The organism is Phenylobacterium sp. (assembly GCF_004297125.1).
Classification (GTDB): Bacteria; Pseudomonadota; Alphaproteobacteria; order Caulobacterales; family Caulobacteraceae; genus Phenylobacterium.
Map to the genome: position 1 here is coordinate 56204 of NZ_SCVD01000033.1, position 54754 is coordinate 110957.

At 69.7% G+C, this 54754-nt stretch carries 55 protein-coding genes, 1 tRNA gene and 1 riboswitch (2 of these 57 cut by a window edge); of the genes, 29 read left to right on the forward strand and 27 right to left on the reverse strand.

All coding sequences use genetic code 11. From position 1 onward, the window contains the following. A protein-coding gene (locus tag EPO51_RS22675; RefSeq protein WP_293355025.1) for an FAD-containing oxidoreductase crosses the window boundary here: on the reverse strand, nt 1–148 show its beginning. Its footprint begins 1235 nt before the window's first position; the window shows 148 of its 1383 coding nt (coding positions 1–148); it begins with the start codon at nt 146–148; its stop codon lies off the left edge, out of view. Further along, entirely contained in the window at nt 136–600 is a 465-nt protein-coding gene (locus EPO51_RS22680) for a DUF4126 domain-containing protein (protein WP_293355028.1), read from the reverse strand. Before EPO51_RS22680 ends, EPO51_RS22675 begins: the two co-directional genes overlap by 13 nt. 51 nt (nt 601–651) lie before the next feature. Between EPO51_RS22680 and EPO51_RS22685 the strand changes: the two genes are divergently transcribed. Both EPO51_RS22685 and EPO51_RS22690 read left to right on the forward strand, forming a co-directional pair. Continuing rightward, nucleotides 652–1347: an SDR family NAD(P)-dependent oxidoreductase gene (locus EPO51_RS22685; RefSeq protein ID WP_293355031.1), complete on the forward strand. Its 696-nt coding sequence runs from the start codon at nt 652–654 to the stop codon at nt 1345–1347. Nucleotides 1348–1443: 96 nt separating this feature from the next. Continuing rightward, nucleotides 1444–3252 (forward strand): vWA domain-containing protein, encoded by a 1809-nt coding sequence (locus EPO51_RS22690; protein ID WP_293355034.1) that lies wholly within the window; start codon nt 1444–1446, stop codon nt 3250–3252. Here the strand turns inward: EPO51_RS22690 and EPO51_RS22695 are convergent. After that, a complete protein-coding gene (locus tag EPO51_RS22695; protein WP_293355037.1) occupies nt 3249–4313 on the reverse strand; it encodes a sensor histidine kinase in 1065 nt (354 codons plus the stop codon). The two genes, EPO51_RS22690 and EPO51_RS22695, sit on opposite strands and share 4 nt — an antisense overlap. Before the next feature lie 162 nt (nt 4314–4475). Here EPO51_RS22695 and EPO51_RS22700 point away from each other — a divergent pair, with 162 nt between their 5' ends. Further along, nucleotides 4476–5255, forward strand: a complete 780-nt coding sequence (locus EPO51_RS22700) for a LytR/AlgR family response regulator transcription factor (RefSeq protein ID WP_293355040.1) — start codon at nt 4476–4478, stop codon at nt 5253–5255. A gap of 104 nt (nt 5256–5359) precedes the next feature. Next, nucleotides 5360–6040: a PEPxxWA-CTERM sorting domain-containing protein gene (locus EPO51_RS22705; RefSeq protein ID WP_293355043.1), complete on the forward strand. Its 681-nt coding sequence runs from the start codon at nt 5360–5362 to the stop codon at nt 6038–6040. Here EPO51_RS22705 and EPO51_RS22710 read toward each other — a convergent pair. From EPO51_RS22710 to EPO51_RS22745, 8 genes are all read right to left on the reverse strand, one after another. Continuing rightward, nucleotides 6037–6705 (reverse strand): Fe2+-dependent dioxygenase, encoded by a 669-nt coding sequence (locus EPO51_RS22710; protein WP_293355046.1) that lies wholly within the window; start codon nt 6703–6705, stop codon nt 6037–6039. The genes EPO51_RS22705 and EPO51_RS22710 overlap by 4 nt on opposite strands. A 9-nt stretch (nt 6706–6714) precedes the next feature. Then, nucleotides 6715–7179, reverse strand: a complete 465-nt coding sequence (locus EPO51_RS22715; protein ID WP_293355049.1) for an NUDIX hydrolase — start codon at nt 7177–7179, stop codon at nt 6715–6717. Next, complete coding sequence (locus EPO51_RS22720; protein WP_293355052.1) at nt 7179–8180, reverse strand: CorA family divalent cation transporter; 1002 nt, start codon at nt 8178–8180, stop codon at nt 7179–7181. The genes EPO51_RS22715 and EPO51_RS22720 overlap by 1 nt, the downstream gene beginning before the upstream one ends. 27 nt (nt 8181–8207) lie before the next feature. Further along, nucleotides 8208–10295 (reverse strand): prolyl oligopeptidase family serine peptidase, encoded by a 2088-nt coding sequence (locus tag EPO51_RS22725; RefSeq protein WP_465246627.1) that lies wholly within the window; start codon nt 10293–10295, stop codon nt 8208–8210. Nucleotides 10296–10356: 61 nt separating this feature from the next. Continuing rightward, nucleotides 10357–10977 carry a TetR/AcrR family transcriptional regulator gene (locus EPO51_RS22730; RefSeq protein WP_293355058.1) on the reverse strand — a complete coding sequence of 207 codons (621 nt, stop codon included), beginning with the start codon at nt 10975–10977 and terminating at the stop codon, nt 10357–10359. A 4-nt stretch (nt 10978–10981) separates the two neighbouring features. After that, complete coding sequence (locus EPO51_RS22735; protein WP_293355061.1) at nt 10982–12265, reverse strand: outer membrane protein assembly factor BamB family protein; 1284 nt, start codon at nt 12263–12265, stop codon at nt 10982–10984. Between the two features lie 55 nt (nt 12266–12320). After that, nucleotides 12321–12470 (reverse strand): hypothetical protein, encoded by a 150-nt coding sequence (locus EPO51_RS22740; RefSeq protein ID WP_293355064.1) that lies wholly within the window; start codon nt 12468–12470, stop codon nt 12321–12323. 46 nt (nt 12471–12516) lie between these two features. After that, the gene (locus tag EPO51_RS22745; protein WP_293355066.1) at nt 12517–13503 is read right to left on the reverse strand and encodes a helix-turn-helix transcriptional regulator; all 987 of its coding nucleotides are present in this window, start codon (nt 13501–13503) and stop codon (nt 12517–12519) included. Nucleotides 13504–13577: 74 nt separating this feature from the next. Here EPO51_RS22745 and EPO51_RS22750 point away from each other — a divergent pair, with 74 nt between their 5' ends. Further along, a complete protein-coding gene (locus tag EPO51_RS22750; RefSeq protein WP_293355069.1) occupies nt 13578–13910 on the forward strand; it encodes a hypothetical protein in 333 nt (110 codons plus the stop codon). Here the strand turns inward: EPO51_RS22750 and EPO51_RS22755 are convergent. Beyond that, the gene (locus EPO51_RS22755; protein WP_293355072.1) at nt 13907–14266 is read right to left on the reverse strand and encodes a DUF6285 domain-containing protein; all 360 of its coding nucleotides are present in this window, start codon (nt 14264–14266) and stop codon (nt 13907–13909) included. The genes EPO51_RS22750 and EPO51_RS22755 overlap by 4 nt on opposite strands. Then, nucleotides 14263–15291, reverse strand: coding sequence for a phosphotransferase family protein (locus tag EPO51_RS22760; RefSeq protein ID WP_363201251.1), 1029 nt, complete (start codon nt 15289–15291; stop codon nt 14263–14265). The genes EPO51_RS22755 and EPO51_RS22760 overlap by 4 nt, the downstream gene beginning before the upstream one ends. Before the next feature lie 81 nt (nt 15292–15372). On the opposite strand from EPO51_RS22760, the gene EPO51_RS22765 reads away from it, so the two are divergent. Both EPO51_RS22765 and EPO51_RS22770 read left to right on the forward strand, forming a co-directional pair. Next, the gene (locus EPO51_RS22765) at nt 15373–16734 is read left to right on the forward strand and encodes an acyl-CoA dehydrogenase family protein (protein WP_293355078.1); all 1362 of its coding nucleotides are present in this window, start codon (nt 15373–15375) and stop codon (nt 16732–16734) included. Between the two features lies 1 nt (nt 16735). Next, nucleotides 16736–17074, forward strand: coding sequence for a gamma-glutamylcyclotransferase family protein (locus EPO51_RS22770; RefSeq protein WP_293355081.1), 339 nt, complete (start codon nt 16736–16738; stop codon nt 17072–17074). Here EPO51_RS22770 and EPO51_RS22775 read toward each other — a convergent pair. Beyond that, on the reverse strand, nt 17071–18486 hold the full coding sequence (locus EPO51_RS22775) for a Mur ligase family protein (RefSeq protein ID WP_293355084.1): 1416 nt from the start codon (nt 18484–18486) through the stop codon (nt 17071–17073). The two genes, EPO51_RS22770 and EPO51_RS22775, sit on opposite strands and share 4 nt — an antisense overlap. A 394-nt stretch (nt 18487–18880) precedes the next feature. Here EPO51_RS22775 and EPO51_RS22780 point away from each other — a divergent pair. From EPO51_RS22780 to EPO51_RS22790, 3 genes are all read left to right on the forward strand, one after another. Continuing rightward, nucleotides 18881–18956, forward strand: a tRNA-Asn gene (locus EPO51_RS22780). 140 nt (nt 18957–19096) lie between these two features. Continuing rightward, entirely contained in the window at nt 19097–19672 is a 576-nt protein-coding gene (locus EPO51_RS22785) for a DedA family protein (protein WP_293355087.1), read from the forward strand. 32 nt (nt 19673–19704) lie between these two features. Then, nucleotides 19705–20535, forward strand: coding sequence for a hypothetical protein (locus EPO51_RS22790; RefSeq protein ID WP_293355090.1), 831 nt, complete (start codon nt 19705–19707; stop codon nt 20533–20535). On the opposite strand, the gene EPO51_RS22795 is transcribed toward EPO51_RS22790, so the two are convergent. After that, nucleotides 20536–20976, reverse strand: a complete 441-nt coding sequence (locus tag EPO51_RS22795; RefSeq protein ID WP_293355093.1) for a VOC family protein — start codon at nt 20974–20976, stop codon at nt 20536–20538. Nucleotides 20977–21243: 267 nt separating this feature from the next. On the opposite strand from EPO51_RS22795, the gene EPO51_RS22800 reads away from it, so the two are divergent. The 3 genes from EPO51_RS22800 to EPO51_RS22810 are packed head-to-tail and all read left to right on the forward strand — an operon-like array spanning nt 21244 to nt 26109. After that, complete coding sequence (locus EPO51_RS22800) at nt 21244–22308, forward strand: efflux RND transporter periplasmic adaptor subunit (RefSeq protein WP_293355096.1); 1065 nt, start codon at nt 21244–21246, stop codon at nt 22306–22308. Between the two features lie 27 nt (nt 22309–22335). Then, entirely contained in the window at nt 22336–25572 is a 3237-nt protein-coding gene (locus EPO51_RS22805) for an efflux RND transporter permease subunit (protein WP_293355099.1), read from the forward strand. Nucleotides 25573–25575: 3 nt separating this feature from the next. Further along, the gene (locus EPO51_RS22810) at nt 25576–26109 is read left to right on the forward strand and encodes a GNAT family N-acetyltransferase (protein WP_465246626.1); all 534 of its coding nucleotides are present in this window, start codon (nt 25576–25578) and stop codon (nt 26107–26109) included. A gap of 1 nt (nt 26110) precedes the next feature. Here the strand turns inward: EPO51_RS22810 and EPO51_RS22815 are convergent, their stop codons facing one another. Further along, nucleotides 26111–27940, reverse strand: coding sequence for an ABCB family ABC transporter ATP-binding protein/permease (locus EPO51_RS22815; RefSeq protein WP_293355278.1), 1830 nt, complete (start codon nt 27938–27940; stop codon nt 26111–26113). 191 nt (nt 27941–28131) lie between these two features. Between EPO51_RS22815 and EPO51_RS22820 the strand changes: the two genes are divergently transcribed. Further along, nucleotides 28132–28734: an LOG family protein gene (locus EPO51_RS22820; RefSeq protein WP_293355102.1), complete on the forward strand. Its 603-nt coding sequence runs from the start codon at nt 28132–28134 to the stop codon at nt 28732–28734. Here the strand turns inward: EPO51_RS22820 and EPO51_RS22825 are convergent. Beyond that, entirely contained in the window at nt 28731–29672 is a 942-nt protein-coding gene (locus EPO51_RS22825; protein ID WP_293355105.1) for a LysR substrate-binding domain-containing protein, read from the reverse strand. The two genes, EPO51_RS22820 and EPO51_RS22825, sit on opposite strands and share 4 nt — an antisense overlap. A 98-nt stretch (nt 29673–29770) precedes the next feature. Between EPO51_RS22825 and EPO51_RS22830 the strand changes: the two genes are divergently transcribed. Next, entirely contained in the window at nt 29771–29926 is a 156-nt protein-coding gene (locus EPO51_RS22830; protein ID WP_293355108.1) for a hypothetical protein, read from the forward strand. 33 nt (nt 29927–29959) lie between these two features. Here the strand turns inward: EPO51_RS22830 and EPO51_RS22835 are convergent, their stop codons facing one another. Both EPO51_RS22835 and EPO51_RS22840 read right to left on the reverse strand, forming a co-directional pair. After that, entirely contained in the window at nt 29960–32005 is a 2046-nt protein-coding gene (locus EPO51_RS22835; protein WP_293355111.1) for an NAD(+) synthase, read from the reverse strand. Between the two features lie 70 nt (nt 32006–32075). Further along, nucleotides 32076–32495 (reverse strand): VOC family protein, encoded by a 420-nt coding sequence (locus tag EPO51_RS22840; RefSeq protein ID WP_293355114.1) that lies wholly within the window; start codon nt 32493–32495, stop codon nt 32076–32078. 58 nt (nt 32496–32553) lie between these two features. Here EPO51_RS22840 and EPO51_RS22845 point away from each other — a divergent pair, with 58 nt between their 5' ends. Then, the gene (locus tag EPO51_RS22845; protein ID WP_293355117.1) at nt 32554–33714 is read left to right on the forward strand and encodes a low temperature requirement protein A; all 1161 of its coding nucleotides are present in this window, start codon (nt 32554–32556) and stop codon (nt 33712–33714) included. Nucleotides 33715–33765: 51 nt separating this feature from the next. Here the strand turns inward: EPO51_RS22845 and dksA are convergent, their stop codons facing one another. Together dksA and fliX are read right to left on the reverse strand one after the other, a co-directional pair. Then, complete coding sequence (gene dksA, locus EPO51_RS22850; RefSeq protein ID WP_293355120.1) at nt 33766–34194, reverse strand: RNA polymerase-binding protein DksA; 429 nt, start codon at nt 34192–34194, stop codon at nt 33766–33768. A 93-nt stretch (nt 34195–34287) separates the two neighbouring features. After that, on the reverse strand, nt 34288–34722 hold the full coding sequence (gene fliX, locus EPO51_RS22855; protein ID WP_293355123.1) for a flagellar assembly regulator FliX: 435 nt from the start codon (nt 34720–34722) through the stop codon (nt 34288–34290). Nucleotides 34723–34913: 191 nt separating this feature from the next. Between fliX and EPO51_RS22860 the strand changes: the two genes are divergently transcribed. From EPO51_RS22860 to EPO51_RS22870, 3 genes are read left to right on the forward strand one after another with little or no spacing between them, the layout of a single operon-like run. Next, nucleotides 34914–36023, forward strand: coding sequence for a flagellar basal body P-ring protein FlgI (locus EPO51_RS22860; protein WP_293355126.1), 1110 nt, complete (start codon nt 34914–34916; stop codon nt 36021–36023). Continuing rightward, nucleotides 36023–36322, forward strand: coding sequence for a rod-binding protein (locus EPO51_RS22865; protein ID WP_293355129.1), 300 nt, complete (start codon nt 36023–36025; stop codon nt 36320–36322). The genes EPO51_RS22860 and EPO51_RS22865 overlap by 1 nt, the downstream gene beginning before the upstream one ends. Then, nucleotides 36323–36766, forward strand: a complete 444-nt coding sequence (locus EPO51_RS22870) for a flagellar basal body protein (protein ID WP_293355132.1) — start codon at nt 36323–36325, stop codon at nt 36764–36766. Between the two features lie 98 nt (nt 36767–36864). Here EPO51_RS22870 and EPO51_RS22875 read toward each other — a convergent pair whose 3' ends face one another. Further along, nucleotides 36865–37296, reverse strand: a complete 432-nt coding sequence (locus EPO51_RS22875) for an Rrf2 family transcriptional regulator (RefSeq protein ID WP_293355135.1) — start codon at nt 37294–37296, stop codon at nt 36865–36867. A gap of 101 nt (nt 37297–37397) precedes the next feature. Between EPO51_RS22875 and EPO51_RS22880 the strand changes: the two genes are divergently transcribed. Beyond that, the gene (locus tag EPO51_RS22880; protein WP_293355138.1) at nt 37398–37778 is read left to right on the forward strand and encodes a group I truncated hemoglobin; all 381 of its coding nucleotides are present in this window, start codon (nt 37398–37400) and stop codon (nt 37776–37778) included. Between the two features lie 4 nt (nt 37779–37782). Here EPO51_RS22880 and EPO51_RS22885 read toward each other — a convergent pair whose 3' ends face one another. Then, on the reverse strand, nt 37783–38160 hold the full coding sequence (locus tag EPO51_RS22885) for a VOC family protein (protein ID WP_293355141.1): 378 nt from the start codon (nt 38158–38160) through the stop codon (nt 37783–37785). Nucleotides 38161–38293: 133 nt separating this feature from the next. After that, nucleotides 38294–38448: riboswitch (FMN riboswitch) on the forward strand. Nucleotides 38449–38533: 85 nt separating this feature from the next. Between EPO51_RS22885 and EPO51_RS22890 the strand changes: the two genes are divergently transcribed. Together EPO51_RS22890 and EPO51_RS22895 are read left to right on the forward strand one after the other, a co-directional pair. Beyond that, a complete protein-coding gene (locus EPO51_RS22890; RefSeq protein ID WP_293355144.1) occupies nt 38534–39040 on the forward strand; it encodes a 6,7-dimethyl-8-ribityllumazine synthase in 507 nt (168 codons plus the stop codon). A 4-nt stretch (nt 39041–39044) separates the two neighbouring features. Continuing rightward, a complete protein-coding gene (locus tag EPO51_RS22895; protein ID WP_293355147.1) occupies nt 39045–39470 on the forward strand; it encodes a PaaI family thioesterase in 426 nt (141 codons plus the stop codon). On the opposite strand, the gene EPO51_RS22900 is transcribed toward EPO51_RS22895, so the two are convergent. Further along, nucleotides 39467–41053 (reverse strand): ABC-F family ATP-binding cassette domain-containing protein, encoded by a 1587-nt coding sequence (locus EPO51_RS22900; RefSeq protein WP_293355150.1) that lies wholly within the window; start codon nt 41051–41053, stop codon nt 39467–39469. The two genes, EPO51_RS22895 and EPO51_RS22900, sit on opposite strands and share 4 nt — an antisense overlap. A 222-nt stretch (nt 41054–41275) precedes the next feature. On the opposite strand from EPO51_RS22900, the gene EPO51_RS22905 reads away from it, so the two are divergent. The 4 genes from EPO51_RS22905 (at nt 41276) to EPO51_RS22920 (ending at nt 44809) form a co-directional block, all read left to right on the forward strand. Beyond that, on the forward strand, nt 41276–41743 hold the full coding sequence (locus EPO51_RS22905; RefSeq protein ID WP_293355153.1) for a DUF1203 domain-containing protein: 468 nt from the start codon (nt 41276–41278) through the stop codon (nt 41741–41743). A gap of 79 nt (nt 41744–41822) precedes the next feature. Next, entirely contained in the window at nt 41823–42158 is a 336-nt protein-coding gene (locus EPO51_RS22910; protein WP_293355156.1) for a hypothetical protein, read from the forward strand. A 22-nt stretch (nt 42159–42180) separates the two neighbouring features. Then, on the forward strand, nt 42181–42777 hold the full coding sequence (locus tag EPO51_RS22915; RefSeq protein WP_293355159.1) for a DUF4893 domain-containing protein: 597 nt from the start codon (nt 42181–42183) through the stop codon (nt 42775–42777). A 58-nt stretch (nt 42778–42835) separates the two neighbouring features. Then, nucleotides 42836–44809: an OPT family oligopeptide transporter gene (locus EPO51_RS22920; protein WP_293355162.1), complete on the forward strand. Its 1974-nt coding sequence runs from the start codon at nt 42836–42838 to the stop codon at nt 44807–44809. Here EPO51_RS22920 and EPO51_RS22925 read toward each other — a convergent pair. Together EPO51_RS22925 and EPO51_RS22930 are read right to left on the reverse strand one after the other, a co-directional pair. After that, entirely contained in the window at nt 44806–46716 is a 1911-nt protein-coding gene (locus EPO51_RS22925) for a TonB-dependent siderophore receptor (RefSeq protein WP_293355165.1), read from the reverse strand. The two genes, EPO51_RS22920 and EPO51_RS22925, sit on opposite strands and share 4 nt — an antisense overlap. 105 nt (nt 46717–46821) lie before the next feature. Next, the gene (locus tag EPO51_RS22930) at nt 46822–49452 is read right to left on the reverse strand and encodes a BTAD domain-containing putative transcriptional regulator (RefSeq protein WP_293355167.1); all 2631 of its coding nucleotides are present in this window, start codon (nt 49450–49452) and stop codon (nt 46822–46824) included. 221 nt (nt 49453–49673) lie between these two features. Here EPO51_RS22930 and uvrA point away from each other — a divergent pair, with 221 nt between their 5' ends. Continuing rightward, nucleotides 49674–52574 carry an excinuclease ABC subunit UvrA gene (gene uvrA / locus EPO51_RS22935; RefSeq protein ID WP_293355170.1) on the forward strand — a complete coding sequence of 967 codons (2901 nt, stop codon included), beginning with the start codon at nt 49674–49676 and terminating at the stop codon, nt 52572–52574. 81 nt (nt 52575–52655) lie between these two features. Beyond that, on the forward strand, nt 52656–53267 hold the full coding sequence (locus tag EPO51_RS22940) for a glutathione S-transferase family protein (protein WP_293355173.1): 612 nt from the start codon (nt 52656–52658) through the stop codon (nt 53265–53267). Here the strand turns inward: EPO51_RS22940 and EPO51_RS22945 are convergent. Continuing rightward, on the reverse strand, nt 53264–54136 hold the full coding sequence (locus EPO51_RS22945; RefSeq protein WP_293355176.1) for a hypothetical protein: 873 nt from the start codon (nt 54134–54136) through the stop codon (nt 53264–53266). The two genes, EPO51_RS22940 and EPO51_RS22945, sit on opposite strands and share 4 nt — an antisense overlap. 121 nt (nt 54137–54257) lie before the next feature. Here EPO51_RS22945 and trmFO point away from each other — a divergent pair, with 121 nt between their 5' ends. Further along, nucleotides 54258–54754 carry the 5' end (the start) of a methylenetetrahydrofolate--tRNA-(uracil(54)-C(5))-methyltransferase (FADH(2)-oxidizing) TrmFO gene (gene trmFO, locus EPO51_RS22950; RefSeq protein WP_293355179.1) on the forward strand. It continues 907 nt past the right edge of the window, so 497 of the gene's 1404 nt are visible here — the first part of the coding sequence; the start codon lies at nt 54258–54260; its stop codon lies off the right edge, out of view.

Genomic DNA, 54754 nt, shown 5'->3' on the forward strand with positions numbered 1-54754 from the left:
AGCCGGTGTTGACGCAGGTGCCGCCCAGGAACTTGCGCTCGATCACGGCGACCGTCTGGCCCGCCGCGGACAGCCGCCCGGCCAGGGCCGGCCCCGCCTGCCCCGCGCCGATCACGATGGCGTCGAAGGCCCGGGTCACAGCAGGCATGCCACGACGAGGGCCGCGCCGCCGACCGCGACCACGTCCTCGATCAGCGCCGCGGGCAGGTCCCGCCCGAACGCTCCCGCGAGCCTGCCGCGCGCCCAGGCGCCGCCCAGGGTTCCGACCACCGCGCCGAGCGCGCCCAGCACGATGCCGGGAACCAGCGCGCCGGCCGACAGGCCCACCGCCGCTCCCGCCAGCCCGCCGGAGACGATCCGGCCGCCGAACTGGATCGGGACCTTGCGGCTGGGGGTCTTGGGCAGCTTGTCGTTCAGGAGCTCGCCGGCCGCGATCAGGGTGACGACCCACGGCGTGATCGCCGCGCCCAGGAAGGCCAGCGGCGTGCCCGTCAGCTTCAGGACGCCCAGCGAGGCGGCCCAGCTCACCGCCGCCACCGGCGTCACGGCCCGGAGTCCCGCGATCACGCCCAGCAGCAGGGCGGCGAGATAGAAGGTCATGGCAAGGTCCCCAATACTTGAACGTCCGATGCGGGCACCTTAACCGGAAGCATGTCCGATGATCTCCCATACGTTCTGGTTACCGGGTCCACCCGCGGCATAGGCGCCGCCATCGTGGACGCCCTGAAGGGCCGCGCCCACGTCATGGGCCACGGCAGCGCCGACGCCGACCTGTCGGACCCCGCGGGCGCCGAGCGCCTGTGGGAGGCAGCGATCACCCGGCTCGGCCGGGTGGACGTGCTGATCAACAACGCCGGGGTGTTCGAGCCGATCGCGGTCGACGCCGGCCTGGACGACTGGCACGCCGGCTGGAGCCGGACGATGCAGATCAACCTGCAGGCCTCGGCCGACCTCTGCCGGCGCGCGATCCTGCACTGGCGCGAGCGAGGCGCCGGGGGGCGGATCGTCAATATCGCCAGCCGCGCGGCCTATCGCGGCGACAGCCCGGCGCACTGGCACTATGCGGCGTCGAAGGCGGGCATGGTCGGCATGACCAAGTCCATCGCCCGGGGCTTCGCCCGCGAACAGATCCTGGCCTTCGCGATCTGCCCCGGCTTCACCATGACCGGCATGGCCGAGGACTATCTGGCCAGCCGCGGCGGCGACAAGCTGCTGGCCGACATCCCCCTGGGCCGGGTGGCCGACCCGGCCGAGGTGGCCAGCGCGGCGGCCTATCTGGCGCTGGAGGCGCCGCCCTCGATGACCGGGGCGGTGATCGACATCAACGGGGCCAGCTTCGTGAGATAATTTACATTTGTCATCTGTTTGCCGGAGCTTCGCCTTGCGGCAGCCACGATCCACACGCGTAGTTTGGGTCGAGGGGCGGCATCGGGAGGACAACGGATGAGGGTACATCGGATCTCTGTCGCGGCCTTGGCCGGCCTGACCGCCGCGACCTCCGGCTCGCCGCTCGCCGCGCAGCCGCGCCGCGCGGTCGACGGGACGCCATCGGCCGACGCCTGCGCGGAACTGGGATTCAAGGTCGCGCCGCCCCGGCAGTACGGTCGCATGGTCGGGATGACGCGGCCCATGCCGAGCTACCCGCCGCCCCCGCCGCCGCCCGCCCCGCCGATGGTGAAGTCCGCGCCGGCCATCCCACCCCTGCCCCTGCCTCCGGTCGAGCGCCGCATCGGCGAGCCCACGCCGCCCGCCGGGGCCTCCAGCCTGGCGGAGTCGGTCGTGGTGACCGGCAGCCGCTACCAGCGCTTCCCCTCGCAACCGCTGGACACCGAGCGCTATCCCAACGCGGTCACCAACCCGATCCGCCAGACCGCGACCGACCCGGTCTCCACCTTCTCGGTGGACGTGGACACCGCCGCCTACGCCAACGTCCGCCGGTTCCTGAACGACGGCGTGCGCCCGCCCACCGACGCGGTGCGGGTCGAGGAGATGGTCAACTATTTCGACTACGGCTACGCGCAGCCCAGGGACCGGGCCACGCCCTTCAGCTCCTACGTCTCGCTGGCGCCCTCGCCGTGGTCGGCCGAGCGCCAGATCCTGCACATCGGCATCCAGGGGTTCGCCCTGCCCAAGGGCGAGCAGCCGCCGCTGAACCTGGTGTTCCTGATCGATACCTCGGGCTCGATGGCGTCGCCGGACCGGCTGCCGCTGGCGCAAAAGTCGCTGGGCCTGCTGATCGACCAGCTCAGGCCGCAGGATCGGGTGGCCATGGTGGCCTATGCCGGCTCGGCCGGGGCGGTGCTGGGCCCCACCGACGGCCGCCAGAAGCTGAAGATGCGCTGCGCGCTGAACGCGCTCCACTCCGGCGGATCGACCGCTGGCGGCCAGGGGCTGAGCCTGGCCTATGCGCTGGCGAAGGAGAACTTCGATCCCAGGGCGGTGAACCGGGTGATCCTGGTCACCGACGGCGACTTCAACGTCGGTGTCGCTGATCCGTCCAAGCTGAAGGACTTCGTGGCCGAGAAGCGCAAGGGCGGCGTCTATCTGTCGGTCTACGGCTACGGCCGGGGCAACTACAACGACACCATGATGCAGGCGCTGGCGCAGAACGGGAACGGGACCGCCGCCTACGTCGACAGCCTGCAGGAGGCGCGCAAGCTGTTCCGGGAGGACTTCACCAAGTCGCTGTTCCCGATCGCCGACGACGTGAAGATCCAGGTCGAGTTCAATCCCGCCCAGGTCTCCGAGTACCGCCTGATCGGCTACGAGACGCGGATGCTGAACCGCGAGGACTTCAACAACGACCAGGTCGACGCGGGCGAGGTCGGGGCCGGGGCCTCGGTGACGGCGCTCTATGAGATCACCCCGGCGGGCGCGACGCCCTCGGCCGACCCGCTGCGCTATGGCGGGCGCGCCCCGGCGGCCTCGCCGGCCGGCGAGCTGGCCTTCCTGAAGATCCGCTACAAGCTGCCCGGCGAGGGCCGCTCGCGGCTGATCGAGCGCCCGATCACCCGTGCCGACGCCGCCTCCAGCCTGCGGGCCGCCCCCGAGCCCACCCGCTGGGCCGTGGCGGTGGCTGGCTTCGGCCAGAAGCTGAAGCACGACGCGCGGGTCTCCGACGCCTTCGGCTGGGACGACATCGTCGACCTGGCCCAGGCCGGCCGCGGCGCCGATCCCTTCGGCGAGCGCGCCGAGTTCGTGCAGCTGGTCCGCGCCGCGGCGGACGCACGCTCGGCGGGCGAAGGAAACTAGCCCGCGAACCGCAGCGGGAGCGAGATCGCGGCCACATAGCCGCGCTCCGGGTGGGGGCCGGCGTCGACGCCCGCCGCGGAGCCGAACCTGGCCTCCAGCCGCTTGCGGACGTTGGCGATGCCCACGCCGGTTCCGGCCGGCCCGCCGCCGCCCGGCCCGTTGTCGACGACCTGGATGACGAGGAGCTCGCCGCTGGCCCGCGCAGCGATCTCGATCCGGGTCTGCTGGCCCGGCGCATGCACCCCGTGCTTGACCGCATTCTCCACCAGGGGCTGGAGGATCAGGCTGGGCACCTCCGCGGCCTCGAGGTCAGGCGGCAGGTCGACCACGATCTCGAGGCAATCGGGATACCTCAGCTCCTCCAGCTCCAGGTACAGCCGCTGTTGGGCCACCTCGTCGGCGAGCTTCACCTCGCTCAGCGGATCGCGCGCCAGGCTGGAGCGGAAGAAGCTGGAAAGCCGGAGCACCATGCGCTCGGCCTGGGCGTTGCGGCCGTCCAGGATGAGCGTCGCGATGGCGTTGAGCGCATTGTAGAGGAAGTGCGGATTGACCTGGTAGTGCAGCGCCCGGATTTCGGCCTCCTTCGCCGCGATCAGGGCCGCCGACAGGTTCGCCTCGCGCACCCGCGCCTTGCGCCCGCTCTCCAGCACCAGGACCAGCAGCAGCCACAGCGCGAAGGGCACCAGCCAGTAGAGGCTCTCCCACAGCAGAAGCCGCAGGCCGTAGCCGTTGTCGCCGCGCAGCATGGGCGTGAAAACGTGGATGGCGGGCATGGCGGCGGCGAACAGCGGCGCCGAGGTGAGCAGCGCCGCGACCGCGACCGCGCCCCGCACCGTCGACGACCGGTCGCGGACGGCCCGGAGCGCGGCGAAGCCGGCCAGGCTGAGGCCGCAGGCGATCATCACGCCGATCACATGCCCTGCCGCATAGCGCATAGGCAGCGGCGAGCCCCGCATGGCGGTCAGGATCAGGGTCCAGAGCTCCATGCCGGTCCAGAAGACCAGGGCTATGGCGGCCGTCTGAAGCCACTCCCGGCGCGCGCCGGATGATGCGGTCCCCATGCCTTCGTCCGTCCCCCTGCCCCACCCGACTGCTTAGGCGCGGCGCTTCGATCGCGGGCGCCACGTTACGACGAACGGCGCCGTTCCATCGACGGGCGACATGGACATTTCGACGAGCCACAGGGAAAACCGCCGTCCGCCGAAACTGCGCCTCGGAATGGCATGCCCGCGCTCCGCGTCCTGGCCGTCGATGACGAACCCCTCGCGCTGCGGCGCGTGGAGATCGCCGTGGCCGAGATGGTCGACGTGATCCTCGTCGGCCAGGCCCGCAGCGGCCGCGGGGGCCTGGAGCTGGTCCGGGCCCACCGCCCCGACGTCCTGTTGCTGGACATCCAGATGTCGAACCTGGACGGCTTCGAACTGATCGAGCAGTTGGAGGGCGATACGGCCCCCCTCGTCATCTTCGTCACGGCCCACGAGAACTTCGCCCTCCGCGCCTTCGAGGTCGGCGCCGTGGACTATGTGCTGAAGCCGCTCGAGTTCGACCGCCTGCGCGCCGCGCTCGTCCGCGCCCGGGACACCCTGGCCGTGGCCGACCAGGCGCGCCGCGCCGGCGAGTTGCGGACCCTGGTGCGCTCGCTGCGGGGCGAGATGTCGGAGGAGCCCGCCTACGCCACCGGGTTCTGGGTCGAACGGAAGGGCGAGCACATCCGCACGTCGGTCCAGCACATCGAGTGGATGGAGGCCGACCGCGACTATGTGCGCTTGCACACCCGCGACGGCCCGTTCCTGATGCGCGGGCCGTTGAGCACGATCCAGGAGGAACTGGACCCGAACCAGTTCATACGCATCCGCCGCTCAGCCCTGGTGCGCACCGATCGGATCAAGTCGATCCGCAACCGCGGCTACGGCGACTTCCGCATCCTGATGACGTCCGGCGAGGAGCTGCGGGTCGGCAAGACCTATGTCGCCGACGTCCGCCGCCTGCTGGACAAGCGATAGCGCCGTTCGACGACGAATCCGGGCGTTGGTCGGCGGGTGTTTGAAGCTCCACCGTTCCCGCCGCAGACCACCCGTCTCAAGTGAAAAAGTAGATGGGTGTTTCAATGAAGAGTTTGCTTGCGGCGCTGGCCGCCACCTCCGCCCTCGCTGCGGCGTCGACCTCCGATGCGGGCGTGATCATCCAGCCGAAGGGCGTCACCGTGAACATCGGCGGCGAGCTGCTGGATTTCGCGGCGATCAACATGATCAACCAGTCAGGCCTGTCGAAGACCTACGAGAGCGGCGTGACCGACTTCGACGCCTACCTGGCGTTGAACCCGATCCATTCGGCGAGCGCCGGCGAATGGCTGAGCACCGGTCCGCTCAGCATGGCCCGGGTGACGTTCGACCTGGGTGAGACAATCGAGTTCACCGGCGCCGCCATCTGGAACGAAGACGCCTCCGGGATCGGCAGCATCATCGCCAGCATTCCGCTCGGCGGCAGCTACGCCGGACTGGGTCTGAACGACACCGTCGACAGCATCGGCTCGGCCTATGGCGCCACGGTCTGGCGCCACCAGGCCATCAAGGCGCGGTACGTGACCTTCGACATCTACGGCTGCAACCGCGCGGGCTTCGCTCACAACGGCTGCGGGCTCGGCGAAGTCGCGTTCCGGTCCACCGCCCTCGCGCCGCCCCCGACCGGCGCCGTCCCCGAACCCGGCGCCTGGGCCCTCATGATCCTGGGCTTCGGCGGCGTCGGCGCGACGCTGCGCCGGCGGCGTCATAGCTTCGCGGCGGCCTAACCCGCGTCGCCCCACTGACGGTGCAGGGAGGTCGCCACGTGGCTCAGCCGCGTGCGCGCCTCCCACGTCAGCCGCTCGCCCTCCGCGGCGAGGATATCGTTCAGCTCGAACAGCAGCTCGCGGCCGTTGCGGTCGACGATGTCGCTCTCGATGAAGGTGATGCCGCACAGGCGCTCGCCGCGGGTCACCGGGCGGACCTGATGGATGGTGGTCGAGGGATAGACCACCGCCCCGCCGGGCGCCGGCTTGAAATCCACCTCGCGGGTGCCGAGCCGCACCGACAGCTCGCCGCCGTCGTAGTCGCCGGGCTCGTTGAGGAAGATTGTGCAGGATAGGTCCGCCCGGATCGGCCGCCCGCCGATGGGCAGGAAGGCGGCGTCGGCGTGGGCGCCGTAGTTCATCCCCGGCCGGTAGAGCGACAGCGCCGGGGGGGCCATCAGCTTCGGGAAGGCGAAGGCCACGAAGCGCGGATTGCGGCTCAGGGCTGCGCGCAGGAGGCCGGAGGCGCGCTCGTGTTGGGGGTCGGAGAGATCGCCCTGCAGGTTGTTCTTCACCTGGCTGTCGGGATTGGTGACCTTGCCGTCGACGAAGCGCAGGCGCGTGGCCAGCTGGCGCAGCTCGGCCACCTCGGCGGGGGTCAGCAGGTCGGGGATCTCGCAGAACATCGCGCAGGCTTACCGGCGTAGAGCCAAGCGCTCAATCGCCTCCGCCAGGATCGCCCGCTGGCCCTTGTGGATCTTGACCGCGGCCGTGGCGGCGTCGAACCAGTCGGCGCGGTCGATCTCCGGGAAGGCCTGCCGGCGGCCGGTGTGCGGCGGCCACTCGATCTCGAAGGTGTTGCTGGCGATCCGGGAGACGTCGAGATCGGCCTCGACCAGCCAGGCGTGGACCACCTTGCCGCTGGCTGCACAGGGCGTCAGGGGCTCGGGCTCGCCGTCGATCTCCAGGCCCAGCTCCTCGCGGAACTCGCGGCGCGCGGCGGCCCAGCCGTCTTCGTCCGCCTCCACCAGGCCCTTGGGGATCGACCAGCCCTCGGCGTCCTTCTTCGCCCAGTAGGGCCCGCCCGGATGGACCAGCAGGAACTCGGGTCCGCCGGGCCGCGGCCGCCAGGCCAGCACGCCCGCGCTGGCCACCGCCATCAGGGGAGCATCCCCATGCGCCGCAGCATCCAGAGCGCGGCGGCCACGATCGCCACGCACAGCACGCCGACCGTGACGAACCCCGTGGGCGAATGGGCGAACGGGATGCCCTCGACGTTCATGCCGAAGGCGCTGGCCACCAGGGTCGGCGGGATCAGCAGGGTGGAGATCACGGTCAGCGTCCGCATGCTGCGGTTGGTGGCGCTGGTGATCAGGGTGTCGACCTCTTCGTGCAGCAGCCGCCCCCGCTCCTGCAGGGCGCCAGCCTCGCGGTCCAGGTCCTCGACGGCGGAGATCAGGTCGGGCAGCCACTCGGCCAGCAGAGCCGCGCGGCGCGAACCGCGGCCGACGTGGACGCGGGTGAGCGCGCTCTTCAGGGCCTGCACCTCGCGGCGGTGGCGCGACAGGCTGCGGCGGACAGGCGTGAGGCCGGTGTCGGCCAGGTCCTGCGGCTCGGTCAGGACATAGTCCTCGACCTCGGCCAGGGTGATCGCCAGGCCCTCGAACATCGTCTCCAGGCGGTCGACATAGTGCTCGATCAGCCGCGCCAGGGCGGCGGCCGGGCTCTCGAAGGCGACATGGCCGTCCACCTCGCGGCGCAAGTCGTCGACGGCCCGAAGCGCGTGCAGCCGGCCGGTGATCAGCCGCGAACCGTCCAGGGCGAAGACCAAGCGCCCTTCGCCCTGCGCCTGTCCGGCCAGGTCCCGCTCCAGGTCGGGCAGGACGCCGAACACCCAGCCGCCTGCCTGTTCGATATGCACGCGGGTCTCGCGCTGGACGAACAGCTCGCGGGCGTCGACCGGGAGGCCGGGCACCTTGTCCAGCAGCAGCTTGGAGCGCAGGTCGCCCAGCGCCAGGTGCAGCCAGGTCCAGGCGCCGTCCGCCTCCCGGGCGAATTGCGGTTCGGGCTCTGGCACCGCACGGCCCGCGTCGAACCGATAGGCGTAGAGCAGGCCCGAGCGGGGACCGACCAGATCCTCGAGGTTCTGGATCAGGCTCATCCGCCCCTCCCCCTTCGACGGACGCCCTCAGTCCATCAGCCGCTGCTGCAGGTAGGTGTACTCCAACGCCTGGCGCATGGCCCGCTCGTTGAGGTTGGCCGCGGCCGCATGGCCGCCGTCGATGTTCTCGTAATAGAGGAAGTCGTAGCCGTATTCCTTCATACGCGCGGCCGCCTTGCGGGCGTGGGCCGGATGCACCCGGTCGTCCTTGGTGGACGTCTCGATGAACACCCGCGGATAGGGCTGGCCGGGCTTCAGATTCTGGTACGGCGAATAGGTCATCAGCATCGCGCGTTCCTCCGGGACCTTGGGGTCGCCGTACTCGCCGATCCAGGAGGCGCCCGCGCCGATGTGGTCGTAGCCGATCATGTCGAACAGCGGCACCTGGATGACGATGGCGTTGTAGAGCTCCGGATGCTTGGTCAGCGCCACGCCCATCAGCAGGCCGCCGTTGGAGCCGCCCATGATCCCGAGCTTCTTCGGGTTGGTGATCTTCCGGGCGATCAGGTCCTCGGAGACCGCGAAGAAGTCGTCATAGACGCGCATGCGGTTCAGCTTCAGGCCGGCGTTGTGCCAGCGCGGCCCGAACTCGCCGCCGCCGCGGATGTTGGCGACCACGAAGACGCCGCCCTTCTCCAGCCACAGCTTGCCGATCGCGCCGGAATAGGCGGGCGACTGGCTGACCAGGAAACCACCGTAGGCGTTGAGCAAGGTCGGGTTGGTCCCGTCCAGCTTCATGCCCTTCGCGTGGACCACGAAGTACGGGACCTTGGTTCCGTCCTTGGAGACGGCCCAGTGCTGTTCGACGGCGAACTTCGAGGCGTCGAAGCGGTCCGGCAGGGTGCGGAGCTGGTCGGACTTGCCGCTGGATGCGTCGGCCAGCCACTGGCTGTTCGGCGTCAGGAAGCTCGCCACATTGACGATCAGCCTGTCATCAGCGTCGGAGGCCGAGGCGATGCCGATGGTGGAATCCTTCGGCAGGTCCAGCCTGGCCGAGGTCCAGGTCCCGCCCTTGCGCTGGAAGCTGAGGACCTGGCCCTTCACGTTGTCGAGCAGCGAGACGACCAGCCGGGTCTTCGTCGTCGCCACCTGTTCGACACTCTGGGTCTCGGTGGGCCGCAGGACCAGGCTGGGCGCCAGGGCGTCCGGCTTGGCCCTGACGGCGGCCAGGTCGAAGTCGACGAGGTCGCCCTCCTTCATCCCCCGGGCCGCCCAATCCTCCTCGAGGCTGACGATCAGCCGGCCGTCGAGGTAGCCTTGGATCGAGGACTTTTTCGGCAGGTCCAGCCGCAGCGGCCGGTCGCCGGCCAGCAGGTAGTATTCGGCGTTGAAGGTGTCCAAGGGCCGCTGGATCACCACGGCCTGCACCTTGCCGGCCGCATCGCGCAGCACGATCGGCTGGACGCCGTAGCCGCCGTCCTCCCTGGTCCCGCTGAACACCTGCTTCGCCGCCGACAGCGGCTGGCCGCGCTTCAGGATCTTCGCGATGAAGGGATAGCCCGAGGTGGTGACGTCGGCCTTGGTCCAGTCGGTGACCAAGAACAGGGTGTCCTTGTCGATCCAGTCGAACCGGTGCTTGCCTTCGGATAGCTTGAAGCCGCCCTCGACGAACTTGCCGGTGGCCGTGTCGAACTCGCGGACCTCGACGGCGTCCTTGCCGCCGTTGGACAGGCTGACCAGGCAGTAGCGTTCGTCGGGCCGTAGGCAGTCGGCGCCCTTCCAGACCCAGTTGGCGTTCTCGGCCTTCGACAGGGCGTCGATGTCCAGGATCGTCCGCCACTCGGGAGCGCCGGTGCGATAGCTGTCCAGGCTGGCGGTGCGCCAGATCCCGCGGACGTGCTCGGCGTCCTGCCAGTAGTCGCGCAGGGCGCCGTCGCCGCCGAAGTCGACGTTCGGGATGCGGTCCTTGGCCGTGGCGATCTTCAGGGCGTCGGCATAGAGGCCGGCATAGCGTGGATCGTTCTGGAGCTGAGGCAGCGAGCGGGCGTTCTCGGCCTTGGCCCAATCCAGCGCCCGGGCGCCCTCGATCTCCTCCATCCACGCGTACGGATCGTCGTCAGGCGCCGTGGCCCCCATCAGAAACACTCCCGCCAAGAGGGTCGCCACTAAGCGCATCTTCATGGTCTTGCACCCCGACTGAACCAGGTCGCGATAGAGAGCGAACCCTGCGCCGACCTCAAGCGGTTTCCTGGATCGCCAGCAGACGGGCGGCGGCTTCGGCGACCACTTGCCTCGCTTCGGCGGGCGACAGCCCGTGGCCCGTCCGCAGGAGGTCCCACCCCTCTCCGCTCGCCACGGCGTCGAGGGCGGCGACGCGCCGACGACGCGCCCCCGACTCGAACCGATCGAGCTCGACGGCGAACACCCGCGCGATCTGGTCGCGCGAGGCCTGACGTCCATAGTCCCGGGCCAGCATCAGGGCGGCCGAGGCCGGTTGCAGCGCGGCGGCGCGGCGCAACGGGGCCAGCTCTTCGTTGGCCAGTTCGCGCTGGATGGCGAAGTCCCGGACGCGGGCGGCGAAGTCACCGCCCAGATCGATCGGCGTGAGCAGCCCGACCACCCGGGCCGTCGCCCGCCGGGCCATATCCCGATGCAGGTCCTCCCGGCTCGGGAAATGGACATAGAACGATCGCAGCGAGACGCCCGCCCGCGCCGCGATGTCCGCGGCGCTGGGCTCCGCGTCGCCCTCCCGGATCAGGCCGTACAACGCCCCCACCAGCCGCTCGCGGGTGCGCCGGGAGCGGGCCGCCCGACCGTCGGGCGGCAGGTCGGTGCTGGTGACGGCGGTGCGGGCCACACCCTCATCTAGCGCGCTTCGGCCCGGCGCGGAACGCGAACAGCTGGCCCCGTATGGTGGGGACATAGACCGTGCCGTCCTGCCCCACCGTCGTGCCCACGGTGAAGACGGTGGTCCCGGGCAGGCGCTCGCGGTCGAGGATCGCGCCGGTCCGCGTATCGACCACCAGCAGGTCGTTCGCGCGCCCCCCGGCGTCGACCGCGGCGTAGGCCCGCCCGCCTGCGGCCTGCGTCGGCACGCCGCGATTCACCAGGGCGTCGTTGCGCCAGAGAAGCTCGGCCGAGGCGCCCTGGTCCTTCACGGCCAACAGGCCGCCCCGTCCGCCGCCCGAAGGCATGATGATCCCATCCGGCGATGTCGACGGGCTGCCGCCGGACTCGAAGCCGATCGGGAAGCTCCAGATGTCACGGCCCGTGGCGGCGTCCAGAGCGTGCAGGCCGCCCGCGTTGTCGGTCAGATAGACGCGCGAGCCGTCCGCCGAGATGTCCGGGCTGGACGCGCTGCCGCTAGGCAGGCTTTCGTTGACCCAGAGCGGGGTGATCGTCGTGACGACCCCCTCCTCGATCCGCATGGCGCGGATGCCGGCGCTGGCGGCGCCGGGAGTCCAGTAGGTGAAGAACAGGCGGCCCGTGGAGAGGTCGATGGCCGGTGTGTTCGCGCTCGGGCACTCCGGCAGGCCACGCATGCACGCCCGCCCGCCCTTCGAAGGGTCGAAGCCGGCCCCCGGGGTCAGCTCGACCGGCGTCATCACCGGCTCCCCGGTGTCGCGTCGCAGGACGTAGATGCGGCCGATGTGGGTGATGAACACCAGCCGGCCCTTCGGCGTGAACTGGGCGGACAGTGGAAAGCCTACGATCGGCGTCTTCCAGAGGAGCTTTCCATCCGGCGCGTAGGCGCGCATGGCGGTTCCGTCCGCCAGGAAAGCCCGCCCCTGCCCGTCGATCAGGGGCGACGAGGCGATGGCGTAGGCGTCCAGCTCGCGGTCGCACCAAAGGGTCTTGCCGGTATGAGGGTCCAGAACGTGCAGCCGGCAGTCCGCTCCACCCGTGGTGACATACAGGCGGCCATCCGGCCCCGCGGTGACGCCCAGGTTGATGGCGCCCGGAAAGTCGCGGCTCCAGGCCAGGGCGAGGTCGTCGCCCACCGACACCGGAGAAAAGTCGCTGTTCGCCGCATCCGCGTGCACCGCCGACCAACCCGGCCCGTAGGCCGGGGGCGTGGCCGCGCACCCACCGATGAGGGCCGACGCCAGCAGCACGCCTAGAGCCAGGTTCCGGCCACCGTTCATTACCCGCTTCCTATTTGCACTCGGTATGCAAATAGGGTTCGCGACGGCGACGCTGTCAACCGCGCCGTTCGCGCCAAATGCGCTGCGCAAGCGCAGGCCGTACGAGGAACAGCCCGGCCCAGACGACGCGGGCCACGGCGCGGCGGATGCGGCGGCTCGGGCGGTACTCGTTTTCGAAGACCTGGGCGTAGTCGAAGGTGGTCACGGCGGCTCTCCTGATCTGATGGAGAGACCTTTCGCCCCTGGGTACGTCAGTTCCGGACGTGGGCCTTCACGGCAACAGCCAGCTCTCCGGCCATCATCGCCTTCAGGGCCGGCGGCGCGACGATCTCGATCTTGTCGCCCCAGGTGAAGAGGTGCCACGCCAGTTCGCGCATGCCGCTGGCCCGGAAGCGGACGATGACCCCGCCGTCCGCCTGCTCCTCGACCTTCTGGCGGGCATGGAAGCGCCAGCGCAGCCCGTCGTCCCGGCCCTGCGGCAGGACCCGGAGCACCACGTCCTCGGTGTCGTCCTGGTAGATGCCGAAGCTTTCGTCGGCGTAGGCCTGCAGCGAGAAATCCTCGGGCGGGGCGCCCGGCGCGCCGGTGACCTCGACCTCGGAGATGCGGTCCAGGCGCCAGTTGCGGGGGCCGGTGCCGGCGCCGACCTCCTCGGCCACCAGATAGTTCGAGCGGCCGAACAGGATACCGTAGGGCGTGACCTCCCGCGTCCGGCCAGGCGTCGAGCCGCCCTCGTAGCGGAAGCGCAGGGTGGACATCGCCTTCAGCGCGCCCCGCACGGCGGCCAGCACGCTTTCCTCCTCGAACGGCCTGGGGCCGGCGGTGACGGCGATCGTCTCGGCCTGCAGCAGCGCCTCCAGGTCGGGCGCCAGCCTGCGCCGCGCGGCCGCGCGGGTGGCCGACATGACCTTCTGCTCCAGCGACCGCAGGGCCGCGGCGCGGCCGGCCAGGCCTTGGCGATCCATCAGCTCCGCGGCGGCGGAAAGCGCGACCAGCTCCTCCGGCGTCGGCGCCTGGAAGAGGCCGTCGAGGCCGGACGGAATGCGGAAGCGCCGGGTAGGCGGATCGTCCACCACCTCCATCTGCGGGAACATCTCCCAGACGGCGTCGCGCATCCGCTCGGCGGTGCGCCGGCCCACGAGGAGGCGGTCGGCCATCTCGTCCAGCGTCAAGCCCTCGGCGCTGCCGGCCAGCATCCGCGCCAGTTCGAGCAGCCGGGCCCCTTTTTCGTGCCGCATGATTTCCTGCGTCCGTTTTTGTCGTATCGATCAGACAAAACCAGAACCATCGAAACCCCGCAAGGACCAAATCGATGGCCACCCGCTTCCAGCCCCGCCGCCGTCCCGACCGGTTCAGCCCGGCGCGCTTCAGTCCCCGCCCCGTCCAGGCGCCGCAGCCGATCCGCCCGCCGCTGCCGCCGGCGGCGGTGATCGACGCCGTGCTGCGCTTCCATGACGTGGAAGTGGATCAGGGCGGGCAACGCACCCTGCTCCGGCTCTCGGAGCGCGCGCTGCGCGAGCCTCAGGTCGCGGCCGCCCTGGGCGCCGACGCCCGCCGCGCCGCCAACATCGCCATCCTGTGGAACGAGCGGGAGAGCGAGATCATCCGCGTGCTAGAAGGTAACGACGCGCGGATCGCGGCCTAAAACGAGCCTTCCGGCTTGTAGCTCGGCTGGTCGATGGCGATCTGGTCGCGGGCCATGACCTGGAGCGCGGTCAGCAGGCCGGGCGTCTCGACCGTGAGCTCGCCCGAGCGGATGCGGGCGCAGAGCTCCGCGTTCAGCGTGGCATGGTCGCCGGCGTGTCCCAGGACCCCCGCCATGCCCGCCACGGCGGCGGCTTCGGCGGCCGGGCCCTCGGTGATCTCGCGAGAGACCGTCGCCAGGGCGTTGGCCGCGACGCGGGCCAGAAAGGCGTTGCGCGGGTCCAGCGTCGGGCGGATCTCGTCGATCCACAGGCGGACCGACTCCACCAGTTCTTCCGTGCGCGGATGGGTGATCACAGGCCTTCCTCCAACAGCACGACCAGGTCGGCTTCGGTCTCGGAGACGCGGCGGCCGATCATCGGGCGTTCGACCGACCTGGTGATCCCGTCCCGCCAGCTCAGATACATGGTCAGGCACATGACGCCCCAGCGCAGCGACCCCAGCATCTGCCAGAACCGCACGCGGCTGAGTTCGATGGATCGCCCGCCCGCGGCCGCATAGCCGGCCAGCAGGTCCGCGTAGTCGCCGAAGCCGCCCACCGGCCGGTCGGGCCGGCCGAACCGCCAGGAGTTGGTGCAGATCCAGCCCATGTCCTCGGCCGGGTCGCCGATGTGGGCCAGCTCCCAGTCGAGGATCGCCGCCACGCCGGACTGCGGGTCGAACATGATGTTCCCGTTCCGGAAGTCGCCGTGCAGCAGGGTCGGCTCGACGGGCTCGGGGACATGGCGGCGCAGGTACTGGAACGCCAGCTCCAGGATCGGCCGTTCGGCGCCGGTGGCGCGGTAGACCTCCTCGTAGCGGTCGAGTTCGGCCACGCCATCGACGGTCTTCAGGTTCAAGCCGGGCGGCGGGGGGGTCTTGTGGATGGCCACCAGGGATTCGCCGCACTGGCGGGCCAGGCCCGGCCGCACCGCGTCGAAGCGCGGATCGCCGACGATCTTCTTACCCAGGGTCTCGCCGTCGACCCGGACCATCACATAGGCCTCGCCCAGGCCATCGGCGTCGTCGCAGACGTGGCGCACCTTGGGCACGCGGGCGCCGTTCGCGCCGGTCGCCTGGATCAGCTTGGCCTCGGTGGCCAGGCTGACCGAACGGGCGGTCTCCTCGTCGAACGGCGCGCTGCGCCGGCGCAGGATCAGACGCTCGGGCCCGTTCTCGCCCTCGAACGCGAAGGCCCAGGTTTCCATGCTCGCGCCCCCTGAAAGCCGGCCGGCTTCGGTGAGCTTGGCGCCCTCGCCGCCCAGTCTTCCGGCAAGCTTCTCGAGGCCTGCGCGAACATCCAATTCCATGACCTGACGGAACCTTGGTCTAGTGCTGCCCATGATCTGGCGGGCGATCGGACGGCTTGTAAACGCCTCTCCCGACGTCAATCCCGCCCAAGAACGCGTTGGGAGACATCGGCCATGAACTTCGACCTGCCCCAGGACCTGGTGGACTATCTGGCGGAGCTGGATCGCTTCATCGAAGAGGTGATCGCGCCCCTGCAGGCGCAGGACGACAACGAGCGGTTCTTCGACCACCGCCGCGAACACGCCCGCACCGACTGGGACAACCAGGGCCTGCCGCGCAAGGAGTGGGAGGAGTTGCTGGCCAAGGCCCGGAAGCTGGCCGACGACGCCGGCCACCTGCGCTACGCCTGGCCCCCGGAGATGGGCGGCAAGGGCGGCAGCCAGCTGGCCATGGCGGTGATCCGCGAGCACCTGGCCGCCAAGGGCCTGGGCCTGTTCAACGACCTGCAGACCGAGCACTCGATCGTCGGCAACAACCCCTTCATCCTGATGTTCAAGGAGTTCGCCACCAACGCCCAGTACGAGCGCGACGCCGACAAGCTGCTGAACGGCGGCATGCGCACGGGCTTCGGCCTGACCGAGCCGAACCATGGCTCGGACGCCACCTTCATGGAGACCCGCGGCGTCCGCCACGAGAAGGACGGCAAGCCCGGCTGGCTGATAAACGGCGAAAAAATGTGGACGACGGGGATGCACGTCGCCACGCATGTCATGGTTTTCGCTAGGACTTCCGGCAAGGACGGGGACGCCACCGGCATCACCTGCTTCATCGTCCCGGCCGACACGCCCGGCGTGAAGGTCGAGGAGTACATGTGGACCTTCAACATGCCCACGGACCACCCGCGGGTCAGCTTCACCGACGTCTGGATCCCGGAGGACAGCTACTGGGGCCAGATCGACCGCGGGCTGGGCCTGGGCCAGAGCTTCGTGCATCAGAACCGCATCCGCCAGGCGGCCTCGAGCCTCGGCGCGGCGCAGTTCTGCATCAACGAGAGCGTCAAGTACGCCCGCAAGCGCAAGCCGTTCGGCAAGGCGCTGGCCGAGAACCAGGCCATCCAGTGGCCGCTGGTGGAGCTGCAGACCCAGTGCGAGATGCTGCGGCTGCTGATCCGCAAGACCGCCTGGCAGATGGACGGGATGGAGCACAAGGAGATCGAGAAGACGATCTCGGACAAAGTCTCCATGTGCAACTACTGGGGCAACCGGCTGGTCTGCGAGGCGGCCGACCGCGCCATGCAGGTCCACGGCGGGATGGGCTATTCGCGCCACACGCCGTTCGAGCACATCTACCGCCACCACCGCCGCTACCGGATCACCGAGGGCTCGGAGGAGATCCAGATGCGCAAGGTCGCCGCCTACCTGTTCGGCTACCTCGGGCCCAAGCGCGAGGAGTTCAAGGAGCTGAACGCCGCCGAGAAGGCCGCCAAGGGCGAGTATGTCCAGCCCATCCCCGCGCACCACAACGCGTCCCGCTGAGGTGAACCAGGACCACCGCCTTGCGGTGTACGGGTCGCTGGCCCCGGGCCAGGCCAACCACCGCCAGCTCGACGGGCTGGCGGGCGGCTGGCAGCCGGGGATCGTCCGCGGCCATCTGGTGGAGTCCGGCTGGGGAGCGGCGCAGGGCTACCCCGGGCTGCGCCCCGACCCGATGGGGCCGGAGGTGACGGTGCAGCTCTTCACCTCGGAAGACCTGCCGGACCATTGGGAGCGGTTGGACGCCTTCGAGGGCGGGGAATACGAGCGCGTGCCGGTGGACGTCGACCTGGGGACCTACACCGTGCGGGCGCAGATCTACGCGCTGAGGCCGCAGCCCTAGGCGGCCGCCTCGCGGGGGCCGTAGCGCTCGTCGAACACCGCCGGCAGGCTGTCGGGCAGCCCCAGCAGCGGCCCTGAGGACAACAGCAAGACCACCTCGTCGCCGGCCAGGCGGGTGAGCGCCGCCGTGGCGGCCTCGGCTGTCTCGACGCCCTCGACCGGAACCCCGGCCGCGGCCACGCGTGCGAGGATCTCGTCGAAACCGGACTGGTTGTGGCTGGCCTCGCCGTGGTGCGGCGGCGGCACGATCAGCGCCTTGGCCACGCCTTCGAACACCGTGTCGTACCAGGACAGCGCATCGCGGCTGCGCCACGAGAAGGTGTGCGGCTCGAACACCACGGTCAGCGGCCGGTGCGGATAGTGCAGCAGCATGGCCTCGATGGCCGAGCGCGCCTTCTCGTAGGAAGAACCGAAACCTTCGATCACCGGCACGGCGGAGCGCTTGGTCAGCCGGTCCAGCCGCCGGCGGATGCCGCCGAAGCTCTCGACGGCGCGGGCGAGCTGGGCCTGGTCCACCAGGCCGCGTTCCAGGAGATAGGCCGAGACCCCCACGATGTTCTCGACGTTGTGCTCGCCCAGCAGGGTCGTCGCCAGCGCCACGCGCCGGCCGTCCGGCCCGACCAGGGTGAAGCGCGAGGTCTCGCCGAAGGTCACATCCTCGGGATGCCAGCCGTCGCAGGGGCGGGTGTCGTACCAGACGATCCGCGAGGCGGCCTCGCCGGCGATGGCGCGGATGGCGGGATGCTCGCGGGCTGTCAGCAGCCCGTCCGCCGGGAGCAGCCGCATGAGCTCGCCGAACGGCCGGACATAATCCTCGAAGGTCGGGAAGACGTTGACGTGGTCGTGGATCAGCGAGGTCAGCAGCACGTCGCGCGGGTGGTAAAGCACGAACTTCGAGCGCCGGTCGCCGGGCCCCACGATGTACTCATCACCCTCCAGCACCACCTCGGGCGCCGCGCCCCAATGGCCGGTGTCGGGCAGCGACGGCGAGATCGCCCCGATCATCCAGCCGGCGTCGACGCCGGAGGCGCGCAGGATGTGCGCCATCAACGCCGTGCAGGTGGACTTGCCGAACGAGCCGGCCACGACGGTGTTGCGCCGGAGCGCCGTCGATTCCCCCACCAGCTCCGGGAAGGTGGTGACCCGCACGCCGCGGCGGCGCGCCTCCTGCACCTCGACGTTCGATTCGCCGCCGAGCTTGGCGCTGGCGCCCAGGACCAGCAGGTCGAGGTCCGGCGACAGGTTGGCCGAATCGAATCGCCAGGCGATCGGAAACCCCAGGCCCTCCACATAGGTGGACATGGGCGGGAAGACGTCCTGGTCGGAACCGGTGATCGCGTGCCCGGCCTCACGCATCATCAGCGCCGCCGCGGCCATGCCCGCGCCCGCGATGCCGGTGAAATGGATGCGCATCGTCTCTCTTCTCAAGGCCTTAGGTCAGGTGATCCACCGATCCGCGGCCTTCGTCCAGCCCCGCGCGACAATGGAACGCTTGACCGTAGGCGAGGCCAGCTTGGCCGTGCGCTTAAGAGAAGGTTCGCACGCGCCGGGGCGATTAATCACCCCTTAACCACAGCAGCGGAGGCTCACATCGTCTTCTTCGAAGACACCCACCATCACCGAACTTTTCAGCCCGGCGTCCGCGCCGGGCTTTTTTCTTGGGCGCCGCGTCAGAGGCGGTCTCCGCCGGGAATCCGGCGTCCTGACCCGCGCGTACGACGAACAAAACGTCCCGCTGCGACATGCCGTCAGGCGGCTTGCGCAACCCGTGAGAGCGGTCTATACGCCCGCCCTCTCGACGGCCTGATCCCGGATAGCTCAGCTGGTAGAGCAGTCGGCTGTTAACCGACTTGTCGCAGGTTCGAGTCCTGCTCCGGGAGCCATCGAGACCCTAGCCAGACATGATGAAGCCTTGCGCGCGCCGAAACGCCGACGGGTCGCTGCGTTTGTCGCACGCATCGCATCTGGCCGTGGGGGCGTTGCGGGCCCATATGAGCCCTGCCCTTCCTCCCCGACCGGCGCCATGACCGAATTGACCCAACACCTGGCCGCGTTCGGCCCGTTCGCCATCGCCCTGGGCGCGGCGTTCGAAGGGCAGACCGCCGTGATCGCCGGCGGCGTGATGGCGCGCTCGCAGATCCTGTCGCCGGTGGTGGTCGTGCTGGCCGCCGCCCTGGGGTCGGGGATCGTCGACTACCTGTTGTTCGTCCTGGGGCGCAGCTTCCGGCACACCAAATGGGTCAAGAAGGTCGCCGCCAAGCCCGCCTTCGACAGGGCCCTGGTGCTGATCGAGCGCTATCCGGCCGGTTTCATCCTGAGCTTCCGGTTCCTCTACGGCCTACGCGCCGCCGGGCCGGTGGCCGTCGGCGTCTCGGCCGTATCGACGCGGAAGTTCGCGGTGCTGAACGCCGTCGCCGCCGGCATCTGGGCCGGGGCGTTCGTCGCCCTGGGCTACGCCTTCGGTCCAGCCGTCCTGAGGTTGCTGGAAGGGATCTTCGCCCACGCCGCGCCGATCGCGGCGGGAGTCGCCGTGGCCGCCGCCGTCGCCGGGCTGGCGTTCTGGCGCTGGCGGGTCTGGGTCGCCCGCACGGCCCCCTGACGCCCCCCGGGATGTGGTGCTAACTTCTGCCGATGCCCACCAGGATCCTCCTCCAGACCACCATCCTCCCCACGCCGGACGACTGGCACATCGGTCGCTTTTCGCGGCTACGGGACCACCTGGCCTCGCTGGACGGCGTCGAGGTCGTGGCGCGCGACCGCGAGGCGCCGCCCGGCGAGATCGACCCCGTGCTGGGCGGCCTGGACCGCTCGGACTTCGACCAGCTCTGGCTGTTCGCGGTGGACGTGGGCGACGGCCTGAACGGCGACGAATGCGCGGCGATCGGCCGGTTCCGCAAGGCCGGGGGCGGCCTGATGGTCACCCGCGACCACATGGACCTCGGCGTTTCGGTCTGCACGCTGGGCGGCGTTGGGGCCGCGCACTACTTCCACTCGAAGAACCAGGACCCGGATCAGAGCCGCCACAGCCGCGACGATCCGTACACCACCAATATCGACTGGCCGAACTACCACTCCGGCGCCAACGGCGACTTCCAGGCCGTCGAACTGGTCGGCCCGCCGCATCCGCTGTTCGACGGCGTCTCCCGCCTGCCCTCCCATCCGCACGAAGGCGCGGTCGGCGCACCGCCGGACGATCCGTCGGCCCGGGTGATCGCGCGCGGGACCAGCAAGGTCACCGGGCGGCCGTTCAACATCGCCGTGGCGTTCGAGGCTGGACCTGACGGCGGCCGCGCCCTGGCCGAGAGCACCTTCCACCACTACTGCGACTACAACCTCGACCCGCGCCACGGCTGCCCCAGCTTCGTCGACGAGCCGCCGGGCGACGGCATGACCCGCGATCCCGCCGCCCAGCACGAAGCGTTGCGATACTTCGCGAACGTGGCGCGCTGGCTGTCGGCCTAGCTACCAGACGCCAGTGTTCGGCATCGAGGCCCAGGGTTCGGCCGGCGGCAAGGCGGGACCGGCCTGCAGCAGTTCGATCGAGATGTTGTCCGGCGACCGGACAAAGGCCATGCGCCCGTCCCGCGGCGGCCGGTTGATGACCACGCCGCCGTCCTTCAGCCGCTGGCAGGCCGCGTAGATGTCGTCCACGGCATAGGCCAGGTGACCGAAGTTGCGGCCGCCCTGATAGGCCTCGGGGTCCCAGTTGTAGGTGAGCTCCACCGTGGGCGCCTTCTTCTCGCGCGCCGCCTCTTCGTCGCCGGGCGCGCAGAGGAACACCAGGGTGAAACGGCCGGCTTCGTTCTCCACGCGAGAGACTTCCTTAAGCCCAAGCTTGTCACAGTAGAATGCGAGCGAAGCGGCGAGGTCGGTCACGCGGACCATTGTGTGCAGGTATTTCACGAGCAGGTCGTCCTCAGGTCAGGTCGCGGCTGGCGATTCAACGCCTTACCGCGTAAAATAATCGACATGAACTCGCGTCTCGCGCGAATCCAAGTTGCGTTGCAATCTAGGCACGCTGCGTCAGATTAGACCCGCCCCGGTTCGTGACCGCAAATTCATTTGCGCTGGCATAACGGCGGCATCAAAAGCAGGGCAAGCCGCGCAAAGTCGGCAACCGTGTGTGACTGGGCGTATCGCGCACGTAGCTGAGATCGGGGATACAGCTCTATGCGTTTGAAGTCACAGTATGTCTTCATCATCGTCCTGGCGGGCGTGGTGGTCCTCTTCTTTGCGGTTCGGTCGTTGTTCGGCGGCGGCCCGGAGAAGGCGGAGGCCAAGGCCACGCCGCCTAATCCGATCCCCAGCGTCCAAGCCAAGCTGACTCCGGAAACCGTCCGCGAGGTCGAAGTGGTGATGCGTGGCCGCACCGAGGCCGCCCGCTCCGTCGTCGTCCGCTCCGAAACCGCCGGCGTGGTGGCCGCGACTCCGGCGACGGAAGGCAGCTTCGTGAAACAGGGCCAGGTGCTGTGCCGCCTGTCCGTCGACGCCCGCCAGGCCAGCCTGGACCAGGCCCGCGCCGCCCAGAAATCGCGCCAGCTCCAGCGCAAGGCGGCGACCGAGCTTGCCGCGAAGGGCTATCGCTCCGAGACCCAGGTGCTGGAGGCCCAGGCCAACCTGGACCAGGCCACCGCCGCCGTGCGAGCCGCGGAAATCGCGCTCCGGCAGGTCGAGATCCGCGCGCCCTTCTCCGGCGTGTTCGACAAGCGCGACGCCGAGATCGGGACCTATCTGTCGCCGGGCCAGGCCTGCGGCACGATGATCGAGCTGAACCCGCTGCTGGTGGTGGGCGACGCGCCCGAAACCGAGGCCGCCCGCCTGCGCGCCGGAGCGCCCGCGACCGCGCGGCTGGTCGACGGCAAGTTGCTGAGCGGCCGCGTCCGCTACGTGGCCCGCGACGCCGACCCCCAGACGCGGACCTACCACCTCGAGGTGACGGTCCCGAATCCCGGCAACAGCGTGCGTTCGGGCCTCTCGGCCGACCTGCGGATCGCGGCCGGCGCGGGCGCCGCGCACCTGGTGCCGATCTCCGCGCTGGTGCTGGATACGGCCGGGCGCCAGGGCGTCCGCTATGTCCTGCCCGACGGTCGCGTCGCCTTCTCGCCGGTCACCGTGCTGGAAGAGACCCGCGACGGCATGTGGGTCAGCGGCCTCAAGGGGTCGGTCAATGTGATCACCGTGGGCCAGTCGTTCGTGGCCGACGGTCAGAAGGTTCGGGTCGCCCAGGTCCGCTAGGACCTCGGCAGACCAGGGGGAAGCAAGATGATCGGTCCGCTGATCGACGGAGCTATCAAGCGACGCAAGGTCGTGCTCGGCGTGACTCTGATCGCCGCGCTGTTCGGCCTGTTCGCCTATCTGAACATGCCGCGGGAATCCGAGCCCGATATCGACCTGCCCTACATCTCGGTGGTGGTCCCCTACCCCGGCGTGTCGCCCGAAGATGCGGAGCGCCTGCTGGTCAAGCCGCTGGAGCTGGAGCTCCAGACCATGGAAGGCATCGAGTCCATGAACGGCGTCGCCCGCCAGGGCGTGGCTGTGGTGACCCTGGAGTTCGAGGCCGACTTCGACAAGGACAAGGCGCTCGAGGACGTCCGCGCCAAGGTCGACCTGGCGCGCGGCAAGTTCCCGCCCGACGCCGAAGAACCGATCATCCAGGAGCAGAACTTCTCGGGCGAGCCGGTGATCGGCATCGTCATCTCGGGCTCCGCGCCCGAGCGCGAACTGTTCCGCGTGGCCAATGCGCTCAAGGAACGCCTCGAGGGCACCGAGGGCGTCCTTGAGGTCTATATGAGCGGGGCGCGCGAAGAGGTCCTCGAGGTCAACGTCGATCCTTTGCGGATGGAGGCCTACAACGTCACCACCGGCGAGATCGCCCAGGTGATTGGCCGCAACAACCAGCTCGTCCCGGCCGGTTCGCTGCGGTCAGGCTCCGGCCAGTTCGCGGTGAAGGTGCCGGGCGTGGTCGAGGAGCCGTCCGACATCCTGGCCCTGCCGATCAAGAAGAACGGCGACCGGCTGGTCACCATGGGCGACATCGGCGACGTGCGCCGCACGTTCAAGGAATCCAGCTCGATCAGCCGCTTCAACGGCCAGCCGGCTTTCATCCTCGAGGTTTCCAAGCGCGGCGGCGCCAACATCCTCGAGACGGTGAAGACCATCCGCAAGGTGACCGAAACCGAGGCCAAGAAATGGCCAGCGACCATCAAGCTGAACTTCACCTACGACGAAAGCGACTTCATCGGCCGCACCCTGGTGGTGCTGGAGAGCGGCCTGATCATGGCCAGCCTGCTGGTGATGATGATCATCGTGGCCAGCCTGGGCATCCGGCAAGGGCTGATGGTCGGCGCCTCGATCCCGATCTGCTTCCTGCTGTCCTTCCTGATGATGAGCGGAATGGGCGTGACCTTGAACATGATGGTCATGTTCGGCCTGGTGCTGGCGGTCGGCATCCTGGTCGACGGCGGCATCGTCGTGGTGGAGTACGCCGACCGGCGCATGGCCGAGGGCCTGCCCAAGGCCCAGGCTTTCGCCGCCGCGGGCAAGCGGATGTTCTGGCCGGTGGCCAACGGCACGCTGACGACCCTGTGCGCCTTCGTGCCCTTCATGTTCTGGAACTCGATCGCCGGGAAGTTCATGAGCTTCCTGCCGCTGACCCTGTTCTTCGTGCTGGGCGCCTCGATCTTCGTCGCGCTGATCTTCACGCCCGCCTTCGGATCGATCTTCGCGCGCAAGGCGGCGATCGACCAGGAACACCTGGCCGAGATCGCCAAGTCCGAACACGGCGATCCCCGCGAGATGAAGGGCTTCATGGGCTGGTACGCCCGGTCGCTTACCTACCTCGGCGCCCACCCCACGCGGACCTTCGCCGGCGCGATCGTCATCATCCTCGCCATCGTCTTCTGGTTCGGCGCGACCAAGCACAAGACCGAGTTCTTCTTCTCGGACGACCCGGAGTCCGTGGACGTCTACGTGAAGGCGCGCGGCAACCTCTCGCCCGAGGCGCAGGACGGACTGGTCCGCCAGGTGGAAAACCGCCTGGCCGGTATCAAGGGCGTGGAGTCCTTCTACGTCCGGGCCGGCGGCTTCACCTCGAACGGCGGCCCGAACTCCGCGCCGAATGACACCGTCGGCCGCATCCGCATCGACTTCGTCGACTACGAGGAGCGCGTGAAGCTTGGGCTCGAGGGCCGCGACATCGAGAACACCATCAAGCGGCGGCTGGGCGAAGTGGCCGGGCTGCAACTCGAAGTGCGCGGGCCGCAGAACGGGCCGCCGGTGGGCAAGGACATCCAGGTCCAGTTCCAGAGCAACGACCCCGTCGCCCTGAACCGCGCCGCGGACCTCGTGAAGGCCAAGTTCGCGGCCGATCGCCAGCTCATCGAGCTGGAGGACAACCGCACCTCGCCCGGCATCGAGTGGAACCTCGCGGTGGATCGCGAGGCCGCCGGCCGCTACGGCGTCGACGTGCTGTCGGTGGGTCAGACGATCCAGTTCCTGACCGGCGGCGTACTGATGGGCCGCTATCGCCCCGACGACGCCGAGGACGAGCTGGACATCCGCGTCCGCTTTCCGGCCGAGGCCCGGAACGTCGCGGCCCTGGAGCAGCTCAAGATCACCACGCCCACGGGTCCGGTGCCGGCCAGCTATTTCATCAAGCGCGTTCCGGCCCAGCAGGTGACCCAGATCCAGCGCAGGGACTCCCAGCGCCTGGTGATCGTGCAGGCCAACACCATCGAGGGCGTCGCCTCCAACCTCAAGATCAGCGAGCTCCGCCCCTGGCTGGAGAAGGCGCCGATCGACAGTTCCGTCCGCTGGAAATTCACCGGCGCCGACGAGGAAGGCGCCGAGGCGGCTCAGTTCTTCATGGCCGCGATGGCGGCCTCGCTGTTCATGATGTTCGTGATCCTGCTCTGGCAGTTCAACAGCTTCTACGGCGTGCTGGTGACGCTTTCGGCGGTGATCCTCTCGACGGTGGGGGTTCTGCTGGGCGTGCAGGTCAACCTGGGCAACACCTTTCCGTACATCTCGGTGATCATGATGGGGACAGGGGTGGTGGCGCTGTTCGGCGTTGTCGTGGGCCACAACATCGTGCTGGTCGATACCTTCTACCACCTGCGCCACGAGGGCTATTCGGCCGACGAGGCGGCGATCCGCGCAGCCGCCCAGCGGTTCCGGCCGGTGGTGCTGACGACGCTTGTGACGGTGGTCGGCCTGCTGCCGCTGATGTTCCAGATCCACCCGAACTTCCACACCGGCCACATCGAGTACAAGGCCCCGGGCTCCACCTGGTGGGTGCAGCTCTCGGCCTCGGTGGTGTGGGGGCTATCGTTCGCGACCCTGCTGACTCTGGTGCTGACGCCGGTGATGCTGGCGGCGCCCAAGGTCTACTCGCGCCGCTTCGGCTGGATCCGCGACCACACGGTGGGCAAGCCCAAGCCGAGGCCGGCCCGGGCCCTGCCCGAGATCGGCAACGACGACGTGCCCCGGGCCGCGGAATAGGCCGTGGCGGACGGGCTGACGCATCGCATCGCCGACCTCGAAGACGCCCCGGCCCTGGCCGAGGTGATGGAGGCCGCCATCGCGGAGCTGCAGCGCGGGTTCCTCGACCCGGCGCAGATCGCCTCCAGCCGGATGATCATGGGACTGGACCGCCAGCTTCTGATCGACGGGACCTATTTCGTGGTCGAGGCGGACGGCCGCATCGCCGGCTGCGGCGGCTGGAGCCGGCGCGCCACGCTCTATGGCGGCGACCACACCCCGGGGCGCGACGCGGCCCTGCTGGACCCCGCGACCGAGGCCGCCCGTGTGCGGGCCATGTACACCCACCCCGACTTCGCCCGGCGCGGCGTCGGCCGGCTGACCCTGGACCTTTGCGAGGCCGCCGCCCGCGCCGAGGGCTTCAGGCGCGTGGAGCTGATGGCCACCCTCTCGGGCCGCGCGCTCTACAGCCAGTGCGGCTACCAGGACATCGAGGGGATAGAGGACGACCGCGGCGGGGCGGCGGTGCCGCTGGTGCGCATGGGCAAGGCGATCTAGCCTAGGCTTCCCGCGTCTGGCGCCGCCACAGGGCCGCGTACTCGCCCTGGTTGGCCAGCAGGTCGGCGTGGGTCCCGCGCTCGACGATGCGGCCGCGGCGCAGCACCAGGATCTGGTCGGCGTCAACGATGGTGGAGAGCCGGTGGGCGATCACCAGGGTGGTGCGGCCGGCCTTCACCTTGCGCAGGGTCTCCTGGATCGCCGCCTCGGTGGGGCCGTCCAGGGCGCTGGTGGCCTCGTCCAGGATCAGCAGGCGCGGGTTGGCCAGCAGGGCGCGCGCGATGCCGACCCGCTGGCGCTCACCGCCCGAGAGCTTGAGGCCGCGTTCTCCCACGCGCGTGAGCATGCCGCTGGGCAGGCCATCGATGAACGGCCCCAGCTCGGCGGCGTCGGCGGCCGCCCTCACCTCTTCCGCGCTGGCCTCGGGCCGGGCGAAGCCGATGTTGGCGGCCAGGGTGTCGTTGAACAGGGCCACGTCCTGCGGCACCAGGGCCACGGCCCGGCGCAGCTCGGCCTGGCGCACCTCGCGCATGTCGACGCCGTCGATGGTGACCCGGCCCTCCTGCGGGTCCAGCAGGCGCATGGCCAGGCGCACGGCGGTGGTCTTGCCGGCGCCCGACGGGCCGACCAGGGCCACGGTCTGGCCGGGCTCGGCGACGAAACTGACCCCCAGCAGGCCCGACGAGCGGGCGTCGTGGCGGAAGCTGACGTCCTCGAAGGCGATGGCGGCGCCCTGCCCGCTGGCCGGCGGCAGCGGCCTGGCCGCGTCCGTGTCCACGATCTCCGGCGCGATCTTCTGCAGATCGACCATCTGCTCCATGTCGATCAGGCCCTGGCGGATCTCGCGGTACTGGAATCCCAGCATGCCCAGGGGCGCGTAGAGGCCCGACAGCAGCAGGATGGCCATGGTGATGTCGCCCACCTGCAGCCGCCCGCCCGAGACCTCGTAGCCGGCCATCACCGTCAGGGCGGCCAGGCCGACGTTCAGGATCAGCGACTGGGCCGCGTTCAGCATGTTGAGCGAGCCCGTGGCCTTGGAGCTGGCGTCCACGTAGCGGCTCATCGCCTGGCCGTAGCTGTCCACCAGCCGGGTCTCGGCGCCGAAGGCCTTCAGGGTCTCGTAGTTGATCAGGGCGTCGGCCGAGAGGCCGGCCGCGCGGTTCTCGGCCTCGTTGAGGTCGCGCCGGTGCGACAGCCGCCAGTCGGTGATCTTGAACGTCACGACCGCGTAGATGACGAGCGTGGCGAAGGCGGTGGTCGCGAACCGCCAGTCCAGCCGCACCACCATCACCGCGATCGCCAGGATCAGCTCCACGAAGGTCGGGCCCAGGCTGAAGATCAGGCTGCGGATCAGGAAGTCGGTGGAGCGCGCACCGCGGTCGATGATCCGCGACAGCGTCCCGCTCTGCTTGGTCTGGTGGAAGTCCAGCGAGAGCGACAGGGCGTGACCGAAGCTCTCCACCGCCGCCCGAGCCATGGTGGACTGGGAAACCCGCGTGAAGACGGCGTCACGGGCGAACGGCGCGCAGGCCGCCACCAGCCGCAGGGCCGCGAAGGCCACGGCGCCGCCGATGAAGCTGGCGCCCAGCACCACGCCGCCCTGCTGGGCCGGCGTCAGGGTGTTGATGGCGTCCCCCAGCATGACCGGGGCCAGCACGCCGCAGAGCTTGCCCACGAACACCAGGACGAGCGCCGCGGCGATCCGCAGCCGAAGCTGCGGCGCGCCCGAGCGCATGACCAGGGCGCCGAGGTCGGCCATGGAGCGCCAGAAGTCGAACCTGGCTTCCTTGGGCTCGACGGAGCCCGGTCCGCTGAACCGGGCGTGGGCCATGTGGGCGTGGACCAACCGTCAGACCCCCGGCGACAGGGCGTCTGACAAGCACTTGGTGATGAAAACCGACGCCCTCTTCACGGCTTGCTCGAAACTCCTTAACCCTGGCCATAGCTAGTTGGGCTTGCGCGCGCCGTAAGCAAGCGGCCCAATGAGTTTTCCCCCGAGTTCTGCGTCTGGGAGTGAGCGTAATGCGGCGTGAGAGCCAACGCCTGGCATCGGCCTGTGTGTTCTGCGGATCCTCCGACGAGGCGGACCCTGAATTCCTGCGCGCGGCCGGCGCCCTGGGCAAGGCTCTGGCCGACGCCGGGATCAGGCTGGTCTACGGCGGCGGCGGCGTGGGCCTGATGGGCGCCGTGGCGCGTGGCGCGCATGGGGCCGGCGGCGATGTCCTGGGCATCATCCCGACGTTCCTGGTCGGCAAGGAACGGGCGCTCGAGATGGTCGAACACATCATCGTCGACAACATGCACGAGCGGAAAATGCTCATGTTCCAGCGATCGGACAGCTTCGTGATCCTGCCGGGCGGTATCGGCACGCTGGAGGAGGTGGTCGAGCTGCTCTCCTGGCGCCGCCTCGACCTGCACGCCAAGCCGGTGGTCTTCTACAATCCGCGCGGCTTCTGGGAGCCCTTGTTCAAGCTGTTCCAGCACACCGTTGACGAGAAGCTGACGCCGCCCGGGTTCATGGCCGCCTGGACCTCCGTGGAAACCATCGACGAGGTGGTCCCGGCCCTGCTGGGCCAGGGCCGCGAGCCCTTCCCGTCCGAAGCCGCTGTCGGCCGCCGGGGCTAGGTCGCCGCCGCGCGCCGGTCGAGCTGGCGCCGGGCCGCGGGGTCGGCGCGCACATGATCCAGCAGCCACTCGCGGAAGGCCGCGATCTTGCGCGTGCGCCGGCGGTCCTGCGGATAGGCCAGCCAGTAGCCGCCTGAATCTCCGATGTAGACCTCGAACGGCTGGCTGAGGCGGCCCGCGGCGATATCGGTCCCGAACATCACCGGCGAGCCGATGGCCACGGCGCCTCGGGCGACGGCGGTCGCCACCTCCAGAACCTGGGTGTCGGCGGTGACCCGGGGCCCACCGCCGGGCGTCGCGGCGGGCCGCACGACGCCAGCGTTGGCGTACCAGGCGTTCCACTCCGCATCCGATCCGACGCACTCGACCTTAAGGAGATCCTCCGGCCGTGGATCGGGGCCCATCGCGGCGAGGGCCTGTGGCGTCGCCAGCACCGTCTGGGCGGACGGAAACAGGAACACCGACTCCAGCCCCGGCCACTCGCCCACCTGGCTGGCGCGGATCCCGACGTCAAATTCCTCGCGCATCAGATCGGCCAGCCGTTGGGCGGAATCCAGCCGCACTGCGATCTCCGGGTGTTCCACCTGGAAGGCGCCGAGCCGAGGCGCCAGCCACTGGGTGGCGAAGGTCTGCAGGACGGTGATCGACAAGACTCCGGTTCCGCTGTCGGTGATGTCGCCGACCGCGCTGCGCAGCGCCCCCATCGCTTCGGTGGCGGCGCGGGCCAGACGCTCGCCGGCCGAGGTCAGCGCCACCTCGCGCGGCAAGCGGCGGAACAGCGGCTGATCCAGCCGTTTCTCCAGGGCTTTCACCTGCCAGCTGACCGCGGCCTGGGTGATGCCCAGCTCTTCCGCGGCGCGCGTGAAGCTGCCCAGGCGCGCGGCGGCCTCGAACACCCGGATGGCGCTGAGAGCGATGTTGGCGAGCGGATCAGACATAAGGCTGATTTATGGATACAGCAGGAGAACCGCTTTGAACAACAGCGTGCAGGCGACCATTTTCCTCATGAGAGATAGGCCCGAGCCGGGAGATGGTTATGGAAGAACTGCATCGCATCCATAAGGACGTTCCGTTCGGCTACTGGATCGACTACGTGGTCCCCGCCTATCGCTGGCTGACGCGGAAGTGGCTCCAGCGCCGCGACGCGCGCGCCCTGGCGTCGGAGCTGAGCCGGCTGTCGTCGTCGCGTTAGACGCCTTCCCTCCCCTAAGAGGAGCGATGGAGTCTAAGGAACCCCCGCCTCCAGCTCGTCCAGCCACACCCGCGCCGTCCCGTCGCTGGGCGCCCGCCAGTCGCCGCGGGGGCTCAGCGCCCCGCCCGAGATCACCTTCGGACCGTTCGGCATGGCCGAGCGCTTGAACTGGCTGATCTCGAAGAAGCGGAACAGGAAGACCCCCAGCCATCGCTTGATGGTCGCCAGGTCGTAGGCGTTGCGCGCCTCGTCCGGGAAATTCTCCGGCCACTGGCCCAGGGCCACGTCGCGCCACGCATGCCAGGCCAGGAACGCCACCTTGGATGGCGCAAGCCCGAAGCGGGTGATGTGGAACAGGTTGAAGTCCTGCAGCTCGTAGGGCCCGACCTTGGCCTGGGTGCTCTGGATCGCGCCCGTGGCGTCGGCCGGCACCAGCTCGGGCGAGATCTCGGTCCCCAGGATCGACAGCAGGGTGGCGTTGGCGCCCTCGTCGAACTGGCCGGTCTTCACCACCCAGCGGATCAGGTGCTGGATCAGGGTCTTCGCCACGCCGCCATTGACGTTGTAGTGGCTCATCTGGTCGCCGACGCCGTAGGTACACCAGCCCAGCGCCAGTTCCGACAGGTCGCCGGTGCCCAGGACGAAGCCCGCCCGCTGGTTGGCCAAGCGGAACAGGTAGTCGGTGCGCAGGCCCGCCTGCACGTTCTCGAAGGTGATGTCGTAGACCGGCTCGCCGTTCGCGAACGGATGGCCCATCTCCTCAAGCATCAGCCGGGCCGTCGGCCGGATGTCGATCTCTTCGCCGGTGACGCCCAGGCCCTTCATCAGCGCCCACGCGTTGGCCTTGGTCCCCTCGCTGGTGGCGAAGCCGGGCATCGTGAAACCCAGGATGTTGGCCCGCGGCAGGCCGACGGCGTCGAAGGCCTTGGCGGCGACGATCAGGGCGTGGGTGCTGTCGAGGCCGCCTGAGACGCCGATGACGATGTGCTGGGACTTGGTGGCCTGGATGCGCTTCACCAGGCCCTGGACCTGGATGTTGAAGGCCTCGTAGCAGTCCTTGTCGAGCCGCGCCGGATCGTCGGGCACGAAGGGAAAGCGGTCAAGCGGCCGGATCAGGCCCACGTCTTCGAACGACGGCTGGTGGACGAAGCGGATCCGGCGGAAGCTCTTCTCTGGGTGGCCCGCGGCGGCCGCGCCGTCGTTGAAGGTGGGCGTGCGCATCCGTTCCAGGCGCAGCCGGCCGACGTCGATGTCGGCCACCGCCATCTCGGACTCGCTGGGGAACCGGTCTGTCTGGGCCAGGCGGCGGCCCAGCTCATGGATCGAGGCTTGGCCGTCCCAGGCCAGGTCGGTGGTGCTCTCGCCCGGCCCGGCGGCCGAATAGAGGTAGGCCGCCTGACAGCGCATGGATTGCGAGGCGCACAGCACTTCGCGGTCGTCGGCCTTGCCGACCACGATGTTGGAGGCCGACAGGTTGCAGAGGATCAACGCCCCGGCCATGGCCCCCGCCGTCGAGGGGGGCAGCGGCGCCCAGAAGTCCTCGCAGACCTCCAGGTGGAAGACGAAGTCGGCCAGGTCCTCGGCCTCGAACAACAGGTCCGTGCCGAACGGGACCGTCTGGCCCGCCAGCCGGGTCTCCAGGCCGGTGACGCCCGCGCCCGGGGCGAACCAGCGCTTCTCGTAATATTCCCGATAGTTGGGGAGGAAGCTTTTCGGCGTGACGCCCAGGATCCGGCCGCGCGAGATGGCGATGGCGCAGTTGTAGAGCCGCCCGTTGCAGACCACCGGCGCGCCCACGATCAGCACCGGCTTCATCCCCTTGCTGGCCTCGGCCAGGGCGGCGATCTCGGCCTCCACCCGCTTCAGAAGCGCGTCCTGGAGGAACAGGTCGTCGACGGCATAGGCCGACAGCCCCAACTCCGGGAACAGCATCAGGTCGCAGCTCTGCACGTCGCCCTGCCGCGCCATGCGCAGGGTCTCGGCGGCGTTGAAGCCGGGATCGCCCGGCAGGACGGCCGGCGTGCAGACCGCCGCGCGGACAAAGCCGTGCGTGTGGATCGAGTGGAACGCCTTCGTCACCGACAGCTCCCGTCCGGACTAATGCTCATTTTGAGCATATATAGCTTCGCAGGAACGTCTGAGCAAAACCTCAAGCGTCCTTCCCCGCCTTCGCGGTCAGTTCGCCGTATTTCATGCCCTCGAGCTTGAGGCCATCCGGATCGAGGAAGAACACGGCGTAGTAGTCTTCGTAGTACTCGCCGGCCGGATCGACGATGGTCGCGCCCAGGGTCTTCACGAAGGCCTGCAGCTCATCGACCTCGGCCCGGCTCCGCAACTCGAAGGCATAGTGGTGGAAGCCCACGTCGCCAGTGCGATGGCGGTGATTGCGGCCTCGCTCCGACTGGCTGATCCAGAACCGCGTCTTGCCGTTGGTCCAGCCTATCGCGTTCTCGAACTCGTCCAGGATCTCGAATCCCATGAAGGGGAACAGCCTGCCGTAGAAGTCCTTCGAGGCGGCGAAATCGCTGACGCGGATCGCGAGGTGGTCGATGCCGACGACCTTCACCATGACCTGCTCCTGTTGTCCTGCCGGGGCCTGAACGCCTAGCATCGCATAGGGAGGCGCCATGACCAGACGAACGATGCTGCGCGAGCGGATCCAGGGGCGTCATGCCAGGGTCACCTACGTAGAGCTGTTCTTCGACCTGGTGTTCGTCTTCGCGATCACCCAGCTCAGCCACGGCCTGCTGGCGCACCTGAACCTGGAAGGCGCCATCCATACCGGCATGCTCATGCTCGCGGTCTGGTGGGTTTGGGTGTTCACCGCCTGGATCACCAACTGGCTCGATCCGGACCGCGTCAGCGTCCGGAGCATGCTGTTCGTCCTGATGGCCGTGGGGCTGGTGATGACCACCTCACTGCCGGAGGCGTTTGGCGGCCGCGCGCTCCCGTTCGCCCTGGCCTACGCCGGCATGCAGGTAGGGCGATCCCTCTTCATGGTGTGGGCGTCCCGCGACGACGGATCGCTGTGCCGGAACTTTGTGCGGATCACGGCCTGGATGGCCACGGCCGCCATCTTCTGGGTAACCGGAGCCTTGCAGCCCAAGCTGGGGCTTCCGCTCTGGGCGCTGGCCCTCGGGATCGAGTATGCGGGGCCGGCTTCTGGGTTCTGGACGCCCGGCCTCGGTCGCGCCAGCACGACGGAATGGACCGTGGAAGGCGCCCATATGGCCGAGCGCTGCGGCCTCTTCATCATCATCTGCCTGGGCGAATCGATCCTGGTGACGGGGGCGACGTTCGGCGAACATCCGGCGGACCTGGCCAGCATCGGCGCGTTCCTGGCGGCGCTGACCGCCGCCATCGCCATGTGGTGGATCTATTTCAACGCTCACGCCGAGGCGGCCGCACACGCCATCGCCGAGTCGGACGATCCCGGCCGCATAGCGCGGATCGCCTACACCTATGCGCACATCCCGATCGTCGCGGGGATCATCGTCACGGCGGCGGGCGACGAGCTGGCCCTGGCCCACCCGGTGGGCCACGTGGAGACCGCCGCCATCTGGCTGATCCTGGGCGGACCGGCGTTGTTCCTGGCCGGTGGGCTCTGGTTCAAGCACGCGGTGTTCAAGGTGATCTCGGCCTCGCGGGCCGGAGGCCTGGCCCTGCTGGGCTTGACGGCGTTGGCGGCCCCGCACCTCACGCCGCTGATGCTGTCGGCGGCGGCCACGGCCGCGCTCATCGTCGTCGCGGCCTGGGAGACCGTGACGCTGCCGAAGACGCACACCTAGCCGTCCGACGACTGCAGCCGCCGGGCGCGCTACCCCTTCACGAAAAAGGGATCAGTCGTCGCGGTGGACGCGCTCGCGGCGCTCGTGCCGCTCCTGCGCTTCCAGGCTCAACGTGGCGATCGGACGGGCGTCGAGGCGGGCCAAGCCGATCGGCTCGCCGGTCTCTTCGCAATAGCCGTACGAGTTGTCCTCGATGCGGCGTAACGCGTCGTCGATCTTGGAGATGAGCTTACGCTGCCTATCGCGAGTACGAAGTTCAAGAGCGCGATCGGTCTCCGAGGACGCCCGGTCAGCAATGTCCGGGTGGTTCTCAGTTTCCTTCTGGAGATGGGACAGCGTCTCGCGAGATTCGCGGAGGATGTCCTCTTTCCACGCGTTGAGCTTCTGCTTGAAATACTCAAGCTGACGCTCGTTCATGAACTCTTCGTCTTCCGACGGACGATAGTCGGTAACCTCAGCCAGTACAGCGGCTGCTTTCATGGAAACCTCACGCCCCTAAGGACCCTTGAGACACGCGCCGGCTGTATAGCAAAAAGACCGGCGGTTTCAACGCCGCTCACGCGCCACGGGAACTCAGCCGACACGACTCGCAGATTCCAGCTTGGCGAGCTCTACAGCCGCGCGGGTTTCTATCTCGTCAAGAACCGCTTCCAGCTTGGGATCATCGGTGGACGAACGCTGCTCGCGAACGGCGCGGGCCAGATTGTCCAGCTGCCCCTTGGAAAGCTCGCCGCCCAGCAGCGCCACCTTCAGGCCGTCGAGCTCGTCCAGCAGGCGCCCCGCCCGGCGGACCGAGCGGCGCTTGCGTTCGGTGGGCGATTCGACGTCCTGCAGCGCCAACAGGGCTTCCACGCCCATGACGCTGGAGACGCCCGATGCGCCCGACACTTGAGTCGGCGAGGCGGGCGCCGAAGCGCCGGCGACCTGGAATCCGCCGCCCCCGCCGGCGCCACGCGTGGGCTTGGCGCCCGACGTCTGCGACAGACCGCCTGTTCCGGAGACTTTCATGGGATGGACGCTGGTCCTTTTACGCTCAGCGGACGACTACCACCCGCAAGCTTGAAGCATGGTTAACGGGCGGCTTTTTCTGCCTAGTCGAACTTGCCGACCCCCGCGGCTCTAGCACTGATTTCATTGAGCTTTCCGACTGGCACGGTTCTCGCTTCAACGCTTGCGAACATTGCCGCCCGAAGGTCCATATGCGTCCGGTCCGTCTCCTCTCCGCCCTCATCCTCGCCGCCGCGGCCCTCGGGGCCCAGCCGGCGCTGGCGAAGTCCCGCATCAAGGACATCGTCGAGTTCGAGGGCGTGCGTGAGAACCAGCTCGTGGGCTATGGCATCGTGGTCGGCCTGAACGGCACCGGCGACGCCCTGCGCAATGCGCCCTTCACCAAGCAGAGCCTCGAGGCGATGCTGGAGCGGCTGGGCGTCAACGTCCGCGACGCCAACCTCAACACCAAGAACGTGGCCGCGGTGATGGTCACCGCCAAGCTGCCGCCGTTCGCCGCGCCGGGCGCGCAGATCGACGCCTCCGTCTCGGCCCTGGGCGACGCCAAGAGCCTGCTGGGCGGCACGCTGCTGGTGACGCCGCTGCTGGGCGCCGACGGCCAGGCCTACGCCGTGGCCCAGGGCACCGTGCAGACCGGCTCGGTCAGCGCCGGCGGCGCCTCCGGCTCCACCGTCCTGAAGGGCGTGCCCACGGCCGGCCGCATCGCCGGCGGGGCCAGCGTGGAACGCGAGATCGGCTTCCGCCTCGCCAACATGGCCCAGATGCGCATGACCCTGCGCAACCCCGACTTCACCACCGCCCGGCGCATCGCCGACGTGGTCAACGGCGCCTATCCGGGCTCGGCCGTCGCCGAGAACCCCACCATCGTCGCCATCCGCCCGCCGTCCGGCCAGGACATGGTCGGCTTCCTGGCCCAGGTCGAGAACCTGACCGTCGAGCCCGATAACGGCGCCAAGGTGGTCATCGACGAGGTGGCCGGGGTGATCGTCATGGGCGACGCTGTCCGCGTCTCCACCGTGGCGATCCAGCAAGGCAACCTGACCATCACGGTGCGCGAGCAACCGGCGGTGAGCCAGCCCAACGCCTTCTCCCGCGGCGGCGAGACCACCGTGGTCCCGCAGTCGGACGTCTCGGTCGAGGAGGAGAAGGGCAAGCAGTTCATGACGGTAAGGTCGGGCGCGGCGCTGTCCAACCTGGTCGCCGGCCTCAACGCCCTGGGCGTCACCCCCCGCGACATGATCTCCATCCTGCAGACCATCAAGGCCGCGGGCGCCCTCCAGGCCGAAATCGAGGTGATGTGATGGCCGACCTGATCTCACCCGCCCTGCTCACGCCCACGGCCCAGACCACCACCGCCGACCTGGCGCGCGGCAAGGCCAAGGACGCCGGGCAGAAGTTCGAAGCCCAGTTCCTGTCGACCATGTTCCAGCACATGTTCCAGGGCCTCGAGACCGACGGCCCCTTCGGCGGGGGCGCGGGCGAGGAGATGTTCCGCTCGCTGATGACCGAGGCCATGGGCAAGCAGGTCGCTAGGTCCGGCGGCATCGGCCTAGCCGACACCGTCCAGCGTGAAATCCTGAAGTTGCAGGGACTCCAGTAAATGGCCATCGCCGCGACCGACGCCGCCGACCGGGTCGAGCAGCTCGTCATCCTCACGGAGCGCCTGACCGAGCTGATCGCCAACCAATGCCAGGCCTTCGAACAGCGCCGCCCGCAGGACGCCGCGGCCATGCTGGAAGAGACCTCGCGCCTCGCAAACCTCTATCGTCACGAGAGCGCCCGCGTGCGCGCCGACCCGCGCATGGTCGAGTCCGCGCCGCTGGAGGCCCGCACGCGGCTGGTCCGCGCCACGGAGGCCTTCGACGCGGTGCTCGCCCGGCAGGGCCGCGCCATCGAGGCCGCCAGGACCGTGACCGAGGGCCTCGTGCGGTGCATCGCCGAGGAGGTCGCCAGCCAGCGCAGCCAGGCCAGCGTCTACGGCGCCGGCGGCACGCAGACCGCCGCCGCCACGGCCACCGCCATCACCCTGAACAAGCGGGCCTAGACCGCTATTCGCTCCGATTGAATCGGAGCTGCGCTCCAGGTCTTTGCTTTGTCGCGCTTTCTGGCGGCGAACCGGTATCCACTTCGTCGGAAAGCGCTCTAGTTGCCGAGGATTGCGCCCAGCCGGGCGCGGTTCGTCGAGACGTCCGCCACGGTGTAGCGATCGAGCACCGCCAGGAACGCCTGCGTCGCCTCGCTCAGCCGACGGGGCAACAGGCAGACCGATGCGATCGGGCAGGTGTTGGTCTCCGGGTTGAAGCACTCGACGAGTTCGTCCAGCTCCTCCGTTCGCCGCACGACGTCGCCCAGCCGGATCTGCGCCGGGTCGCCGACCAGTCTCACGCCGCCGCCCCGCCCGCGCACGGTGTCGACGTAGCCCAGGTCGCGCAGGCGCTGCAGCACCTTCACGAGATGGTTCTTGGAGATCCGGTACGACGCCGCGATCGCCGCCGCGGTGGTCGCCTCCTCCTGCATGGTCGCCAGATAGATCAGGGCGCGCAGGGCGTAGTCGGTATGCAGGCTCAGACGCATCGGCTCATTCTGACGGGGCGCTCTTGGCGCCTCGTTTAAAGTGGTATATCGAGCGCCACTTTCCAAACAAGCATCTTATATACCACTTTAAGGGGGACTGAATGAGCTCGCTCTACGAACGGATCGGCGGCGCGCCGGCGGTGAAGGCCGCGGTCGACATCTTCTATGCCAAGGTGCTGGCGGACGTGCGGATCGCCCACTTCTTCGACGGCGTCGACATGCAGCGCCAGGTCGGCAAGCAACGCGCGTTCCTGGTCATGGCCTTCGGCGGCCCCAACACCTACACGGGCGAGGACATGCGCCGAGGCCACGCGCACCTGGTGGCGCGCGGGCTGAACGACGGCCATTTCGACGCCGTGGTCGAGAACCTGGCGCTGACGCTCCGCGAACTGGGCGTGGGCTCGGCCGCGATCGCCGAGGTGGCGAAGATCGCCGAAAGCGTCCGCGACGACGTGCTGGGCCGCGAGAAGGTCGCCGCCTGATCGCCTAGTGCATCGTGCCGGCGACGATCTCCAGCTTGTTGCCGTCCGGATCCAGGATCACGCAGCCGTAGTAGCCGGGTGCGATATCGGGGTGCGGGCCGGCCGCGCGGATCGTCGTCGCGCCACGCTCCATCGCCGATTCATAGGCCGCATCCACCGCCCCGTGGCTGTCGGCCGTGAAGGCCAGGTGGGCGCCCAGGCCCGCCACCTGCTCGCCGTCCACGGGATAGAGATAGAGCAGGCCCGCCTGCCCGCCCGGCCCGTACGCCAGCTCCTTGGCCGTCGCCGAACTCACCGCCGCGCCCAGGGGCGCGAAGAAGGCGTCGTAGAACTCGCGCGCGGCGTCGAGGTCGCGGACGCCGAGGGACAGGTGGTCGAACATGTGAAGCCTCCTCCAAACTCCACCTTAGCTGTGCATGGCGCTGGCGCCGGACAAGGTCGCCCGCCATTTCAAACGCTTGTTTGACGCTAGGGAACGTGCCTATCTTGGGAACGCCGTCGGATGTTCCGGCGGCCTACGTTCTCAGGGCGGGGTGAAACTCCCCACCGGCGGTAATGCCCTTTTCGGAGGGACGAGCCCGCGGGCGCTTTCCGGCTTCGGCTGGAAAGGACGAGCAGATTCCGGTGCGATCCCGGGGCCGACGGTCATAGTCCGGTTATGAGAACGGTCGAACGCGTCGCCGGCGGGATACCGTCTGCGCGCGGACGGCCCGCCCCTGAGTCGTGGTCCTTTGAACCCGGTCAGGGAGAAGACCATGACCCAATCTGCCTCCAAGCCTACGCTGGAGTTCCCCACCGCCAACGGCGCCTTCCGCGCCGGCCGCATCGCCTTCGTCCACGCGCTCTGGCACGCCGACATCGTCCGCGAGTCGTATGCCGGCTTCATGGACGAGATGGCCAAGCTGGGCTTTCCGCCCGAAACCGTCGAACGCTTCGAAACTCCCGGCGCGTTCGAGATCCCGCTGCACGCCCAGACCCTAGCCCGCACCGGCCGCTACGCCGCCATCGTCGGCGCGGCCTTCGTGGTCGATGGCGGCATCTACCGCCACGAGTTCGTCGCCCAGACGGTGGTCCAGGGCTTGATGCAGGTGCAGCTCGCCACCGAGACGCCGGTGTTCTCGGTGGTGCTGACGCCGCACAATTACCAGGAGACCGAGGCCCACAACGCCTTCTTCCACGCCCACTTCCGGGTGAAGGGCGCCGAGGCCGCGCGGGCGTGCCACGGCACGCTGGAGAGCCTCGCACGGCTGGCGGCGGCGTGACGCCATGGAAGCGATCCTGGACGTCCCCGAGGGCTTCGAGCGGCACGACCGCAAGAGCCCCGTCACCGACCCGTGGGAGCCGCTGTACCGTCGGCTCTCCGGCGACACCGTCGTCCTGGGCCTGCGCTCCGGGACGGCCCACACCAATAGCCGCGGCTTCGTCCACGGCGGACTGATCTCGGCCCTGGCGGACAACGCCATGGGCCTGTCCTGCGCGCGCAGGCTGGGCGACCTGGCCAGCCTGGTGACGGTGAACCTCACCATCGACTTCCTGGGCTCGGCGCTGACCGGCCAGTGGCTGGAGTTCGACACGGTGTTCGTAAAGCCGGGCGGCACGCTGTGCTTCACCCAGGCCTTCGTCACCGCCGACGGCCAGCCCTGCGCCCGGGCCAACGCGGTGTTCCGGGTGGTGCGGAAGGCCGCGGCTTAAGCCAGCGAGATCTCCCGCTCGACCCCGATCGCGGCCAGGAAGTCGCGGTCGTGGCTCACCACCAGCAAGGCGCCGTTGTAGCCCGCGAGCGCGGCTTCGACGGCGCCGATGGAGTCCAGGTCAAGGTGGTTGGTCGGCTCGTCCAGGATCAGGAGCTGGGGAGGCTCGTCGCCCAGCAGCACCGAGGCCAGGGCCGCCCGCAGACGCTCGCCGCCGCTCAGCGCCGCCACCGGCTTCTCGGCGGCGGTGTTGCGGAACAGGAAGCGGGCCAGGGCGGCGCGGGCGGCGTTCTCGCCGGACGCGGGATTCAGGCGCCGGAAGGCGGCCACGAGGGTCGGATCGTCGCCCAGCAGCGCCGTCTGCTGGTCGAGGAAGGCCGCCTTCACCCCGCGCACGACCTTGCCGCTCGTCGGCTCGAGTTCGCCGGCCGCCAGCCGGATCAGCGTGGTCTTACCCGAGCCGTTCGGGCCTGAGACCGCCACCCGCTCCGGCCCGACGATACGCAGGGTCTGGCCCTGCAAGAGCGGCCGCCCGCCAGGATAGGCAAAGGCCGCGTCCAGGAAGGCCAGCACCGTCCTGCCCGCGGCCAGTCCGGACGGCGGCAGGTCGAAGGCCAGCCGCCTCACGCGCTCCAGCCGGGCGTCGGCGGCGGCCAGGGTCTCGGCGGCCTCGGCCCTCAGGCGTTCGGCGACGGCCCGCTCCCGCCCGCCGCTGACCTCGGCGCGCTCGGCGCGGGCGTCCAGCAGGATCTTCGGGGCGTCGTTCCGGGCCCGCGCCCGCTTGCCGGCTGCATCCTTCCGCGCCTTGCGCTCGGCGACAGCCTGCACCTCGCGGGCGACACGGGCAGCCTGCTTCTCCGCATCGGCCAGGTCCCGCGCGGCGGCGGCCTCGGCTTCGGCCTTGCGCTCGGCATAGAGGTCGTAGCCGCCGCCGAACACCTGGGCGCCGAGGCCCGAGAGCTCGACGATCCGGTCGACCTGCCGCAGCAGCGCCCGGTCATGGCTGATCACGATGGCCCCGCCCTTCCAGTGGCCCAGCGCCTGCGCCACCATCTCGCGGGCGGCGGCGTCCAGGTTGTTGGTGGGTTCGTCCAGGATCACCAGGTCGGGCTCGACGGCGAGCAGGCCGGCGAGACTGGCCCGGGTCACCTGCCCGCCGCTCAGGCTGGCGGCCGGACGGGCGAGGTCCAGGCCATCCAGGCCGACATCCGCCAGCGCGACGGCCAGCCGCGCCTCCAGCGTCCAGTCCGCGTCGGCGAAGTCGTCCTCGGACCCCGCGCCCGCCTCGATCCGCGCGAGCCGCGCCAGGGGTTCGGCCACACCCATCAGGTCCGCCACGCTGGCGCCCCGCGGCGGGACCAGCGCCTGGCGCAGCACGCCCACGCGGCCGCGCACCGTGATCGCTCCGGCCGACGGCTGGAGTTCGCCCAGGATCAGCCGCGCCAGGGTGGACTTGCCCACGCCGTTGCGGCCTACGAGGCCGGTGCGTTCGGCCCCGAAGGTGAGGGTCAGATTCTCGAAGAGCGAACGGCCGTCAGGCGTCGAATAGCTGAGGCTGTCCAGGGTGACGAAGGTCGAAGACATGGCGGATCTCGGCGGCGTGGACACATCGGGTGGTCGGGTTGTCCAGCGTGAGCCGCATCGGCCTGCTCCTTCGGCGAAGTCGGCTATCTAGGGGCGGAAGGCGGCCGGCGCAATCCGCGGGCCGGCGCCAGCCGATCGCGGCTTTCGGCCATGTGTTGGGATCGCCACATTGGCTCCGCACAGCGGCGGTCCGATCTTCCTGGCGAGTACAGGAGACCCCAAATGTCGTTCGTCGTCAGCGCCCTGCCCGTGGCGCCCTTCCAGCCTCTCTTCACCCTGTCCGACACCGAACTCGCCGGGCGCGGCATCCTCCGCCGCACCGTCGATGGCCCCGGCGCGCCCTGCCGGGTGACCCTGGCCGACGCCGAACCGGGCGAGAGCGTCCTGCTGCTCAACTACGAGCACCAGCCGGCGGAGACGCCATTCCGCTCGCGCCACGCGATCTTCGTCCGCGAGAACGCGGCCGACACCTCCTTCGCGCCGGGCGAGCTCCCGCCCGTGTTCCGCGCACGGAAGTTCCTGTCGCTGCGCGCCTTCGACGCGAGCGGGATGATGATCGACGCCGACCTGGTCCCGACGCCGGAGCTGGAGGCCGCCATCCCGCGGCTGCTGGCGGATCCCCAGGTGGCCTACCTGCACGCCCACTATGCGGGCGCCGGCTGCTACGCGGCGCGTATCGAACGGGCCTGACATTCAGGTGATCGTAACAAAGTGAAACCAAAGTGATCTGAGAGGGTTCTGCGGGCGGTCACACGTTGGAGAGCTTGAATTGCACCGCGCGCTGTATCTGCTGATCGCCGCCGCGGCGATCGCGTCGGCCCCGCTTCCCGCCCTCGCTCAGGCTTGGCCCACCGCCGTCGTGGCCTCCGCCCCGCGGCTCACCACCCCGTCCCGCGTTCCGGCGCTCATCATGCGCCGCGACATGATCGCACCTAGTCCGGTCGGCGCGCCGTCCACGCAAGCCGAACGCCGGGCGCTGAAGCTCGACGACGGCGACGATGCCGGCGACATCCCCGAGATCGAGGTGCGCGCAAAGGCGGAATGGAGCGACGACCAGGGCTTGCGGGTGGGTCCCACGCGGGTAGCCTACAAGAGCAGGTTCTGACCGCCTGCGCCGGTCCCGGCAGATGTTCAAAGCGCTTCCGATCGCCTTCGTCCTGACCGCGATGGCCGCGGCCGCATCGGCCCAGCCCACGACCTGCACGCCCACCCGCGCGGACACCGAGCGCCTGTCGCGCCTGGAACAGGCGTGGCGCGACGGGCGCGGCGACGCCATCAAGGGCGGCGCCGCCGAGGCCTTGCGCCGCCTGGGCCCGACCGCCGACCCGCGCATCAGGCTCAACCGCCCGCAGCCGACGCCCGGGGCCTATCAGTGCCGGACCATCAAGCTGGGCGCCGCGCGCGAAGGCATGCTGCCCTACGTCGCCTACGGCTGGTTCAGGTGCCGGGTGACGCTGACGCCGGGCGGCGACCTGATCCTGGAGAAGACCAACGGCTCCCAGCGCCCTGTGGGCCTGGTCTGCCCCGACGACCGGTACAAGGCCCGTTTCGTCGGCGTGCTGGAGCTGGGCGACGAGGCCCGAACGCCCCGGTACGGGTCCGAGCCGGATCGCGACCTGATCGGCGAGGTCCGGCGCATCGGCGAGAACCGCTGGCGGATCGCGTTCCCCTGGCCGGCGTACGAGTCGAAGCTGGACATCCTGGAGCTGCGCCGCACCCGCTAGCCGCTTGAGCCGGGCCTCGGCTCGGGCTCTAACTGCGCTGGAGAGTGGGGAAGTTCGCATGACAGTGGCGGCAGGGGCTGAAGCCCGGCGCGTGGAGCTGACGTTCCGGGGGATCCTGCTGGGGATCCTGATCTGCCTCGTGTTCACCGCGGCCAATGTCTACCTCGGCCTGAAGGTCGGGCTGACGGTCGCCACCTCGATCCCGGCGGCGATCATCTCCATGGCGCTGCTGCGCGCGTTCAAGGACGCGACGATCTGGGAGAACAACATCGTCCAGACCGTGGCTTCGGCGGCGGGCGCCATGGCCTCGGTGATATTCGTGCTACCGGGCCTGGTGATCGTCGGCGCGTGGAGCGGCTTCCCGTTCTGGACCACCTTCGGCCTCTGCGCGATCGGCGGGGTTCTGGGGGTGATGTACACCGTGCCGCTGCGCCGGGCGCTGGTGACCAACTCGCCGCTCCCCTACCCCGAGGGCGTCGCCGCCGCCGAGGTGCTGAAGGTCGGCTCGGGCATGCGCGGCGACAGCGCCGAGGCCGCCGCCGACGGCAAGCGGGGTCTCACCGCGATCCTGCTGGGCAGCGCGGGCTCGGCGCTGTTCGCTCTGGCCGTGGGCACGCGGGCGCTGGCCGGCGAGGTCGCGGGCTTCTTCCGGGTAGGCGCAGGGGCGACGGGGATCGGGGCCTCCATGTCCCTGGCCCTGTTCGGCGCGGGCCACCTGATGGGCGTCGCCGTGGGCATGGCCATGCTCGCCGGGATCGTCATCGCCTGGGGGATCGCCGTCCCCGTCCTCACCGGCCTCTACCCCGACGCCACGGCCTCCACCGCCGACGCCGCGCGGGCGATCTGGACGACCAAGGTGCGCTTCATCGGCGCCGGCGCCATCGGCATCTCGGCCATCTGGACCCTGGCCAAGCTGGCCGCGCCGGTCTGGAAGGGCCTCTCCGGCGCCCTCAGCGCCCAGAGCCTGCGCGCCGCCGGCGCCGGCGTAGACCGTACGGAACAGGACATCCCCATCGGCATCGTGGCCGCGGTGTCGGCCCTCTGCCTGATCCCCCTGGGCGTACTGATCTTCAACTTCCTGCGGGCGGGCGAACTCGCGCCCGTGGCCATCCCGCTGACCGCCGCCTCGCTGGCCTACATCGCCGTGGCCGGGTTCGCCGTGGCCGGGGTCTGCGGCTACATGGCCGGCCTGATCGGCTCGTCGAACAGCCCGGTGTCCGGCCTGGCCATCCTGGCCGTGCTCGGCGCCTCCCTGATCGTGGCGGCGATCGGCGCGGGCGCGGCCATGGGCGATCCCATGCCTCTGGTGGCCTTCGCGCTGCTGGTCACCAGCGCCCTGCTGGCCGTGGCGGTGGCGGCCAACGACAACCTGCAGGACCTCAAGACCGGCCAGCTGGTCGACGCCACGCCGTGGCGCCAGCAGGCGGCCCTGGTGGTGGGTGTGGTCGCCGGCTCGGCCATGATCCCGCCGATCCTGGACCTGCTGAACCGCTCCAACGGCTTCGCTGGCGCGCCCAACATCAACGCCATCGCCGACGATCCCCTGCCCGCCCCGCAGGCCACCCTGATCTCAACCATCGCCAAGGGCGTGGTGGGCGGCCAGCTCGATTGGGGCCTGATCGGCATAGGCGCCCTGGTGGGCATAGGCTTGATCCTGATCGATGAGGCCCTGCGCCGGACCAAGCGCTACAGCCTGCCGCCGCTGGCCGTGGGCATGGCGATCTACCTGCCCGCCACCCTGACCATCCCGGTGGTGCTTGGGGCGGTCAGCGGCTGGCTCTACGACAAGCGGGTCGAGAAGCGCCCCGACGGCGAGGCGGCGAAGCGGCTGGGCGTTCTCGTCGTCTCGGGCCTGATCGTCGGCGAGAGCCTGTTCAACGTCGCCCTGTCCGGCCTGATCGTCGCCACCAACTCCGGCGCGCCCCTGGCGATCGTGCCGGAGGACTTCCCACCCGCGCCGATCCTGGCCCTGGTCGCCTATGCGGGGATCATGGCGAGCCTCTACGCCTGGGCGGGCCGCCGGCGGACCTAGAAGTCCGCCGCCAGGGTGATGCTGTAGCGCCGCTGGGCCAACGGGGTGAATACGCCCGAGGTGTTGGTGCGGAAGCCGTACTTGTCGAAGACGTTGGCGACCGAGACCCGCACCGTGGCCGGCGCGTCGCCGACCTTGAACCGGTAGCGGGCGCCGAGGTCCAGCGTGGTGCGCGCCGGGATCTGCAACTGGTTGTCGCGGCTGACCTCGCGGGCGCTTAGGCTGGTGACGGTGGCGCTCACCGAGAGCCGCTCGACCCATGGGAGTTGGTAGTCCAGGCCCACGATGGCCAGGCGCTTCACCTGGGCGACCGGGATCTTGCCGATCCGGCCGGCGTCCACCTCCTCGCCGGTGACCCGCGGCCGCATCAGCACGACGCCGGCGACCACCGTCAGGCCGCTGGCCAGCTGGCCCGACAGCGAGACCTCGACGCCCTTGTGCCGCTCCTCGCCGAGTTCCCGATAGAGGTTCGCCCGATCGAGGTTGTAGTAGGGTTTCCTGACGTCGAAGACGCCCGCGACGACCTTCAGCTCGGACGTCAGAGCGTAGCGCAGGCCGGCGTCCACCTGCTTCGTGCGGATCGCCGGCGGCGCGGCGTTCTTGTTGCTGGCGTTCTCGGGCGCCACGCCACCCTCCTCCAGCCCGGTCGTGTAGCTGGCGTAGAAGGCCAGGCGGTCGGTCGCCTTCCAGGCGCCGGCGAGGTTGTAGAGCCAGGCGTCGTCGCGGCCCTCCTGCGGCTGGGCGGCGGGCTCGCGGACGGTCTTGCGGTAGCGGGTGCGCTGCAGGCCGCCGCTGAGCTCGAAGGCGTCCCAGCGGCCTTGGTAGGCCGCCGCGCCGGTCCACTGGCTCACCTTGTCGCGGGTCCGCGGGCCGAAGATGAAGGCGGGCTCCGGCAGGTCGACCGGAACGCCGACCACGGCCTTGCCGGCCTCGAAGACGTCCGAACCCCCATAGCGGCGATCCTGGTCGCGCCCCCGGACGATCAGGTGAACGGTGTGCCGGCGCGGCCCTTCCTCGAAGCTTCGGGACAGCCGCAGCTCGCCTGAGGTGGACGCGAACGACTGCGCAGGGTCCGCGATGATCAGGTGGTCCGCGACGCCCGCCGCCGTGGTGTTCAGATAGAGGTCCGCGAAGCTCCGCTCGGACTTGAACACCGATCGGAAGAGGCCGCCCTTCACGGTCCAGCCGGCGGCCAGGGCCGCAGTCGCCACCACACCATAGTTGGTCCCCACGTTCTCGCCGTCGGTCCAAGCCTGGCCGAAGAACCGTCCGCGCTTGAACCGCGGCGGCAGGTGCGGTCCGTCCACGAAGATCAGCGGCAGGGCCTCGGCGCGGGTCACCGCATAGCGGTCGTAGAACGGGACGATCTCCAGGCCGTCGACGGGCCGCCATTGGGCCGCGGCCGACAGCGAGACGTCGCGTTCGCTGTTGCCGTACTCGTAGGCGTACTTCGAGACACTGGCGCCCAGGGCCAGGCCGAAGCGGCCCTCGACGAGCGGGAGCTTGGCGTTGACCTCGGCCAGGTAGCCGTCGAACGGGCCCCGGCTGGCGACCAGGCTCACGACCCGCTTGTCGCCGACCCGGACCAGTTCGCTGTCGACGATGCCGGTGGGGGCCGGCAGCGGGTAGCCCTGGGCCGAGATGCCCACCCGGATGGTCTGTCCCGGCGCGATCAGCGCCGACAGGTCGGTCTGGCGGTCGAAGTAGAGACCGTCGATGCGGACGTTGCCCGCATCCACCGCGCTGAAACCGCGAACCTCGACGGGCCGGTAGAGGCCAATGTCCTCATTGCCGACGCTGGTCCCGAAGGCGTCGTCGGCGGACTTCACCGCATTGTCGTCGGCCCGCTGGGCCCACGCGGGAGAGCTCGCCAGCGCCGCGGCCATCGCGGCGAATAGGATACGCATTGTCTGAGGCTTCCCTGATCGCTTCGTGCGGTCAGGTCTGGCGGACGCCCATCATCCGGCGGCGCAAACGATCGTCAAAGCCGCGTCAAAAGCGACCTGGAAAGGTCATTTCGGCAGGGCGGGCAGGCCGAGCAGCCCCCGCTGCTGATTCACCTTGGCGTCCAACTCACCCTGGACGGCGGCCAGCCGGCGGTCGCCGCGCAGGCCGCGAAACGCCAGGCGATCCGAGAGCCTCGATGGCATCCAGGCCATGTTGACCCAGCTCCCCCGCACCGCCGCCTCCAGTTGCGCCACCGCGTCGTCGGGACGTCCGGTGAGCGCCAGGACTGCGGCGCGGTCGTAGGCGGCGTGACCCGGATCCATGCCCGCGCGGACGTCTTCGTCCAGCCGCTTCAGCAGCTGGGACGCCAGGGCCGTCGCCTCCGCCCTGCGGCCGGCTTCGTTCAGGGCCGCGATCAGGGCGGGTCCGGTCGGCAGGGCCTTGGAAGGCGCCCGGGCGTAGAAGTCGGCCACGCTGTCGAACTCGGCGTCGTAGAGCTGCAGCAGCACCGCGCCATGGCCGCCCTGCACCAGCCCGTCCGCGAAGTCCCAATAGCCCGGCTCGGTCTGCCAGAAGGTGGGGCCCATGCGCCGGGCTTCGCGCGCCAGCCCTTCGGTGTCTCCCAGCAGCGCCAGGCGGCCGATCACCTCGCGCTGCGGCAGCACCCTGGCGGCCCGTTCCCGCTCGCCCAGGATCAGCCAGGCCTTGGCGAGGTCGGCGGTGAGCGTGCGCTCCGCGGGCCAACGCTTCGAAGCCGCCTCGGTGAGACGCAGGAAGGCGGCGAGCCGCCCCTGCTGGCCGGCCAGGGCGGCCTGCACGCGCGCAACCCCGTGCGGGTCGTTGGACACGCGGGCGAAGCGCTCGACCACGGCGGCGGCCTCGTCCGTCCGGCCCATGAACGACAACTGGCCCACCAGATGGTCCATGGAGAGCCAGAGCAGCGGATCGAGGGCCGCGGCGCGCTGGTACTCCGCCAGGGCGTCGGCCTCCCGGCCCACGGCGCTGTAGGCCTGGGCGAGCCAGCGGTGGTAGTCGGGCCGTTGTGGCTCCAGCGCCACGGCGCGGGCGTAGAACGGCAGCGACTGGGCGTCGCTCAGCGAAATGAGCCCATAGGCGGCGTAGGCGTCCCCCAGGTCCGGCGCGAGCTCCAGGGCGCGCCTGGCATAGCGCCGCGCCTCGGCCTGGGCTTGCGGGATCGGGATGTCGCCATACGAGGTCGGATGGTCGGCCAGCAGCATCGTCACCTGCGCCAGGTTGGCGAAGGCCGGCGCATAGTCGGGATCCAGCGCGGCGGCCTCCAGCAGCAGGCGGTGCGCCTCCAGTAGGGGCGCCGTGCGCCGCTCGCGGGCCAGGCTGCGGGCCTGCAGGTAGCGGTCGTAGACCTCGGGCCGCGTGGTCAGGTGTGGGTTGGCGCGCGGCGCGACGCGGGCGCCCAGGGCCTGGGCCGCCGCCGCAGCGATTGCGTTCTGGACGGCGAAGATGTCCTCGGCCGGCCGCTGATAGAGGCCGTGCCAGACCGTGCGCCCGTCGCGGACCCGCACCAGATGCGCGCTCACCGAGGTCCGGCCGCCGCCGGCGCGCGTCTCGCCGCGCAGCAGATAGTCCACGCCCAGCCGCCGGGCGGCCTGGAGCGGATCGGCGGCGGACGCCAGGAGGCGCGCCGACCCGCTGCCCACAACTTTCAGGTCGGCATCGCGGCCCAGCAGGTCGAGCACGGCTTCGGCCACCCCCGTCCCGAAGTAGACGTCCTGGGGGCCCACACCCGCGGCCTTGAACGGCAGCACGGCCACCGAGGGCGACGCCGGCAGGGCGGTCCAGCGACTCCAGCCCCAGGCCGCCGCGAGGACCAGCACCAGCGCCGCCGCGGCGAGCCAGGGCCAGATGCGGCGGCGCGTCAGGCCGGGGTTGGCGGCCGGCTCCGCCTCGCTGGCGGCCGGACGCGGCGCGGCGCGCTTCAGCAACGCCTGGGTCTCGGCGGACGGCTCCACGGCCAGGTCCGCCTTCAGCCGTCTGGCGAAGCGGTCGTAGCGGCGGTGGAGCGCCGACAGGTCGCCCGCGGCGCGGTCGGCGGCCAGGCCCAGCCGCGCCGCGGGCTCGCTCAGGGGATCGAGGCCCTCGAGGGTCTCCGCCAGCTTGCGGACCTCGGCGAACCGCCCGCCCGCCAGCGCCGCCTGGCCAGCCTCGACGGACGCCCCCAGCAGCTTCTCGCGGGCCTGGAACCGTTCCCAGGTCAGCCACTCGTCGAAGTCTCGGCCCGCGCCGTCCAGGTCCGCCAGCAGGGTCAGCTGGGCCCCCGTGAGCCCTTGCGCCAGCAGGCCGACCTCGCCCGCCCGCGCCAGGTCGAGCAGCCGGTCCAGGTCGAGTTGACAGGCGTCGCTCCGCGCCGCCACCTCGTCGCGCTTCACCACCAGCAGCGGGTCGGGGCCGGCCGTCAGGTCGCGCAGTTCGTAGAGCGCCTGGCGCAGGCTGGCCTTGGCCTGCTCGTCGGCCCGGTCGCTCCACAGCAGGTTGGCAAGCCGCTCGCGCGTCCAGGCCTGTCGGGTGACCAGCAGGAAGGCCAGCAGCGCCCGGGTCTTGCGTGCCCTGGGCGTGGCGTCGGCCCCGTCGGGCAGCGTCAGCCGGAACCCGCCGAGCACCTTGGCCCGGTGCGGCGTCGCCTGCGCCCTCAGCGGCACAACCCGCGCCGTCTCCGCCATGCCGACCCTTCTGCCGTCGCCCCGCTGCAGGGTAGCAGCTTCAAGCGACGCGGCCAGCCTCGCGCCGCTGCTGCCACCGTGGTGTCAGCAGACCTCGCGCGCGCATGGTCGCAGGCGATTTGTTCGCTATACGTTCCTGTGTTATCCCTGAGTCCCGTCACCTACATTAGGCGGTCTCGCGGAAGGACCCTTTCGCGGGCCCTCCGTGTTTCCGGGACAGTATGGCCGACCAGCACAACCTCATCCGCGTGCGCGGCGCGCGCGAGCACAATCTCAAGGACGTCAACGTCGACATCCCGCGCGGCGAACTCGTCGTGATCACGGGCCTGTCGGGGTCCGGCAAGAGCTCGCTCGCCTTCGACACCATCTACGCCGAGGGCCAGCGCCGCTACGTCGAGAGCCTGTCGGCCTATGCGCGCCAGTTCCTGGAACTGATGAGCAAGCCGGACGTGGACCTGATCGAGGGCCTGTCGCCGGCCATCTCCATCGAACAGAAGACCACCAGCCGCAACCCGCGCTCCACCGTGGGCACGGTGACCGAGATCCACGACTACATGCGCCTCCTGTGGGCGCGGGTGGGCGTGCCCTATTCGCCGGCCACCGGCCTGCCGATCGAGAGCCAGACCATCTCGATGATGGTCGACAAGCTGAACGCCCTGCCCGACGGGACCCGCCTGAACCTGCTGGCCCCCGTCGTGCGCGGGCGCAAGGGCGAGTACCGCAAGGAATTCGCCGAATGGCAGAAGGCCGGCTTCCAGCGGGTGAAGGTCAACGGCGAGCTGATGCTGATCGAGGACGCGCCTGTCCTCGACAAGAAGTTCAAGCACGACATCGACATCGTCGTGGACCGGATCGTCACCAAGGCCGGCCAGGAGGCGCGCTACGCCGACAGCCTGGAGACCGCGCTGAAGCTGGCCGACGGCATCGCCGTGGCCGAGTGGGCGGACCTCGCCGAAGGTCAGAAGGAACCCAGGCGGCTGCTGTTCTCCGAGAAGTTCGCCTGCCCGGTCTCCGGCTTCACCATCAGCGAGATCGAGCCCCGGCTGTTCTCGTTCAACAACCCCTACGGCGCCTGCCCGGTCTGCGACGGCCTGGGCGCGAAGCTGGCCTTCGACGCCGACATGGTCGTGCCCGACAAGGACAAGAGCCTGCACAAGGGGGCGATCGCGCCCTGGGCCAAGGGCCCCTCGCCGCTCTACACCCAGACCCTGCAGGCGCTGTCGCGGCACTACGACTTCTCGATGGACGAGCCGTTCTGGAAGCTGCCCGAGCCGGCCAAGAACGTGATCCTTTACGGCTCCGGCGCGGAGAAGATCCGCTTCGTCTACGACGACAACGCGCGGAAGTACGAGGTCAACAAGACCTTCGAAGGCGTGCTGCCGAACCTGGAACGCCGCTGGCGCGAGACCGACAGCGCCTGGGTGCGCGAGGAGTTGGGCCGCTACCAGTCCGAGACCCCCTGCCTGGCCTGCGAGGGCTATCGCCTGAAACCCGAGAGCCTGGCGGTCAAGATCGCCGGCCAGCACATCGGCCAGGTCTCCCGGCTCGCGATCAAGAGCGCCCAGGCCTGGTTCGAGAGCCTGGAAGGCCAGCTCAGCGACAAGCAGATGGAGATCGGCCGCCGAATCCTGAAGGAGATCAACGACCGGCTGCGGTTCCTGGTCAACGTCGGCTTGGACTACCTCAACCTCAGCCGCAATTCCGGAACCCTGTCCGGCGGCGAGAGCCAGCGGATCCGCCTGGCCAGCCAGATCGGCTCAGGCCTGACCGGCGTGCTGTACGTACTGGACGAGCCGTCCATCGGCCTGCACCAGCGCGACAACGCCCGCCTGCTGGTCTCGCTGAAGGGCCTGCGCGACCTCGGCAATTCCGTCCTGGTCGTGGAGCATGACGAAGAGGCGATCCTCACCGCCGACTACGTCATCGACATGGGTCCGGCGGCCGGCGTCCACGGTGGCGAGATCATCGCCCAGGGCACCGCCCAGGACATCATGGCCAACCCCAACAGCCTCACCGGCCAGTACCTGGTGGGTACGCGCGAGATCGCCGTGCCGGACGACCGCCGCCCGATCTCGAAGAAGAAGGTGATCCGGGTCGTGGGCGCGACCGGCAACAACCTGAAGAACGTGACCGCCGAGATCCCGGTGGGCACCTTCACCTGCATCACCGGCGTCAGCGGCGGCGGCAAGTCCACCTTCACCATCGAGACGCTCTACAAGGCCGCCGCGCGGCGGCTGCACAACGCCGCAGACGCGCCCGCGCCGCACGAGCGGATCGAGGGACTGGAGAACTTTGACAAGGTCATCGACATCGACCAGTCGCCGATCGGGCGCACGCCGCGGTCGAACCCGGCCACCTATACCGGCGCTTTCCAGCCCATCCGCGACTGGTTCGCCGGCCTGCCCGAGGCCAAGGCCCGGGGCTACGGTCCCGGCCGCTTCAGCTTCAACGTCAAGGGCGGACGCTGCGAGGCCTGCCAGGGCGACGGCCTGATCAAGATCGAAATGCACTTCCTGCCGGACGTCTACGTCACCTGCGATGTCTGTCACGGCAAGCGCTACAACCGCGAGACGCTGGAGATCCTGTTCAAGGGCAAGAGCATCTCCGACGTGCTGGACATGACCGTCGAGGAGGCCGCCGAGTTCTTCAAGGCGGTGCCGGTCCTGCGCGAGAAGATGCAGACCCTGAAGCGCGTGGGCCTGGGCTACGTGAAGGTCGGCCAGTCGTCGACGACGCTGTCCGGTGGGGAAGCGCAACGCGTGAAGCTCAGCAAGGAGCTGTCGCGCCGCGCCACCGGCAAGACCCTCTACATCCTGGACGAGCCCACCACCGGCCTGCACTTCGAGGACACCAAGAAGCTGCTGGAGGTGCTGCACGAGCTGGCCGACCAGGGCAACACCGTGGTCGTCATCGAGCACAACCTCGACGTCGTGAAAACCGCCGACTGGATCGTCGACTTCGGGCCCGAGGGCGGCGACGGCGGCGGCCAGATCGTGGCCCAGGGCTCGCCTGAGGACGTGGCCGCCGAACCCAAGAGCTGGACCGGCCGCTACCTCGGCGAGCTCCTGGAACGCCACCGCCAGCGTCGCGGCGAGCGCGTGAAGAAGCTCGTCGGGGCCTAGCCATCCCTCCTCTTCCAAGACGGGTAGCCGCGAACAGGCGTTTGAAATAGCCTTCCCCAACAACAAGGGGATGGAACAGCAATGATCCTGTATGGCGCGCCGAATCCGGCGCCGAACCCGCGGCGCGTGCGCATTTTCCTGGCCGAGAAGGGGATCGAGCTTGCCGAGACGCCGGTGAGCCTGATGCAGCGCGAGCACAAGAGCCCGGAGTTCAAGGCGAAGAACTCGATGGGCCAGGTGCCCACCCTGGAGCTGGACGACGGGACCTGCATCTCCGAGACCGTCTCGATCTGCCGCTATTTCGAAGCGACGAAACCCGAGCCGCCGCTGTTCGGCACCACGCCGGTCGAACAGGCGCTGGTGGACATGTGGATCCGCCGGATCGAGTTCACGGTGATGACTCCCGTGGGCATGTACTGGCGCCACGCCCACCCGCGCACCGCCGCGCTGCTGACCCAGTACAAGGACTTCGGCGAGTCCAACGCCGCCACTTACCAGGGCGCCCAGAAGTGGCTGGACCGCGAGCTGGACGGCAAGGCGTTCGTGGCCGGCGACCATTACTCCATGGCCGACATCTGCCTCCTGTCCACGGTGGACTTCGCCGGTTGGATCGGCCTGCCGCTGGACGATGGGTTCGCGAACCTCAAGGCCTGGCACGAGCGCGTCGGCGCCCGGCCCAGCTCAGCGGCCTAGAAGGCCTCGGCCGCGGGCGGGGCGTCTTCCAGCACCAGCTCGCGGTGCGCCACGGCGAACGGCGCGTAGATCATCACGATCTGCAGGACCTGCAGCAGCAGCTGCATGATCAGAGTGACCACGGCCGCGATGGCGGTGAGGGGCGTGAGGCGGCCGATGTCCTGCATCGCCGCCTCTCCGCCGGAGAGCTCGACGACGGCGAAGCTGATGATGCTGAACAGGATCCAGACGATCACGTAGAAGATCACCGCCAGGACGATCATGCCCAGCAGCGGCCAGAAGTGGCCCTTGGTGCGCGACCAGGCCAGCCGCAGCGAGATCTGGCCGGTTTCGAACACCGTCGGCAGCAGCAGGGACAGGCGCACGCCGATCCAGATGCCGAAGCTCGCGACCAGCCCGACGGCCAGCACCGCGCCGAACGAACCGAATTGAGACGCGCCGGCGGTGAACACCAGACCCAGCACCACCGAGACGGCGTAGAGGCCGATGCAGAGCAGGTTGGCCGCGGTGAGCTTCAGCTCGGTCCGCCCGACCTTCAGGTGGGCGAAGCCGTGCTCCGTCGGCCGCAGCACCAGGCGCATGACGCCCGCGGTGATGATCGACATCAGCAGCGCCGTCATCAGCAGCACCAGCAGGAACGCCGGCCAGGACGCGGCCAGCAGGTTGGCCACCTCCTCCAGATCGTTGGGGGTCAGCTGGCCCTTGCGCGCCAGGGTGATGAACTGCGGACCGAGCGTGGCCATCATCACCAGCGCGATCAGCAGGATGCCGCCGAAGTAGACCGCGCTCCACGCCAGCATCACGCCGGGGTGTTCCTTGGTCAGGCGGAAGCCTTCCATGGCCGCATCACTGGGAGAAAACTTGGTCATCCGTCCTGCTTGGTCCGAGTGCGACTCGGCCAGCCCCTTCGGGGAGAACCTTGCCGTGTGCGCTCTTAAGCGTGCAAGGCCCCGCTCGCGATCCTTGTCGTTCGTTGCTAGTACGCCACGCATGACAAAGAACCCTATCCACGTGGTCGGCGGCGGCCTGGCCGGCTCGGAGGCCGCCTGGCAGATCGCCCAGGCCGGTGTGCCGGCGGTGCTGCACGAAATGCGCCCCGTCCGCGGCACCGACGCCCACCAGACCGACAAGCTGGCCGAACTGGTCTGCTCCAACTCGTTCCGGGCCGATGACTGGACGGGCAACGCCGTGGGACTGCTGCACGCCGAGATGCGCACGCTGGGCTCGATCATCATGAGCGCAGGCGACGCCCACCAGGTGCCGGCCGGCGGCGCGTTGGCCGTCGACCGCGAGGGCTTCTCCGAGGCTGTCACCGCGCGGCTCGAGGCTCATCCGCTGATCACCATCGCCCGCGAGGAAGTCGCCGGCCTGCCGCCCGCCGAGTGGGACAGCGTGATCCTGGCCACCGGCCCCCTCACCTCGCCGGCGCTGTCGGCGGCGATCCTGGAGCTGACCGGCGAAGGCCAGCTCTCGTTCTTCGATGCCAT

Coding starts and splice junctions, on each gene's coding strand:
- dksA (WP_293355120.1), bottom strand. CDS start 34,194: ATGAAAGCAGCCGCTGTACTGGCTGAGGTTACCGACTATCGTCCGTCG.
- EPO51_RS22845 (WP_293355117.1), top strand. CDS start 32,554: ATGACCAGACGAACGATGCTGCGCGAGCGGATCCAGGGGCGTCATGCC.
- EPO51_RS22900 (WP_293355150.1), bottom strand. CDS start 41,053: ATGTCTTCGACCTTCGTCACCCTGGACAGCCTCAGCTATTCGACGCCT.
- EPO51_RS22875 (WP_293355135.1), bottom strand. CDS start 37,296: ATGCGTCTGAGCCTGCATACCGACTACGCCCTGCGCGCCCTGATCTAT.
- EPO51_RS22745 (WP_293355066.1), bottom strand. CDS start 13,503: ATGCGGCACGAAAAAGGGGCCCGGCTGCTCGAACTGGCGCGGATGCTG.
- EPO51_RS22880 (WP_293355138.1), top strand. CDS start 37,398: ATGAGCTCGCTCTACGAACGGATCGGCGGCGCGCCGGCGGTGAAGGCC.
- EPO51_RS22765 (WP_293355078.1), top strand. CDS start 15,373: ATGAACTTCGACCTGCCCCAGGACCTGGTGGACTATCTGGCGGAGCTG.
- EPO51_RS22870 (WP_293355132.1), top strand. CDS start 36,323: ATGGCCATCGCCGCGACCGACGCCGCCGACCGGGTCGAGCAGCTCGTC.
- EPO51_RS22815 (WP_293355278.1), bottom strand. CDS start 27,940: ATGGCCCACGCCCGGTTCAGCGGACCGGGCTCCGTCGAGCCCAAGGAA.
- EPO51_RS22840 (WP_293355114.1), bottom strand. CDS start 32,495: ATGGTGAAGGTCGTCGGCATCGACCACCTCGCGATCCGCGTCAGCGAT.
- EPO51_RS22945 (WP_293355176.1), bottom strand. CDS start 54,136: ATGACCAAGTTTTCTCCCAGTGATGCGGCCATGGAAGGCTTCCGCCTG.
- EPO51_RS22710 (WP_293355046.1), bottom strand. CDS start 6,705: ATGTTCTGCGAGATCCCCGACCTGCTGACCCCCGCCGAGGTGGCCGAG.
- EPO51_RS22775 (WP_293355084.1), bottom strand. CDS start 18,486: ATGCGCATCCATTTCACCGGCATCGCGGGCGCGGGCATGGCCGCGGCG.
- EPO51_RS22720 (WP_293355052.1), bottom strand. CDS start 8,180: ATGAGCCTGATCCAGAACCTCGAGGATCTGGTCGGTCCCCGCTCGGGC.
- EPO51_RS22690 (WP_293355034.1), top strand. CDS start 1,444: ATGAGGGTACATCGGATCTCTGTCGCGGCCTTGGCCGGCCTGACCGCC.
- EPO51_RS22905 (WP_293355153.1), top strand. CDS start 41,276: ATGTCGTTCGTCGTCAGCGCCCTGCCCGTGGCGCCCTTCCAGCCTCTC.
- uvrA (WP_293355170.1), top strand. CDS start 49,674: ATGGCCGACCAGCACAACCTCATCCGCGTGCGCGGCGCGCGCGAGCAC.
- EPO51_RS22705 (WP_293355043.1), top strand. CDS start 5,360: ATGAAGAGTTTGCTTGCGGCGCTGGCCGCCACCTCCGCCCTCGCTGCG.
- EPO51_RS22930 (WP_293355167.1), bottom strand. CDS start 49,452: ATGGCGGAGACGGCGCGGGTTGTGCCGCTGAGGGCGCAGGCGACGCCG.
- EPO51_RS22680 (WP_293355028.1), bottom strand. CDS start 600: ATGACCTTCTATCTCGCCGCCCTGCTGCTGGGCGTGATCGCGGGACTC.
- EPO51_RS22890 (WP_293355144.1), top strand. CDS start 38,534: ATGACCCAATCTGCCTCCAAGCCTACGCTGGAGTTCCCCACCGCCAAC.
- EPO51_RS22885 (WP_293355141.1), bottom strand. CDS start 38,160: ATGTTCGACCACCTGTCCCTCGGCGTCCGCGACCTCGACGCCGCGCGC.
- EPO51_RS22925 (WP_293355165.1), bottom strand. CDS start 46,716: ATGCGTATCCTATTCGCCGCGATGGCCGCGGCGCTGGCGAGCTCTCCC.
- EPO51_RS22785 (WP_293355087.1), top strand. CDS start 19,097: ATGACCGAATTGACCCAACACCTGGCCGCGTTCGGCCCGTTCGCCATC.
- EPO51_RS22805 (WP_293355099.1), top strand. CDS start 22,336: ATGATCGGTCCGCTGATCGACGGAGCTATCAAGCGACGCAAGGTCGTG.
- EPO51_RS22790 (WP_293355090.1), top strand. CDS start 19,705: ATGCCCACCAGGATCCTCCTCCAGACCACCATCCTCCCCACGCCGGAC.
- EPO51_RS22760 (WP_363201251.1), bottom strand. CDS start 15,291: ATGGGCAGCACTAGACCAAGGTTCCGTCAGGTCATGGAATTGGATGTT.
- EPO51_RS22715 (WP_293355049.1), bottom strand. CDS start 7,179: ATGGCGGTGGCCAGCGCGGGCGTGCTGGCCTGGCGGCCGCGGCCCGGC.
- EPO51_RS22940 (WP_293355173.1), top strand. CDS start 52,656: ATGATCCTGTATGGCGCGCCGAATCCGGCGCCGAACCCGCGGCGCGTG.
- EPO51_RS22830 (WP_293355108.1), top strand. CDS start 29,771: ATGGAAGAACTGCATCGCATCCATAAGGACGTTCCGTTCGGCTACTGG.
- EPO51_RS22865 (WP_293355129.1), top strand. CDS start 36,023: ATGGCCGACCTGATCTCACCCGCCCTGCTCACGCCCACGGCCCAGACC.
- EPO51_RS22750 (WP_293355069.1), top strand. CDS start 13,578: ATGGCCACCCGCTTCCAGCCCCGCCGCCGTCCCGACCGGTTCAGCCCG.
- EPO51_RS22915 (WP_293355159.1), top strand. CDS start 42,181: ATGTTCAAAGCGCTTCCGATCGCCTTCGTCCTGACCGCGATGGCCGCG.
- EPO51_RS22825 (WP_293355105.1), bottom strand. CDS start 29,672: ATGTCTGATCCGCTCGCCAACATCGCTCTCAGCGCCATCCGGGTGTTC.
- EPO51_RS22860 (WP_293355126.1), top strand. CDS start 34,914: ATGCGTCCGGTCCGTCTCCTCTCCGCCCTCATCCTCGCCGCCGCGGCC.
- EPO51_RS22800 (WP_293355096.1), top strand. CDS start 21,244: ATGCGTTTGAAGTCACAGTATGTCTTCATCATCGTCCTGGCGGGCGTG.
- EPO51_RS22700 (WP_293355040.1), top strand. CDS start 4,476: ATGCCCGCGCTCCGCGTCCTGGCCGTCGATGACGAACCCCTCGCGCTG.
- fliX (WP_293355123.1), bottom strand. CDS start 34,722: ATGAAAGTCTCCGGAACAGGCGGTCTGTCGCAGACGTCGGGCGCCAAG.
- EPO51_RS22895 (WP_293355147.1), top strand. CDS start 39,045: ATGGAAGCGATCCTGGACGTCCCCGAGGGCTTCGAGCGGCACGACCGC.
- EPO51_RS22695 (WP_293355037.1), bottom strand. CDS start 4,313: ATGGGGACCGCATCATCCGGCGCGCGCCGGGAGTGGCTTCAGACGGCC.
- EPO51_RS22920 (WP_293355162.1), top strand. CDS start 42,836: ATGACAGTGGCGGCAGGGGCTGAAGCCCGGCGCGTGGAGCTGACGTTC.
- EPO51_RS22725 (WP_465246627.1), bottom strand. CDS start 10,295: ATGCGCTTAGTGGCGACCCTCTTGGCGGGAGTGTTTCTGATGGGGGCC.
- EPO51_RS22685 (WP_293355031.1), top strand. CDS start 652: ATGTCCGATGATCTCCCATACGTTCTGGTTACCGGGTCCACCCGCGGC.
- EPO51_RS22820 (WP_293355102.1), top strand. CDS start 28,132: ATGCGGCGTGAGAGCCAACGCCTGGCATCGGCCTGTGTGTTCTGCGGA.
- EPO51_RS22735 (WP_293355061.1), bottom strand. CDS start 12,265: ATGAACGGTGGCCGGAACCTGGCTCTAGGCGTGCTGCTGGCGTCGGCC.